Source organism: Streptomyces mirabilis (genome assembly GCF_018310535.1).
Taxonomy (GTDB): domain Bacteria; phylum Actinomycetota; class Actinomycetes; order Streptomycetales; family Streptomycetaceae; genus Streptomyces.
In genome coordinates this window covers 7,961,327-8,017,595 of sequence record NZ_CP074102.1, presented here as the reverse complement: position 1 = coordinate 8,017,595, position 56,269 = coordinate 7,961,327, and the positions used below count along the sequence as shown (strand labels likewise).

Genomic DNA, 56,269 nt, shown 5'->3' with positions numbered 1-56,269 from the left:
CCGCCGACACGTCCCGGCGGGCGGTGCGGACCGCCTCGTGGAGCAGGGCGAGGGTCGGCGCGGAGTGACCCTTGGCCGGTACGGCGGGCAGGGCGGTGGGGCGGACGACGCTGAACAGGGCGTCCACGTCGGCCTGGTCGGTCTCCGCCTCCGGGCCCAGGACGTCCACCCGGTGCTGGAGTGCGCGGTAGGCGGCGAGCCGCTCGGCCAGGGCGTCGGCACCGAAGGGCTTGACGAGGTATCCGACGGCTCCGAGCTTCATCGCGGTCCGTACGGAGGTGATGTCCCGGTCGGCCGTGATCACGATGGCGTCGGGGCGGGCGCCACCCGCGTCGCCGGTCAGCTGTCGCAGCACGTCGAGGCCGCTGCCGTCGGGCAGGAAGATGTCGAGGAGCAGCAGTTCCGGGTGGAGCGTACGGACGGCGTCCAGCGCCTCGGCCACGTTCGCCACCTGGCCGACGACCTCGAAGCCCTCGACGCGGGCCACGTATGTGCAGTGGAGTCCGTTCACCCGGAAGTCGTCGTCCACCACCAGGGTCCGTATCACCAGCGCTCCCCTCCATCGGCCGCGGCCAGGGCACCCGCCGGTACCAGCGGGGCCGTCGTGAACAGTGCGCCCTGCGGCGCGGGCGCGACGTCCGGCAGGGGCAGCGTCACGGTGAAGACCGCCCCGGGCCCCTCGCTGACCGTGATGGTGCCGCCGTGCCGCTGGACCAGCCGGTGGACCAGGGCCAGTCCGAGGCCGCGCCGGGCGGTGCCACGGTCCGGCCGGGTCGACCAGCCGTCCTCGAAGATGGACTCGGCCGCGCCCGGCGGGATGCCGGGTCCGGTGTCGGCCACCCGCACCAGTACCTCCGTGGTGGCCTCGACGACCGTGAGCCGTACCTCCCGGCCGCCCGCCGGGGCCGGTCCGCCGACCGCGGCGTCGAGGGCGTTCTCCAGCAGGTTGCCGACGATGGTCAGCAGCCGGTGCAGATGCGGCGGCTGCTCGCCGAGCGCGGAGTCCTCGCCCAGCACGATCCGTACGCCGCGCTCGGCGGCGACCGTCGTCTTGGCCACGATCAGACCCACCATCAGGGCGTTGCCGATGTGCTCGCGCACCGACTCGGTCAGCTCCTGGTCGGCTCCGGCCAGCTCGACGGCGTACTCGTACGCGGACTCGTACTCCCCCACGTCCAGCAGCCCGGCCAGGGTGTGCATCCGGTTGGTGAACTCGTGCTGCTGGGCCCGCAGCGCGTCCGTCAGCCCGCGTACCGAGTCCAGCTCCCTGAGCAGTCCGACCATTTCGGTGCGGTCGCGCACGGTGACCACCGCTCCCAGCGCGCGGCCGTGCAGCGTCACCGGCATCCGGTTGACGGCCAGGCAGTGGTCGTCGGTGAGGACCGTGATGTCGGTCCCGGTGAGGCTGCCGTCCAGTGCCCGATGCAGCCGCCCCTCGGGCAGGAGCTCGTCCAGCCGGCTGCCCAGTGCCGTGCCGAGACCGAGCAGATGGCGGGCCTCGTCGTTGATGACGGTGACCCGGCCCTCGGGGTCGAAGGCGATCACGCCCTCCCGGATGCCGTGCAGCATCGCCTCCCGGTCCTGCAGCAGCCCGGCGATCTCCTCCAGCTCCAGCCCGAACGTCGTCCGCTTCAGGCGTCTGGCCAGCAGGAACGCGGCCACCGAGCCGAGCGCGGTGGCGATCGTGGCATACAGACCGAAGGTGGGCAGCTCCCGCCACAGCTCGCCTAGTACGTCGCGTTCCGGAATGCCGGCCGACACCTCGCCGACCAGCGTGCCCGTGGGCCCCTTGAGCGGAGCCTTGCCGTTGGCGGACCGCCCGGTCGCGCCGTGATCGGAGCCGACGTGCGGGAGGCCGTCCAGCACCGCGATCGGCTCGCCCACCGGCTCGCCGATCAGTGCCGGGGTGGGATGCGAGTGGCGGATGCCGTGCAGGTCGATCACGACCACGTACGACGCCTTCGACGCCTTCCGGATCCGTTCGGCGACGGTCTGCACGATGTCGCCGCCTCCGCCGTACTCCATGGCCTGCTGGATCTGCGGCTCGGCGGCCGTGGTCTGTGCGATGGCCAGCGCCCGCTGCTCGTAGGAGCGGTCGATCTCGGCCCGCTGAGCGAACGCGAACAGTACGAAACCGATGGCTCCGGAGAGGGCCAGGATGGCCAGCTGGTTGGCCAGGATCCGCGCGGAGAGCCTCCCCTTCCCGGCGCGGCCGATCCGGATTCGGATGGGCATCACAGGTGCCTTCGCCCTTGTCTTGCTGCCGGGCCCGGCCCCTTCGCCGTAACCCGTGGTGGCGTGATTGTGCCCCACCAGAGACATCCTGCCCACCCCTGGCCCGCTGAGCAGAACGTGCAGAACCCCGGTTAACACAACTAACGCGAGATACGTCTGAAACAGCGACGTAATACGGGGCGGCCTCTAGCGTCTGCCTTCCTCGACCCCGAGGTTAGGAAGGAGACGGCCTCAGATGGCTTCGCGAAACGATGCCGCGTTGAGCACGGTCGCCGACAAAAGCGGCCAGGACAGCGCGCGAGTCGAGATTTCAGGGCTCACCAAACGATTTCTGACTCCCGCGGGTGAGGTGTTCACGGCGCTGCAGGACGTTTCGTTCACCGTGGAGCCTGGCCAGTTCTGCGCGGTGGTGGGCCCGACGGGCTGCGGCAAGTCGACGACCCTGAGCATGGTCTCCGGGCTCGACCGGCCCAGCGAGGGCTCGGTCAAGGTCGGCGGCCGTGAGGTGGACGGTGTCACCGACGGCGTCAGCTTCATGTTCCAGACCGACGCGCTGCTGCCCTGGAAGACCGTCCTCGGCAATGTGCTGATGGGCCCGGTCTTCCGCGGCGTCCCCAAGCAGAAGGCCCAGGTCTCGGCGCGCGACTGGCTGCGCCGGGTGGGCCTGTCCGGGTTCGAGGACCGCTACCCGCACCAGCTCTCCGGCGGTATGCGCAAGCGCGTGGCGATGGCCGCGGCCCTGATCAACGAACCGAAGATCCTGATCATGGACGAGCCGTTCGGCGCCCTGGACGTGCAGACCAAGGCGATCATGTCGACCGAGCTGCTGGGCCTGTGGGAGCAGATCCGTCCGTCGGTCATCTTCATCACCCACGACCTCGACGAGGCCGTGGCGCTCGCCGACCGGGTCGTCGTCATGACGTCCAGCCCCGGATCGGTCAAGGCGGTCTTCGACATCGACCTGCCCCGCCCGCGCGGCGCGGTCCAGGAGATCCGCTTCCAGCCCCGCTTCATCGAACTCCAGCACCAGATCTGGGAAACGCTGCGCGAGGAGGTGGAGCGCGCCTACGCACGCACCGCAGGAGGTACGGCATGAGCACGACGTCCGCAGTTTCCGCCCCGCTGGTAAAGGACGGCGCACCGTCCTCTGCCGCGGCCGCCGCCAAACGCGCCGCCCGACGGCGCATCGCGCTGGTGTGGGCGGGCCGTATCGGCCTCGCGGCCTTCGTCATCGGCGGCTGGCAGGCGTTCACCACCTGGGGGATCGTCGACCCGTTCTTCTTCGGGCAGCCGTCCGGCATCGCCAAGCGGCTGGTCGACCTCTTCCAGCACGGCACCGAGTTCGGGTCCTTCTACTCGAACATCTGGACAACGATCCAGGAGGCGCTCGTCGGCTTCGCCCTCGGGGCCGTCGCCGGCGTGATCTTCGGCGTCGCACTCGGCCAGAGCCGGTTCCTCGCCGATGTGCTCGGCCCTTACATCAAGATAGTCAACGCGATCCCGCGTATCGTCCTCGGCTCGATCTTCATCGTCGCGTTCGGCATCGGCGTGCTGCCGAAGATCCTGCTCGCCGCGGTGCTGGTGTTCTTCATCGTCTTCTTCAACGCTTTCCAGGGCGTCCGTGAGGTCGACCGCAACATCCTCGCCAACGCCAAGGTGCTCGGCGCCTCGCAGTTGCAGATCATCCGGCACGTCACCGTGCCCTCCGCGCTCACCTGGATCATCGCCAGCCTGCACAGCGCCTTCGGCTTCGCCATCGTCGGCGCGCTGGTCGGCGAGGTGCTCGGCGCGCAGAGCGGGCTCGGCCTGGTCATCAAGACCGCCCAGAACCAGTTCGACCCCAACGGCGTGTTCGCGACGATGCTCGTCATCTCGGTCATCGTGCTCGGCGCCGAGTGGCTGATCAGCAAGCTGGAGCACCGGCTGCTGTCGTGGCGCCCGCCGGCGCCGTCCGAGGCGAACTCCCTCTGACACCCCCATAGTTCCCCCCTTCATCTCAGAACCCTCAGCTTCATCTCAGAACCCTCAGCAAAGGAATGTGGTCAGCCATGTCCAGACGACCCGTCGCCGTCGCCGCGTCTCTGCTCACCGTTCTCGCCCTCGGCGCGGTCAGCGCCTGTTCCGGCAACTCATCCGCCGCGAGCGGCGGTTCGGGCTCCACGCCGACCGTCAGGCTCATGGCCGGCGGCCTCGACAAGCAGATCTACCTGCCGTACCAACTCGCCCAGCAGCTCGGCTTCTACAAGAAGTACGGCGTCAACGTCCAGCTGAGCACCGAGCAGGACGGCGGCGTCGGCGCCGAGGAAGCCATGGCCTCGGGGCAGGTGGACATGGCGGGTGCCTGGTACAACCACACGATCGAGTTCCAGGCGAAGGGGAAGGCCGTCGAGGACGTCGTCCAGCTCTCCGGCGCGCCGGGCGAGCGTGAGATGTGCTCCAAGAAGTCGGGCGTCACCTCGGGCGCCGACCTGAAGGGCAAGACCCTCGGTGTCACCGACCTGGGTTCGGGCACCGACACCCTCACCCAGTTCCTGGCCGCCAAAAAGGGCGTCAAGACCAGCCAGTACCACCGGATCGGGGTCGGCGCGGGATCCACGGCCATCGCCGCGCTGCAGAACGGCAAGGTCGACTGCGTCATGACGACGCAGCCGACGGTCGCCGCGATCCAGAAGAAGGGTGTCGGTGCCTCCGCGATCGACCTGGCCACCACGGCCGGCGCCACGCAGGCGATGGGCGGTGCCTATCCCGCGGCCAGTGTGATCGCCCGCACCGACTGGGTGAACTCGCACAAGGACGCGACGCAGAAGGTCGTCGACGCGCTCGTCGCCACCATGCACTGGATCAACACGCACAGCGCGGCCGACATCGCCAACAAGCTGCCGGCGTCGTTCGTGTCGAACCAGTTGGTGACCAAGGCCGACTACATCTCGGCCCTGACCCAGGACAAGGGTCAGTTCCTCCCGGACGGCCTCATGCCGGCCGGAGGTCCGAAGACCTCTCTGGCGACAGAGCAGTTGGTCGGCAACGTGAAGGGGTCGGTGGACCTCAGCAAGACGTTCACCAATGACTTCGCCATCCAGGCCAACAAGACCGAGGGCTTCAAGACCACCACGACCCCGGCAGGACCGAACGGCTGAGCCTCGCCGATCACGGGGCCGCCCAGGTACCTGCCACCTGGGCGGCCCCGGGCCGTGAGCACGAGCACTCGGGCGGGTACCTTCTGCGCCACGCCCACATCTGCCCGCCCACCCGCTCGCAAAGGAGACCAGTGATGAAGCCGGTCACCACGTCCTTGCTCGCCAGGGCCGTCTGCGCCGCCCTCGCGCTGGCCGTGCCCGCCTGCAGCGGAGGGGGCAGGTCCAGCGCCGCGGTCGCGTCCGGGAACGGCGACGGCACGCCCGCGGTGCGGATCATGGTCGGGGGCCTCGACAAGCAGATCTACCTGCCGGTGATGCTTGCCCGGGAGCTCGGCTACTACGAGGCGCAGGGCCTGGATGTGCGGTTCTACGACGAGCCGGACGGGGTCGAGGCCGAGACCGCCATGATCTCCGGCCAGGTGGACGCGGTGGTCGGGTTCTACGACCACACCGTCGACCTGCGGTCCAAGGGCAGGTCCACCGAGTCCGTCGTGCAACTGCTCCGCGCCCCCGGCGAGGTCGAGATGGTCCGCACCGACCAGGCGGGCAGCGTCAAGAGCCCGGCGGACTTCGGCGGCAAGCACCTGGGCGTGACCGGCCTCGGCTCCTCCACCAGCTTCCTCACCCAGTACCTGGAGGAGAAGAACGGCGTCGAGGCGGGCAGCGCCACGTCGGTCGCCGTCGGCGCGGGCTCCACCTTCGTGGCGGCGATGCAGAACAAGCAGATCGACGCCGGGATGACCACCGAGCCGACCGTCTCGCTGCTGGAGCGGAAGAAGCTGGCCAAGCCGCTGATCGACCTGCGCACGGCCGCGGGCGCGAAGGCCACGCTCGGCGGCACCTACCCGGCCTCGTGTCTCTACCTCACCACCGGGTACGTCCGGAAGAACCCGGAGGTGGTGCAGAAGCTGGTCGACGTCTACGTCGAGACGCTCAAGTGGATCCAGGCCCACTCCGCCGCCGAGATCGCCGACAGGATGCCGGCCGCCTACTACGCGGGCGTCGGCAAGGCCGTCTACACCAAGGCGCTCCAGAACGAGAAGGGCATGTACTCCCCCGACGGTCTGATGCCCGCCGACGGTCCCGAGACCGTCTACAAGGTCCTCTCCGCCTTCGACCCGACGGTCAAGGGTCACGCCGTCGACCTGTCGAAGACCTACACCGATGACTTCGTCAACAAGGCCGAGTAGCGGCCCGCGCCGCCCTCACGTCGCCGGTCGCGCCGAGATTGTCGAGGTGAACGGGGTGACGGGGCGCTCCAGGCGTTCCCCGTCCACGGTGATGTCGACCGCTTCGTTGTAGAAGGCGAGGAGGCCTTTGACGGCGCCCACCGCGGGCAGTGGCTGCGGGTAACTCCACACGAGGTTCTCGGGGGCGTCGCCGCGCCGCCACGACCAGTACTCGGCGGTGCCCTTGTAGGGGCACCCCGTGCTGAGGTCGCTGGGGACGAACAGGTCGAGGCGGACGTCCTCACGCGGTATGTAGTACCGCGTCGGCAGGCCGGTCTCGAAGAGGAGCACCGGACGGCGGGTGTCCGCGACGACCGTGCCGTCGATCTCGATGACGACGTGGCGGCTGCTGGAGAGGGCGTCCACCCGCTTGTGCGGATCACGGGGGTGGATGAAGATCTCTTCCTCCTCCTCGTACCAGTGGTCGAGTCCCCGGCCGCTGCGGCGGAACCACTCGAAGGCGATATGGCCGGCCAGGTCTTCGGCGGGGAACGTCCAGGCGGCGTTCTCCAGCAGTTCGCCGTCCACCTCGAGGTCGTAGAAGACCCGCGACCCGGTGTGCGTGCCGGTCCGCGGGTTCTTCGCCGGGCGGAGCAGATCCTCGCGGACCTCCTCACGCGGGAACGCGTACAGCGGAACGGGCACTTCGGGCTCCCATACGAGGACGGGGTTCCGGCTGTCGACGACCGTGACCTCGCCCTTGCGCCCGCGCACCCAGCGCTCACTGGGCTCCCACAGAAGGCCTTCCGGAGTGGTGAGGTTCATGGACCCTCACTACCCAAGGATCCTGCGCTTCTGCTCCTCGAATTCGGCCTCGGTCAGGACACCCTGGGCCTTGAGTTCCCCGAGTTGCTTCAGCTGATCGATCCTGCTGCTCATGTCGTCGGCCGACGGGGCGGGCGGCGGGGGCGGCGCGGCGGGCGCGGGCTGTGGCGGGGCCTCCTGGTACTCCTGCTGAGCCCATCGCCCCTGCTGACGGCGTGACACACGGTTCGACACGGCGGTCGCGGTACCGGCCACCACGGCTGTGCGGGCGACCCCGCGAAGGAGACCTGGCACGGCGGTTTCCTTTCTGGAAAAGCGGCCTGCGAATAAACACGCTCCCATGACCGACGGGCAATTCTCGGCGCGTCGGAACACCTCCATTGGAGCACCGCACGGATTCCCCCGCACATCGGCATCGGCGCCGCCTCCCGGGAATTCCGCCGTTCTGCCGGTCGGTGACTCTCATGGCAAGCTGAAATGTGGACCACCGACCGGTCACAGGTCAGTGGTGAGGTCTACGTGGGAGGAGCTCGATATGACCACGACTGGAATGCACCAGCGACACGAGACCGGGAGCGGCGGACCGTGGGCGTCCAGCTGGACCGCCTTCGCCGCAGTCATGATGATCTTCGGCGGAGTGATGGCGATATTCGAGGGAATCTCCGCCATCGCCGAGGACGATGTCTTCGTCCTCACCCGCAACTACGCCTACAACTTCAATCTGACGAGTTGGGGCTGGATCCACCTCTCCCTCGGCGTCCTGGTCGTCCTCGCCGGCGCCGCCCTGTTCACCGGAGCGATGTGGGCACGCGTGGTCGGAATCACCCTGGCAGGCCTGTCGATGATCGCCAACTTCATGTGGCTGCCGTACTACCCCGTCTGGGCCATCGTGCTGATCGCCGTGGACGCCTTCGTCATCTGGGCGCTGTGCGTCGGAATGAGCCGGCAGCCCCGCACCGAGTAGCCGAGCGCGCCGTCCCGGGCGACCCCGTCGGCGCATTGGGCCGTTCAGCCCGGGTCGGCCCCCCGACCGGCTGACAGCGGACGTGCCGACGAGCCGTCCCGACTCACCAGTGTTTTCGTTGTGGTGCGGATTCCTCCGAAAAGCGGATTCCTCCGGTGATCCGCGTCGGCACCCACAGGGAGACACGAGTGGAAACCAGCGGCAGTGACGGTCGCCAACCCCTTGCCTTCCCTCTCCTCAAGGGGCAGAAGGCGCTGGTGACGGGCGCGAATTCCGGGATCGGCAAGGCCACCGCCATCGGCCTCGGCCGGGTGGGCGCCGACGTGGTGGTGAACTACGTGTCCGGGCGGGACGCCGCGGAAGAGGTCGTGCGCGAGATCGAGGGCTTCGGGGTGCGCGCCTACGCGCACGAGGCGGACGTGTCGCAGGAGGACCAGGTCGTCGACATGGTGTCCCGCATGGTCGAGGAGTTCGGGACCATCGACGTCATGGTGGCGAACGCCGGGCTCCAGCGCGACGCTCCCGTCACCGAGATGACCATGGCCCAGTGGCAGAAGGTGCTGGACGTCAATCTGACCGGACAGTTCCTGTGCGCCCGCGAAGCGACCAAGGAGTTCCTGCGGCGGGGCGTCGTCCCCGAGGTCTCCCGTTCGGCCGGGAAGATCATCTGCATGAGTTCGGTCCACCAGATCATCCCGTGGGCGGGCCATGTGAACTACGCGTCGTCCAAGGGCGGGGTGCAGATGCTCATGGCGACCCTCGCGCAGGAGCTCGCGCCGCAGGGGATCCGGGTGAACGCCGTCGCTCCGGGCGCGATTCGCACGCCCATCAACCGCGACGCCTGGGACACCCCGGAGGCCGAGGCCGATCTCCTCCGGCTCATCCCCTACCGCCGTGTGGGCGACCCGGACGACATCGCGAACGCGGTGGCCGCGCTTGCGTCCGACCTCTTCGACTACGTCGTGGGCACCACGATCTACGTGGACGGCGGAATGACGCTGTTCCCCGGTTTCGCCACCGGCGGCTGAAGCGCAGGGCCCCTCAGCCATCCCGTACGAACCACCGAGGTCATGTGAACAGCGCAATCGGCCACCTTCTCGCGGACGGCCCGCCACAACTCCTCCCCGCCCGGGAGCTGATGGCCTTCACCCTGGCCTCCCACATCCTGCTCGTACCCTTCGGCGTGGCCCTGCCCGCCATCACACTCCTCATGCACTACCGCGGGCTGCGCAAGGGCGACGCCGTAGCCCTGCTGCTCGCACGGCGCTGGTCGGCGGTCATGGCCGTGCAGTTCGCGATCGGCATCGTGACGGGCACCGTGCTCTCCTTCGAGTTCGGTCTGCTGTGGCCGGGGATGATGGGCCGGTGGGGAGATGTCTTCGGCCTCGGCTTCGGGATCGAGGCCTGGGCGTTCTTCCTCGAGGCGATCCTCATCGCCATCTACCTGTACGGCTGGCGCCGGCTCAAGCCGTGGACGCACTTCTGGCTCGGCCTGCCCCTGCCGCTGGCCGCCCTGATGGGGGCGTTCGGCATCGTGGCCGCGAACGCCTGGATGAACACCCCGCGCGGCTTCACTCTCGACGCGTCCGGCAGGCCGGTGAACGTCAATGTGCGGCAGGCGGTCTTCACACCGATGTTCGGCCCCGAGTACTGGCACTTCGTGGTCGGCGTGGTCCTGACCGCCGGATACGTAGTCGCCGGGGTGTACGCGGTCGGTCTGCTGCGCGGCCGCCGGGACCGCTACCACCGGCTCGGCTTCACCGTGCCGTTCACCGTCGCCGCCATCCTCACCCCCGTCCAGTTCGTGCTCGGGGACTCCATCGCCCGCTCCGTCTTCCACAAGCAGCCCGTGAAGTTCGCGGCCACCGAGCTCGTGTGGAAGACCGACACCCACGTACCGGAGTACCTCTTCGGACGTCTGCATGCCGACGGATCGATCTCCGGCGGGATCAAGATCCCCCAACTGGACTCGATCCTTGCCGGATTCAGACCGGCCACCGAGGTGACCGGACTGACATCCGTCCCGGCGAGCGACCGCCCGACGGTGATTCAGGCCACGATCGCCCACTGGGCGTTCGACATCATGGTGACCGTCGGAAGCCTGCTCGTACTGCTCGCGCTCTGGTACGGCTGGTGCTGGCTGCGGCGTCGTGAACTGCCCCGGTCGCCCTGGTTCTTCCGGTGTGCCGCCCTCGCCGGCGCCGCGTGTCTGCTGACCGTGGAGTGCGGCTGGATCACGACCGAGGTGGGCCGACAGCCCTGGATCGTCTACCAGAACATGCGGGTCTCGGAGGCGGTCACGGGCACCCGCGCCGCGTCCCTGTGGACGATGTTCGGCATCGTCGTGGTGGTCTACGTCCTCGTCCTCGGTTCCTTCCTGACCCTCCTTGTGAAGATGAGCCACCGCTGGCGGCTGGCCGACGAGGGCGCGTCCGCGGATGCCGCCGCCGAGGACCTGGAGGGCGACACTCCTTACGGGCCCCGCCCGTTGTCGACCACCGGCAGCGGAGACAGGGGAGACCAATGATCGCGGACGTCGTCGCCTGGGTGCTGCTGGCCGCGGTGGCCGCCTACGCGTGTGCCGGTGGCACGGACTACGGCGCCGGATTCTGGGACCTCGTCGCGGGCGGCGCCGAACGCGGCAAGCGCCCCAGATGGCTCATCGACCACGCCATGGAACCCGTGTGGGAGACCAACAACGTCTGGCTGATCTTCGTCCTGGTCATCATGTGGACCGGGTTCCCGGTCCTGTTCCAGACGGTCTTCTCCGCCATGTGGCTCCCGCTGGCACTCGCGGCTGTGGGACTCGTCCTGCGCGGTGCCGGTTTCGCCCTGCGCAAGCCCACGCGGCGCCTCGCCCGGCGCAGGGTCTACGGCGCCGCCTTCGCCGTCTCCTCGCTGCTGACCCCCTTCTTCCTCGGCGCGGCGGTCGGGGGGATCGCCACGGGCCGGGTGGCTCCCGGCACGCAGGCGTCCGCCGACGCCTGGTCCAACGGGACCTCCGTGATCGCCGGGCTGCTCACCGTCGCCGCGACCGCCTTCCTCGGGGCGGTGTTCCTGACCGCCGACGCCCGCCGCTTCGACGCCCCCGACCTCGTCGGCTACTTCCGGCTGCGGGCCTGGTGCAGTCTCGTCGTCCTCGCCGTGCTGGGGATCGTCGGCCTCGCCGTGACCCACGACGACGCGCCGTACGTCCACGACGGGCTGACCGGCGGAACCGCTCTCGTCCTCGTGCTCATCGCCGTCGTCTGCGCGTTGACCACCGCCTGGCTGCTGTACCACGTCGCGACGGGATGGGCGAGGGTCACCGCGATCGGCAGCGTGGCCCTCGTCGTCGTGGCCTGGGGACTGGCCCAGCGTCCCTATCTCATCCCCACCTCACTGACCGTGTCCCAGGCGGCCGGCGCGTCGACGACGCTGCGCTGGCTGATGCTGGTCACGGTCATCGCTGTGGTGCTCGTCGGGCCGCCGCTCGTCCTGCTCTACCGGCTGGACACCCGCGGGGCCCTCCAACCCCTCACCGAGGGGGATCTGCGGCAGACGGCACCGGGCCGGGAACCCGAGAACCCGTGACCGGGGGCGGCGCCGGACGCGGTGAAGGGGACGGGAAAAGGCCGCCGATCATAGTGGTCCTGGGCGTGTCCGGATCCGGGAAGACCACCTTCGGCCAAGCGATCGCCGTAGGACTCGGCCTGACGTTCGTCGAGGGCGACGACTTCCACCCCGCGGCGAACATCGCGAAGATGACCTCCGGCCACGCCCTGGACGACGCCGACCGCGCGCCCTGGCTGCGTGCCCTCTCCGACCGCATCCGTCGCTCCGCCGAGGCCCGCGAGGGACTGGTCGTCGCCTGTTCGGCCCTCAAGCGCGCCTATCGTGACGAGTTCCGGGAGGCCGGGGGGCCGCCGTTGCGGTACCTGTACCTCGCCCTGGACCGGGCGACGGCCCGGGACCGGGTGTCCCGGCGCACCGGCCACTTCATGCCCGCCCGGCTGGTCGACTCGCAGTTCGAGACGCTGGAGCCGCTGGAGCCGGACGAGCCGGGCCTGACCCTGGATGCCACGGCCGCCCTTCCGGCGAACCTCGCCCGGGTGCGGGCCGCCGTCGAGCACTGCGCCGAGCGCCCTGGCCACTGACGGATCAGGCGCTCACAGGTGCGGGGGCGATGCCTCCCGAACGCGCGGGCGGCGGCCGTGTGCTACTCCGTCGCGTCCAGCGCCGCCAGAACGGCCGGTACCGGGATGCGCCCGGAGGCCACCATCTGCGCACCACCGCGGCGCAGGGCGGTGGCGAAGGGGGCGGCCCACAGGTTCTCGTAGACCAGGATTCCGGCGGAGTTGCCGGGCTCCAAGGCACTGGCCGCCTCCTCGATGTCGTCCTCGCCCAGCAGGCCGGAGGAGGCGCCCTCGAAGACGGCGAGGTCGAGGGCTCCGTCGCCGGTGAGGTCGGCGATTTCCAGGCCGACCACGGATCCGTCCTCCTCCTTTCTGACAAACATCAGATCGAGGATGCGGATGAGGCCGCGGTCCACCAGGTCGACCAGCAGGGGAAGGCCTTCGCCGGTCATGCGGTTGCCGGGAAACTCGACGACTATGTAATCGATAGGGCCCATTTCAGCGAATTCATCACTCACGGCAGAATCGCTCACGGCTTCACCCCTGGGTGGTCTTGGAATTCCCCCTGTCCCCGAATGCCTGCGCATCCACGGGCCCCGGATTCCATTGCAGCATCGGACGGAAGGCGCCGCACCTCGGTGCGGCGTTCACCCGCCGGGCCGGTCCGGGTCGCGGGATCGGTTCCGTACCCCTCTGCTGTAATCATGACGAGCAGCCCGCCTCCACCGGACCCGGACGAGAAGCCCCCAGAACCGTCCGGCGAACAGCGGCTCTCGGCGCGGGAGCGCAACGAGCTGGACGAGCTGCGGCACCGGGTGAGCGCTCTGGAGAGCAATGGGCCGGCGGGGGCCGCGCGGCACCACTGGCTCCGCTCGACGGGTTCGGTCCTGCTGATTCTCCTCGCCTCGCTGTTGTCGCTGCTGGCCGTCGTCGCGGTCTGGGCGAACAGCATCGTCCGGGACACGGACCGCTATGTCGCCACCGTGGGACCGCTGGCGAGCGATCCGGATGTGCAGAAGGCGGTCACCAACCGGGTCACCACCGCGGTCCTGGCGCAGATCGACGTGGACGCGCTGGTCAAGGATCTGGAGCAGGCGGCGGCGGAGAAGGGTGCCCCGCCTAGGGTCGCCACGCTCCTCGGCGACCTGGGCGGCCCGATCACCAGCGGTCTGAAGAGTCTGGTCGGCGACACCGTGCAGCGGGTGGTCTCCAGCAAGGCCTTCGACACCGTTTGGGTGGACGCGAACCGCCGGGCCCACAGCGCGCTGGACAAAGCCCTCACGGGCAACGCCACCGGCGCGGTGTCCGCCAAGAACGGTCAGGTCACCATCGACGTGGCGCCGATCGTGGCCCAGGTCAAGGACCGACTGGTCAGCGCCGGCTTCAAGCCGGCCGCTCGGATTCCGGCCATCCACACGGACTTCGTGGTGTTCGCGTCGAAGGACGTCGGCAAGATCAAGACGTATCTGAGGGTGCTGGACATCATCGGCGGCTGGCTCCCCGTCATCGCCGTGCTGATCGCCGCCGTGGGCGTGTATCTGGCCGGCAACCGTCGCCGGGCCCTGATCGGGGCCGCGCTCGGGGTGTTCGCCGCCATGGTCGTGCTCGGCATCGTCCTCGCCCTCGCGCGGGCGATCTATCTCGACCATCTGCCCGTCGGGGCGTCCGAGGACGCCGCCGCCACAGTGTTCGACTCGCTGGTCAGGTTCCTGCGCGCCGGTGTACGCGCGGTCGGCGCGCTCGCGCTCGTGACGGCCGCCGGCGCCTTCCTCGTCGGGCCGTCCCGGATCGCCGTCCTCATCCGTACGGGCTGTCGCAGAGGCATCGGCGCCCTGCGTGACGTCGCCGTGTCGGCTGGGCTCCCGCTGAGTCCGGTCGGCCGGTTCGTGCACCGCTTCAAGCGGTGGATCGGCGTCGCGATCCTGGCGGTCGCCGCGATCGTGCTGTTCACCTGGAGCTACCCGACCACGTGGGTCGTGGTGTGGACCGTGGTGATCGTGCTGGTCGCCTTCGCGATCCGCGAGTTCCTGGACACCGGGGCTCCCTCGACCACGGCCGCTTCGACGCCGTCCCCTCCGGCGCCGTCCGCTCCTACGCCGTCCGCCTGACCTCGCGCAGGTGCCGGCGTTCGCCCACCCGCCGCCAGATCGCCCGCTGGCACTTGAGCGTGCCGGTCCCGACCAGGATCAGTACGACGATGTTGAGCAGGAGTTGGAGCAGCGACCCCCAGGCCTCGTCCCAGCTGCCGAACGCGCACGAGACCCCGATGTCGGCCCCGGCCGGAATGGTGGTCACCGAGATGAAGACGCCGAGCAGTGCGCTGGTCCGGGCCTCGGCCAGTGAGACGATGCCGACGACGCCGGCCAGCACCGCCACCACGGCCGAGAAGAAGTTGGGGGTGTTGATCAGATTCGAGACGGGCCTGACACCCAGTTCGAAGGCCCTCGGCTGGAGCCCGAAGCCCCGGACGAGCAGCGAGAAGAGGAAGGTCGCGGCAACGGCCAGCACGAAGCCCACCAGCAGGGCCGACAGGCCCAGCTGGATTCTCGGCCGGGAGCCGCGGTCGATCGCGAGGGCGACGCTGGTGATCGCCCCGTACTCGGGTCCGACCACCATGGCCGCGACGATGAGGATCTGGGAGTTGGTGATGATGCCCACCGCGCCGATGAGCCCGGCGATGACCAGGAAGAGGTAGAAGCTCGGGGGGTATCTGCCCTCGGCCCGGATCCGCGCCTCCACCTGCGCCCACACGGGTGCGCTCGGCAGGGCCCCGAGCTGCTCGGCCCCGGTCCTCGCGGCGTGTTCCGAGAACACCGTGTCCACCGGATCGAGGACGATGGAGCCGTGGCGCTCCAGGCCCAGGTCCCGCAGGCCGCGCAACACCTCGTTCGCGGCCCCGGTCAGGACGTCGCACTCGATGGCGTCACCGTCGGGGTTGCGTACGCTGCCCGTCTGGAGGACCAGGTTCAAGGCGCACGGCTCGTCGCCCAGCAGGGACATGGTGCGTTGCGTGAGATCCGGCGGGCACACCGCGCGGACATGAATCATGTCCATCCGGACCTCCGCGTTCCGGTGCGGTGCGCCGGCTTGTGACGTGGACAGGTCGCTCCTTCATTAACGCGGCGGTGTCTGCCCCCGGCAACTCGGCGTGCCGGAATCCGGCTTCTGTCGGAGGCTGGGGACATGCCGATGCCCGACGAGCTGAGCGAGGCCGAGTTCCGGTCGCTCTACCGCCAACTGCGCGGCATGGCCTCCGGCGGCGGCACGCGCCGGGGCGCCCTGGACACGATCACCGCGGAACAGGTGCTGGCGGCCGTCCGCGAGGTGCGCTCGGGACGCACGGTGTCGCTCGCCGCCCCCGTGGAGACCCGTGTCGAACCCGACGACGCCGATCCGGCCGAGCACCGGCTCACCGCTCCGGCCGGCGGCGAACCGGTCCCGGAGGGCCTGGACTTCGCGCGGGACCGCTTCGCCATGAACGTGCACGGCGATGTGGACAGTCACCTCGACGCGCTGTGCCATGTCATCTACGACGGCACGCTGCACGGCGGAATACCGGCTGCGGACGCGCTGTCGCCGGAGGGTGCGAGGGTCCTGTCCGTCGAGCTGGCCCGTGACGGCATCGTCGGACGCGGGGTCCTCCTCGACATACCCCGGGTGCACGGCGTCTCCTGGCTCGAACCCGGATCGAATGTGACCGCCGAGGACCTGACCGCCGCCGAGACCCGGCAGGGGCTGCGGGTCGGCCGCGGCGACATCCTGCTCGTACGGGTCGGACACCGCCGGCGCCGCGAGGAGCTGGGCCCCTGGGACGTGGCCGTCGCCCGTGCCGGACTCCATCCGACGGCGATGGAGTTCGTGGCCGACCGGGAGGTGGCGGTGCTCGGCAGTGACGGCAACAACGACACGGCCCCGAGCGCGGTGCGAGGGGTCGCGTTCCCGGTGCATGTGCTCGCCGTCCACGCCTTGGGGCTGCATCTGCTCGACTATCTGCGCTTCGAGGACCTCGCGCCGATCTGCGCGCGGGAAGGCCGCTGGTCGTTCCTGTGCGTGATCGCCCCGCTCCGGCTGCCCGCGGCCACCGGCTCGCCCGTCAATCCCCTGGCGATCCTGTGACGGCGGTCGTCCCCCCGGCGATCCTGTGACGGCGGTCGTCCCCCCGGCGGTCCCGTGATGGCCGGTCAGGCTGAGGTGGTCAGCTGGTAGATGCTCTTGCCCACCAGCCACAGCCCCAGCAGCAGGCACACCGTCACGATCGCCTGGTCCTGATGGCCCTCCAGCCACGTCCGCAGCCGCCCGAGCCGTACGCGGGACGAGTCGGGGGCGAAAGTCGCGTAGATCTCCATGGCCAGCAGGCTGGAGCTGGCCAGCAGGCAGTAGCCCATCAGCGCCGCGTACGAGGCGGCGTGGGAGAGGTCCGCCTCCACCACGGTGGCGGCACCGGCGGCCACCAGCCCCCAGGGCTGGAGGAACAGCGCCAGCCCGGCCGCCGTCCACGGGGACATCTGGTCGAGCCGGGACATCATCCCGGGGGACTTGTGCCGCCTGCCCCTCCTGCGGCGGGTGCGCTCCCCGTACCAGACGAGACCGACGCCGATGGCCAGTTTGGCGGCCAGGGCGGCCGTGGAGGGCGCCGACTTGGGCGGCGGCGGTTTCCCGCCGGTCATGAGCAGCACCACGGCGATGATCGCGACGAAACTGGCCAGCCAGGTGAGGACGAAGGCCAGCCCGTTCCAGATCCCGCCCCGCGCGGACAGCACCAGCACGAACGCGGTGACCGAGAACGGGTTCACGGCGATCGCCAGACCGATGAGGACCAGGTCAAGGACCATCGCTGCCCCCGCACGGCCGCGTGAGGCTCGGGGCGGCGCCGGATGCGCGCATGGCCCCATCGTCACCGCTGCCGCCCGCACCCACAATTCAGCGCCGCCGTACGGAACTCCTCGGGCGGCCTCTCCCCTGTACGGCGCAACGGCGCTCGCGCCGCAGGCGGGCTGCTGCCCGGGACGGCACCCTGGTGGCGTGGTCACGCCTCGGGGCGTGGAGCCCAGTCCCGACCCGGGGAGCGGAATGCGCGCAGGCAGAGGATCCGGCTCGCCCACCGACGGCAGGACGAGCCGCCTGCGCGGGCGGGCGGCGGAGCTGGGGGCGCGGCTACGGCGGCTGCGCGGCACCACCGAGGAGCGCTTCCCGGCGGTCACCCGCCTCACCTCGCACCTGATCGCGGTGAACCTGCTCGACTCCGCGACCCGGCTGGCGGCCCAGGTCTTCCTGACCGCCGTTCCGCTGCTCTTCGTGGTCGCCTCCTTCGCCCCGCAGGCAGTGCGCAGCGAGTTCGTCTCCTCCCTGCACGACGTCTTCGGTATCAACGGCTCCTCCGAACAGGAGCTGAAGAAGATCTTCCAGGCCAATCCCGCGGACCTTCAGCAGAGCGTCGGGGTGGTCGGCTCACTGATGGTGCTGCTCTCCGCCACGGCGTGCAGCCGGGCGATGCAACGCCTGTGTCAACGCGCCTGGCGGCTGCCGAGCGCGAGCCCACGGATCGCCGCCTGGAGATGGCTCGTGTGGATCGCGGTCTGGCTGTTCATCCTCGCCCTGCAGGGACCGCTGCGCACCGGATTCGGCGCGGGAGCGTGGCTGGGCCTGCCGCTCGTGCTGGTCGCCCAGGTGGGCGTCTGGTGGTGGACCCAGCACTTGCTCCTCGCCGCGCGCGTCCCCTGGCTGCCCCTGCTGCCCGGTTCGCTCCTGACCGGGGTGGCCCTGACCGCGCTGACGGTGGTCGCCAAGCTGTACGTGCCCAGCGCGCTCAACCGCAGCCTGGACCGCTACGGGTCGCTGGGTGCGGTCTTCACGGTGTTGTCATGGCTGATCGGGCTCTGTGTCGTCATCGCCGCCGGGATCACCGCCGGCGCGGTCATCGCCCGGGAACCCGCGGTGTCCCGACGCCTCGGCTCACCCGAATAGTCCAACTCGCCGGAAATATAACCCAGGGATACCTTGGGACTTGGGGCAGATGCCCACGGCGGGCAGTGGGGACGGTGGCCTGCATGACCGACGCACAGCACTACGACGTCATCGTTGTCGGCACCGGTGCGGGCGGTGGCACGATAGCCCACCGCCTGGCGGCCACGGGGAAACGGATCCTCCTTCTCGAACGCGGGGACTATCTTCCTCGTGAACGCGACAACTGGGATTCCACCGCCGTCTTCGTCAAAGGGAAATACCGCGCGCCGGAATTCTGGTTCGACAAACACGGAAACCAGTTCCCGCCCGAGGTCAATTACTACGTGGGCGGCAACACCAAGTTCTACGGCGCCGCGCTCTTCCGTCTGCGCCCCGAGGACTTCGGCGAGCTACGCCACCACGACGGCATCTCCCCCGCCTGGCCACTGAGCTACGAGGAACTCGAGCCGTACTACACCCAGGCCGAGCATCTCTACCTCGTGCACGGCCGGCACGGCGAGGATCCGACCGAGGGTCCCACCAGCGCCCAGTACGCGTATCCGCCGGTCCAGCACGAGCCGCGCATCCAACAGCTCAGCCACGACCTGGAGAAGCAGGGGCTGCACCCCTTCCACCTCCCGATCGGGGTGAACCTCACCCAGGACGACCGGGGTCGGGCCACGCACACCAGCGCCTGCATCCGCTGCGACCGTGTCGACGGCTTCCCCTGCCTGGTCGGCGCGAAGTCCGACGCACAGGTCATCTGTGTCGACCCCGCCCTGGAATATGACAACGTCGAGATGCTCACCCATGCGGATGTACGGCGCCTGGAGACGGACGCGACCGGCCGCAGCGTCACCTCGGTCGTCGCGACGGTCGGGGACGGGGGCGGGGGCGGGGGCGGGGGCGGCTCGACCGTGGAGTTCAGCGCGGACATCGTGGTCGTCGCCTGCGGCGCCGTCAACTCCGCCGTCCTGCTGCTGCGTTCGGCGAACGACCGGCATCCGCAGGGGCTGGCCAACAGCTCGGATGTCGTGGGCCGGCACTACATGCGGCACAACAACCTCGCCCTGATGGCCGTGTCCAGGGAACCGAACGACACCAGGTTCCAGAAGACCCTGGCCCTGCACGACTGGTACCTGGGATCCGACGACTGGGAGTATCCCCTCGGCGGCATCCAGATGCTCGGCAAGTCCGACTCCGAACAGATCCACGGCGAGGCGCCCCGCTGGGCCGGGGCCGTCTCTCCCGACATGCCCTTCGAGGTACTGGCCCACCACGCGGTCGACTTCTGGCTGTGCGGAGAGGACCTGCCCACCCCCGACAACCGCGTCACGCTGGACCGGGACGGCGGCATCCACCTGGCCCTGGACGAGAAGAACAACATCGGCGGACTGAACCACCTGCGGCACAAACTGCAGGGCATGCTCGGCCACTTGGGCATGCACGAACACCATCTCCTGTCGCGGAGCATCTACCTGCACAAGGGCATGCCCATCGGCGCCACGGCGCATCAGGCGGGCACCGTCCGCTTCGGCCGCGACCCCGCCGACTCCGCCCTCGACGTCGACTGCAAGGCCCACGACCTCGACAACCTGTACGTCGTCGACACGAGCTTCTTCCCGAGCATCGGAGCGGTCAATCCGTCGCTGACGGCCATCGCCAACGCCCTGCGTGTCGGTGATCGCATCGCGGACCGACTGCGATGACCTCGCACCACCCGGCCGACGGCGTCGTCCCGCACCGCACGCCCCGCGAGCGGGCCGAGTCCGGCAAGGCCGCCCGGGCCGCCATACCCCGCTCCAGCCACGCCGAGTTCGCTCCCGCTCAGAAGCGACCCGACCCCGTGGACGTCATCGAGGCGCAGTCCGCGACCCGGTTGCCCGAGCTCGTACCGATCCGCTACGGGAGGATGACCGAGTCACCGTTCCGCTTCTATCGGGGGGCCGCCGCCATCATGGCCGGGGACCTCGCCGACACTCCCCGCAGCGGGATCACGGCGCAGGTGTGCGGCGACGCGCACCTGCTGAACTTCCGGCTGCTGGCCTCGCCCGAGCGGCGCATGATGTTCGACATCAACGACTTCGACGAGACACTGCCCGGCCCGTGGGAGTGGGACGTCAAGCGGCTGTGCACGAGTTTCGTCATCGTCGGCCGGGCGAACGGCTTCAGCGCCAAGGAGCGGGCCGGCGTCGTGCGGTCGACGGTGCGGTCGTACCGCGAATGGCAGCGGCGCTTCGCCGAGCTGGGCAATCTCCCCGTGTGGTACGCCCGGTTCGACGAGGACTGGGTGCGGACCCACGTCTTCCATGAGGTGCGCGCGCGGGCCCGTGAGCGCTGGTCGCGGTCGGTGTCGAAGGCACGCACCCGCGACAGCCTCCAGGCCTTCGACAAGCTCACCCACGTCGTCGCCGGGAGGGTCCGCATCGCTGCGGATCCCCCGCTGGTCACGCCGCTCCAGGACCTGCTTCCGGACGTCGAACGCGACGCGTTGGAGGAGCGGATCCGCCGGATGATCGAACGGTACGGTCAGAGCCTCCAGTCGGACCGGCGGTTGCTGCTGGAGCAGTACCGGCTGGTCGACATGGCCCGCAAGGTGGTCGGGGTCGGCAGCGTGGGCACCCGCTGCTGGATCGTTCTGCTGCTCGGCCGCGACGACCAGGATCCGCTGCTCCTGCAGGCCAAGGAGGCAGACGAGTCGGTTCTCGCGCCGTTCGCCGGGACGAGCGGCTGCCCGACGCAGGGCGAGCGCGTGGTCCACGGTCAGCGGCTCATGCAGGCCACCAGCGACATCTTCCTCGGCTGGGCTCGGGCTGACGGCATCGACGGCGGCCGACGGGACTTCTATGTACGGCAGTTGCGTGACTGGAAGGGCATCGCCGAGCCCGAGTCGATGGTGCCGGACGGGATGCGGGCCTTCGGTGAGCTGTGCGGTGCCACGCTGGCCCGCGCGCACGCGAGATCGGGGGACCGGATCGCCATCGCCGCCTACCTGGGCGGGGGTGAGGTCTTCGACCGGGCGCTGGTGACGTTCGCCGAGCGCTATGCCGACCAGAACGAGCAGGACCACCGGGCACTCGTCGACGCCGTCCGTTCCGGGCGGGTCAAGGCTGAAACCGCCTGACACGCCTGACAAGGAGAGCAGCATGGATCGTTATCCGCCCATCGCCGACCACGGGCTCGTCGGGGACCTTCAGACCGCGGCTCTGGTCTCGTCCCAGGGAGTGATCGACTGGTTCGCGGCACCGCGCTTCGACTCACCGAGCATCTTCGCCGCGCTGCTCGACCACGACGGCGGCGGCTACTTCCTCCTCGCGCCCGACCACCCCGAAGGCACCTGGAGGCAGCTCTACTACCCGGACACCGCGGTCGTGGTGACCCGTTTCATGTCACCCGACGGAGTCGGCGAGATCGTCGACCACATGCCGGTCCAGCCGGGCCCGACGGCGACCGACCGGCACAGCCTGGTGCGGGTCGTCCGCTCGGTGCGCGGCACCGTACGCTTCACCCTCGAATGCCGGCCGCGGTTCGACTACGCGCGGGCCGCCCACGAACTCGACCTGACGCACGACAAGCCGATGCAGGAGACGGCGACGTTCCGGGCCCCCGGGACGACCGCCTACCTCCAGGCCACCATCCCGCTCGAACGGGACGGTCAGGACGTCCGGGGCGCCATCACCCTCAACGCCGGGGAGACGGCGGCCGTGGTGTTCACCGTCTGCGCGCCGGACGGGGAGGCACCACCGCCCCCCACCACCGAGGGGATCACCGAAGAGCTCTGGGAGAACATCGACTTCTGGCAGAAGTGGGTGCGCACCTCGCGCTACCACGGCCGCTGGACGGACATGGTGCACCGCTCCGCGATCACCCTCAAGCTCCTCACGTACGCCCCCACGGGCGCCCCGGTCGCCGCCGCCACCATGGGACTGCCCGAGCAGGTCGGCGGCGAGCGCAACTGGGACTACCGGTACACCTGGGTGCGGGACGGCTCCCTCTCGGTGCGGGCCCTGCTCGACCTCGGCTTCGTGGAGGAGGCGACCCGCTTCACCCGCTGGCTCGGCGACCGACTGCAGGCCCGCGAAGGACCGGACGACGAACCCCTCCAGATCATGTACCGGGTCGACGGCGACCCCCATCTGACGGAGGAGATCCTGGAGCACTTCGAGGGCTACCGCGGCTCCTACCCGGTCCGGGCCGGCAACGCCGCCTCCGACCAACTGCAGCTCGACATCTACGGCGAGGCCCTCTACGCCCTGGCCGAGGGCCGCGAGGTCGGCGCGCAGACGGGCTACCACGGCTGGAAGGGGCTCGCCGCCACCCTCGACTGGCTCGCCGACTCCTGGGACCGGCCCGACGAGGGCATCTGGGAGACCCGGGGCGGACGCAAGGACTTCACCTACAGCCGAGTGATGTGCTGGGCCGCGTTCGACCGCGGGCTGAAACTGGCACGCGAGTTCAGCAGGCCGGCCGACACCGTGCGCTGGACCCGGGCCCGGGACGCGATCCTCGAACAGGTCATGGATCGCGGCTGGAACGAGAAGGAACAGGCCCTCGTCCAGTACTACGGCGGCGACGTCCTGGACGCCTCCCTGCTGCTCGTCCCCCGGGTCGGATTCCTGGCCCCCCGGAGCCCCGGCTGGCTCAACACCCTCGACGCCATGGACCGCGTCCTCGTCTCCGACAGCCTGGTCTACCGCTACGACCCGGGGGCCTCGCCCGACGGACTGCGCGGCTCCGAGGGGACGTTCAGTCTGTGCACCTTCCTGTACGTCGACGCCCTCGCCCGCGCGGGGCGCCTCTCCCAGGCCCGCTATGCCTTCGAGAAGATGCAGACGTACGCGAACCACGTCGGGCTGTTCGCCGAGGAGATCGGCCCCAGTGGAGAGCAACTCGGCAACTTCCCGCAGGCCTTCACCCATCTCTCGCTGATCATGGCCGCGACGACGCTGGACGAGGCGCTCGACGCGCTCCATCGCTGAACGCCGGGACTCCCGGCCCCTGCGGCAGCAGTTCGGTGGTCACGAAGGACACCACGGCGGCGAGCACGATCACCGGCACCGTTCCCGAGTTGCCCACCATCAGCACGACGAGCACCACACAGCTGACCGGCAGCCGGAGCGCGGCGGCGGACGAGGCCGCCATGCCCGCCGCCACGCCCGGCACGACGCCGAGCCCCGGCAGCGGCGCGAGCAGGGCGCCCATCGCGCCGCCCAGGAACAGCGCGGGAAAGACCGGACCGCCGCGCAGGCTTCCCAGGCAGAGCGCGTACGCGACGCCCTTGAACACCAGGACCGCCACCAGGCTGCCGACCGACCAGGCGTGCGGGTCGGTGGCGAGCTGCCCCAGGATGGACTGGCCCGACAGGGCGACGTCGGACGGCGAACGGCCGGTGAGGACCGCGTAGAGCGCCGCGCAGACGGCCGCGCCGAGTGCGCAGAGCACCGTGTTGCGCAACGGACGCGCGACCACGAGGCGCGCCGCGATCCGTCCGCCCGCGATGATCCAGTGGATGGCCGCCCCGATGACGACCGCCATGAGCACCGACCACACCACGTCCCCGGCGTCGAGGACGGAGGGCGCGGGCAGTCCGATCTCCAGGCTCCCCGTCTTCAGTCCGGTCCAGTCGCCGAAGCCGGTGAACACGATGGCGCCGATTCCGCCGGCCAGCAGGACGGGGAGCATCACCGCGAACAGCTGCGGCCCGCCCACTCCGGACACCTCCATCAGGAGCACGGCCGCCACCAGCGGACTTCCGAAGATCACGGAGATGGCCGACGCGGCGCCCGCGGCACCGAGCAACGCCGTGTTCGCCTCGGTCGCGGGAACGCGTACGAGATCCCGGAACATCAGCGCCAGACCGCCGCCCAGGGCGATCAGGGGCGCCTCGGGCCCGAGCACGGCTCCCAGCGGCAGGCCGGCCAGCGCGGCGAGGACCACGCCGGGAACGGCTGCCTTCGACGCACCTCCGGCCTGCAGGCCCCCCGCCGGGATGTGCCCGCCCCCGCCGGGAAACCGCAGGACGACCAGAGCAACGACCGCACCCGACACCAGAGCCAGGGGCAACGGCCACCACCACGACGGATTCGACCACCCGAGATGGTGCGGCCAGTCCACCCAGATCAGGTGTTCCAGCTCGTGCAGCAGGACGAGGAACCAGAACGCGACCAGCGACACCGGGATCCCGATCAGGCCGCAGAACAGCAACGTCCGCCGGTACGCGGGCTGCCGCAGCATGTCCCTGAGCTGGTCGGCCTCCCGGGGCCGGTCTCCCGGGGCAGGCTCCGCCTGTGCGGGCTTCGGCTCGGTGATGGGTCTTCTCCTGGGTCCGCTCGGAGCGGTGGCGCCGGTCGGAGCGCGAGACTACCCACCACGCCGTCCATGCCACTCCGTGCCACGCGACACCACCCGGAAACCCTCCGGGTGGACGCGCCCACCGATGCCACCGATGCCGCACGGCCACCCGGACCGTCGGTGGAGAAGGCGGCTCAGCGGGCGCGGGGACCCGCCGCACCGGAGTCCGGCCGGCCCGAGGTGCGCAGCGTGCCGACCGTCTTCAGCAGCCGGTCGGCCGGATCGCGCAACCTGGGATGGGCCAGGACCGTGTTGCGCAGGCCCCGCACCGGCCTGCGCCAGAGCCGGTGCGCCGTCGCCATCGGATGGGGGCGGGTGGCGAACCCTTCGCCCACGCGCAGCTCCCGGGTCTTGAGCCAGTCCTTCCACTCCTTGTCGCCACGGCCCAGGTCCATGAGCCGCACGCCCTCCCGCCCGGCGGCCTCGGCCATCCGGAGGTGCATGATCAACCCGGGCGAGTAGTAGCGGAGTTCGGGGTCGTACGCGGTGAACCAGGCCGCGAACAGCGTGCGTGAGGTCGGTCCGAAGTGTGCGGCCACCGGCCGGTCGCCGGCGTACACCACGGACAGCACGCCGTTGAAGTGCTCCTCGCGGACCCGGAAGAGATGGTCCACCAGGTCCACGATCCAGGGCCGCGCGAACCGGTCCATCCGTCCCGTCCTGCGGTACTGGGCGGACTTCCAGCGCATGAGGGTGCGCAGCACCCGCGGGTCGCGCTCGTCGTAGACGAACCGCATCTCGCCCAGGTCGCGTCCCAGGCGGCGTTCCTTCTTCAGCGTCGTCTTGGCCAGTCCCGGGTAGGCGCCGCGCAGCCACTCGGCGTAGGTGCCCTCGCCGACCTTCAGATCTATCGCCGGTGAGGCGAACGTCCCGGTGACATGTCTGCCGAAGGGTTTCTGCTCCTCGACGAGGTGGTCGAACTCGAAGACGGACAGCCCGCAGGCCCGCAGCAGTTCCTGCGTGTCCCAGGTGACCCCGGGGCGGTGCACCAGGGCCTGGCAGTCGGAGAGACCGAGACCGATGGCCCGGCCGACGCCCAGGGAGTTCCGCTCGTACGGGAAGAAGCCGACGGGCTCCCCTCTCTCGTGGAGGACGGCCACGTGCGCCCCGCCTCGGAACCTGTCGATCCCCGTCGCGAACTCCGGGGCCAGGAACGGGTTGGCGTAGTCGGGCGACTCGTCCATCACCCGGTGCCAGGCCAGGAGGAGCGAACTGCTCAGCTCCTCCGGTCTGTGGATCGTGATCTCCACCTCAGATCAACCGCCCTTCCGCGGGCTCCGCGAGGGACGTACCGTTCGCAGCGCGGACCCCTAAGGCGTGAGGATCGTTGTTCATCGATCGCACGGCCGACCGCCCCCCATTCCCCCATGACGCGTCTCGAACTGTTCCGCGAGGCTCAAACGTCGCGAATCAGTACGCAAGCTGTCAAGGGTGTCTGTCGTAACGGAAGAGTGGGAATTGGCTTGCCCGGTCCCCACCAGGCCGTCCGGTGCCCGGGTCCCCACCGCGGATCGGAGGCCGATCCACTCGTCGTTCACCCGGCGCATGAGGCGCCGCAGGGGGTGGCAGCCGTCGTGGGAGAGGCCCGGTGGCATCCCGTCCGCCCGGCCGAGCGACGCCGCGCGCCGCACCCCGGCGCAGACCTCGTCGCCTCAGTGGAACACCGTGATCCCGCCGCGATCACCGGCTCGGCGCGACAGGCACCTTGCCCCGCCCCCGCCCGCCACCTACGCTGACTTTGTGCCGCTAATAAACAAAACCCGGTCGCACAGTGCCGTGCGGGGCCCCGACGACCTCACCCGCCTGCGTATCGCCATCACCGCCTTCTTCGCCCTCGACGGCTTCGTCTTCGCGGGCTGGGTCGTCCGCATCCCGGCCATCAAGGAGCAGACCGGCGCCTCGGCGAGCACCCTGGGACTCGCGCTGCTCGGCGTCTCCGCCGGAGCGGTGATCACGATGACGCTCACCGGCCGGCTGTGCCGCCGCTTCGGCAGCCATCCGGTGACCGTTGTCTGCGGCATCCTGCTGGCGCTGAGCGTGGCCCTGCCCCCGCTGACGCACTCGGTGGTCGCGCTGGGGCTGGTACTGCTGGTGTTCGGAGCCGCGTACGGCGGTATCAACGTCGCCATGAACAGTGCCGCCGTCGACCTGGTGGCCGCGCTGCGGCGGCCGGTCATGCCGAGTTTCCACGCGGCGTTCAGCCTGGGCGGCATGATCGGCGCGGGGCTCGGCGCACTGGTGGCGGGTTCCCTGTCCCCCACCCGGCACCTGCTCGCGCTCACCGTGATCGGCCTGCTGGTGACCGCCCTCGCCGGACGCACCCTGCTGAGCCACGAGCCTCCGGCGCCCCCGGAGCGCGGACAGTCGCACCAGGAGCGCGCCCCGCGTCGCCTCGACGCGCGCACCCGCGGGCTGGTGTTCGTCTTCGGCCTGATCGCCCTGTGCACCGCGTACGGCGAGGGCGCCCTGGCCGACTGGGGAGCCCTCCACCTGGAACAGGACCTGCGGGCCCACCCGGGCGTCGCGGCCGCCGGCTACTCCTGCTTCGCCCTCGCCATGACCATCGGCCGGGCCGGCGGTACGACGCTGCTGGAACGGCTGGGCCGCACACGGACGCTGGTGGGCGGCGGCGCCACCGCCGCCACCGGCATGCTGCTCGGCGCGCTCGCCCCCTCCGTGTGGGCGGCCCTGCTCGGCTTCGCGATCACAGGGCTCGGACTCGCCAACATCTTCCCCGTCGCCGTCGAACGCGCGGGCTCCCTCGCCGGCCCCGGCGGTGTCGCCATCGCCTCGACGCTCGGCTACGGCGGCATGCTCCTGGGACCGCCCGCGATCGGGTTCATGGCCGACTGGTTCTCGCTGCCCATCGCCCTCACCAGCGTGACGGTACTGGCGGCGCTGGCCGCGCTCATCGGGTTCGGGACGCGCCGGGCGGCCGTGAGCTGACGACTCGTCGCCCCCGGGCCCTGACGGATGCCCCCGCGGACCAGGCGGGCGTGCCCCACCTCACAGCGGGCGACGGGATCGGGCGGGAACAACCCAGGGGGATCGGCCGTTGATCAGTACGTGGCTGCGGAGGGGACAGTGTCCCCGGGTCTCACCTACAGCCCATGGGGACGATCGTCCGGCTGAAGCCCCATGGAGCGTTCCGCCGCGAGGCGACCGCCCTCCGTCGGCCACCACATGCCGCCCCGGCTGGTCTCCCCCGTCCAGCCGGGGCTTCTCATTTCCCGCCGCCGGCGGGATGACGGGCCACGGTGTGACGCGATACGCGTCCGCGGCCCCCGGAGCCCACTCCGTCCGGCACACTCGCCGCATGGAGATTCCGGAGTTCGTGGAGACCCTGGACCAGGAGGGCCGGTCGCTCGCCGCGGCGGCCGAGCAGGCGGGGCCCGACGCCAAGGTGGCGACCTGCCCGGGGTGGCAGGTGCGGGACCTGGTGCGGCACACGGGCATGGTGCACCGGTGGGCGACGGCGTTCGTCGCCGAGGGGTACGCCGCGTATCACCCGGACGGCGGCCTGCCGGAGCTGGACGCCGCCGAACTGCTGGCCTGGTTCAGGGACGGCCACCGCCGCCTGGTCGACACGCTCGCGGCCGCTCCGCCCGACCTGGCCTGCTGGAGCTTTCTGCCCGCGCCCTCGCCGCTCGCCTTCTGGGCGCGACGGCAGGCGCACGAGACGACCGTGCACCGGGTCGACGCGCAGTCGGCGCTCGGCGAGACGCCGGGCACGGTGACGCGGGCCTTCGCGGTGGACGGGATCGACGAGTTGCTGCGCGGCTTCCACGGACGCCCTAGAAGCGAGGTGCGCACCCCGACACCCCGCGTGCTGCGGGTGCGCGCAACCGACGTGGACGCGGTGTGGACCGTACGGCTGTCGCCCGAGCCGCCGGTCAGCGAGTGGGGCGCGGGGGCCGGCGGGGACGTCGACTGCGAGATGGCGGGGCCCGCGGCAGGGCTCTATCTGGCGCTGTGGAACCGGCTGCCGTTCCCGGACATGACCGGTGACGCCTCGCTCGCCGCGCTGTGGCGGGAGAAGTCCGGCATCACCTGGGGCTGAGGCGTCCGGGCCCGACCGGGTCGGGCCGCGTTCGGTGGCATTCTGCGTTCGGGGGCTGCGCGGTCTGCGGTCTGCGATGTCAGTCGCCGGTGGCCGTCCCGCCCGCCAGCATCCGCGTCAGCACCGCCCGCTGCACCGGCAGCACCTCGGCATGGAGCGTTCGCCCCTTCGGAGTGAGGCACACACGCACCCCCCGCCGGTCCTCCGGGCACATGCCGCGCGTCACGAGACCGTCCTTCTCCAGGCGGGCGATCAGCCGGGACAGGGCGCTCTGGCTCAGATGGACGCGGTCGGAGATCTCCTGGACGCGGTAGGAGCAGTCACCGTCGGACGCGGTGCCCCCGGCCAGCACGTCCAGCACCTCGAAGTCGCTTGCGCCCAGGCCGTGTCGGTGCAGCTCGCGGTCGAGCTCGCACAGGGTGCGCGCATGCACCGCGAGGATGTCACGCCACTGGTCCACGAGCACCTGCTCGGCCTTCTTCGCCGCCATGGTCGCACCGTAGCAAAGAATCGAGTTTGTTGCATCGGAATTAAATGCATTTGCATTCGATGCATGTGCATGTACTGTCTCCCGCATGACCTCTCCGCTCACCACCCCCACCACCGAGGGACGCTGGACCCCGCGGCTGTGGGGCACCCTGCTGGTGCTCTGCGCCGCGATGTTCCTGGACGCGCTCGACGTGTCGATGGTCGGCGTCGCCCTGCCGTCCATCGGCTCCGAACTGGACCTCTCCACCTCGACGCTGCAATGGATCGTCAGCGGCTACATCCTGGGCTACGGCGGACTGCTCCTCCTCGGCGGCCGCACCGCCGACCTGCTGGGCCGCCGCCAGGTCTTCCTGGTGGCCCTGGGCATCTTCGCGCTCGCCTCGCTGCTCGGCGGGCTCGTCGACTCGGGCCCGCTGCTGATCGCCAGCCGCTTCATCAAGGGCCTGAGCGCGGCGTTCACCGCCCCGGCGGGCCTGTCGATCATCACCACGACCTTCGCCGAGGGTCCCCTGCGCAACCGCGCCCTGTCGATCTACACCACCTGCGCGGCCACCGGCTTCTCGATGGGCCTCGTGCTGTCCGGCCTGCTCACCGAGGCCAGTTGGCGCCTGACCATGCTGCTGCCCGCGCCCATCGCGCTGCTCGCCCTGCTCGTCGGCCTGAAGCTCCTGCCGCGCAGCGAACGCGAGAAGGACCACAACGGCTACGACATCCCCGGCGCCGTCCTCGGCACGGCGTCGATGCTGCTGCTGGTGTTCACCGTCGTCCAGGCCCCAGAGGTCGGCTGGGCCTCGACCCGTACCCTCCTGTCCTTCCTCGCCGTGGCCGTCCTGCTCACCGCCTTCGTCCGTGTCGAGCGGCGCTCGGCGGGGCCGCTGATCCGGCTCGGCGTGCTCCGCTCCGGCAGTCAGATCCGCGCCCAGCTCGGCGCGATGGCATTCTTCGGCTCGTACGTCGGATTCCAGTTCCTGGTGACGCTGTACATGCAGTCGCTGCTCGGCTGGTCGGCCCTCCACACCGCGCTCGCCTTCCTGCCCGCCGGGGCGCTGGTCGCGCTCTCCTCCACGAAGGTCGGCGCCGTCGTCGACCGCTTCGGAACCCCGCGGCTCATCGCGGTCGGCTTCGTGCTGATGGTCGTCGGCTACGCGTTGTTCCTACGCATCAGCCTCGACCCGGTGTACGCGGCCGTGATCCTGCCGACCATGCTGCTGATCGGCGCGGCCTGCGCGCTGATCTTCCCCTCGCTCAACATCCAGGCCACCAACGGTGTCGACGACCACGAGCAGGGCATGGTCTCGGGTCTGCTCAACACCTCCGTCCAGGTGGGCGGCGCCCTCTTCCTGGCCGTGGTGACAGCCGTCGTGACCGCGAACTCCTCGGCGGGTTCCTCGCCGCAGGCCGTCCTCGACAGCTACCGGCCCGGTCTGATCGTGGTGACGGGGATCGCCGTGGCGGGGCTGCTGATCACGCTGTCGGGGCTGCGGACCCGGCGCCCGCGGCAGACCGTCGTGGTCGCACGGTCCGCGGGGACGGACTCCGTACGGGAGGACTCCGTACGGGACGACGTCGATGAGCGGGTGGCGATCGGCGACTGATCCGGTTCGCCGGTGACCTCAACTCACCGCGTCGACCCGCTACTTCGACCCGACGCGCCCGGCAGGCAGCCCCTTGCCCGCCGGGCACGCCGTCGTGACAGACTCGCACCATGGGGAGACGCACGCAGGAGCAGCGGGACGCGATGACGGTCGAGATCGGGTACGCGCTCCTCAGCGCGACCTTCGCGGCGGGCCTGGCGCTCGGCGCCGTATCCGGCCCCGCGCTGCTCTTCCATCTCCCGCTCCCCGTCGAGAAGGTCCTGATCACCGCGGGGGTACTGCTGGCCACCGCGCTCTTCGCGGTACGCGTGGTCACGGTGCTCGTCCGCTTCGGCCGCGCGGCCGGCACTCACCCGAGCCACCCCGGCCGTACCAACCCCGACTCATAGGCCAGCACCACCAGTTGAGCCCGGTCACGGGCGCCGAGCTTCACCATGGTCCGGCTGACATGGGTCTTGGCCGTGAGCGGGCTGACGACCAGACGCCGTGCGATCTCGTCGTTGGACAGTCCGATACCGACCAGGGCCATCACCTCCCGCTCCCGTTCCGTGAGCCGGACGAGCGACTCCGCGGCCGCGGGCTCCTTGGAGCGGGCCGCGAACTCCGCGATCAGACGGCGCGTCACGCCCGGTGACAGCAGCGCGTCGCCGCCGACCACCGCCCGTACCGCGCGCAGGAGTTCGTCCGGCTCGGTGTCCTTGACGAGGAAGCCGGAGGCACCGGAGCGGATCGCCTCGAAGACGTACTCGTCGAGCTCGAAGGTGGTGAGCATGACCACCTTCACGTCCTTCAGATCCGGGTCGTCGGTGAGACGGCGGGTCGCGGCGAGGCCGTCGAGCAGCGGCATGCGGATGTCCATCAGGACGACGTCGGGGCGCAGTTCGCGCACCTTGCGCACCGCGTCCTCGCCGTCGGCCGCCTCACCGGCCACCTCCAGGTCCGGCTGTGCGTCGAGCAGTGCCTTGAAGCCCGCCCTGACCAGTGACTGGTCGTCGGCGAGCAGGACGCGGATCACCGGTCCGACTTCGCCGAACCCCGGTCCCCCTTCGCCGTCCACCGGTCCCCCTTCGCCGTCCACCAGCTCGCCTTCACCGTTCACCGGTCCTCCTTGACCCTCAGCGGGAGCACGGCCAACACCCGGAAGCCTCCGTCGTCGCGCGGGCCCGCCTCGATCGTGCCACCGAGGGCGACGGCCCGCTCCCGCATACCGGCCAGCCCGTTGCCGCTGCCGCCCGCGTCGGTGCCGGTCGCGGGCCCGTCGTCGTCGATCCGCAGCCGCAGCGTGCCCTGCGCGGATTCGAGCCGTACGCGCGCGTGCCGCGACCCCGAGTGCCGTACGACATTGGTGAGCGCCTCCTGGACGATACGGAACGCGGCGAGGTCGGTACCCGGCGGAAGCTTCGGAACACCGCCGGGCTTCTCGATCTCGACCGTCAGACCCGCGCTCGCCGCCTGTTCGACGAGCTCGGGGAGCCGGTCGAGCCCCGGCGCCGGCGCGCGCGGCGCCTCCCCCGGCGTACGGAGCGTGTCGAGCACCTGGCGGACCTCGCCGAGCGCCTCCTTGCTGGCCTCCTTGATGGTGGTGAGCGCCGTACGCGCCTGTTCCGGGTCGGAGTCGAGAAGCGCGAGGCCGACGCCCGCCTGGACGTTGATCACGGAGATGCTGTGGGCGAGGACGTCGTGCAGTTCACGGGCGATCCGCAACCGCTCCTCGTCGGCGCGCCGAGCGGCGGCCCGCGCGCGTTCGGCGCGGTCGCGGGCCCACTGCTCACGGCGTATCCGGACCAGCTCCGACGCCACCAGGATCACCACGCCCCAGGTGATGAAGCCGAGTTCCTGGTTCCAGGAGCCGGCCCGGTCCCCCGCGGGCGGCAGCCGGCGGTAGAGCCAGTGCCCCACCAGCAGATGGCCGATCCACAGCATGCCGACGGCCGTCCAGGCGGCCCAGCGGTGCCCCGCGACGACCGCGCCGAAGCAGCCGACGGCCACCGTGACGAAGACGGGCCCGTACGGATATCCGGCGCCCAGATAGACCAGCGCCGCCGCGGCCGTGCCGAAGGCGACGAACACCGGGTACCGCTGCCGCCACAGCAGCAGGCCCGTGCCGAGGATCAGCAGCGCCCTCGCGAAGAGGTCCAGGGGGGTGCGTTCGCCGTCCTGAACGTGCGCCGCGAACTGGGAGCCGCCCAGCACGAAGACGGTCAGCAGCAGAGTGGAACGCCACGGCCACCGATCACCGTGCCCGCCGTGCCCGCCGTGCCCGCCGTGCCCGCCATGGGTCTCGCCGCTCCATCGGTGCCACCCCGGCGGCCCGTGCCGCCACCATGGCGGTACCCCGCCCCACACCGGGGACCTGGGGATTCGCTGCTCTTCCATGACGGTCACGCTAGACGGCACGGACCGCCGGGGGCGTCAGCCGGACGAGGTGATCACGGGTACTCCCCACGGAGTACCCCCCGGTCTCTCCACGGAGTACCACCCGGTCGCCGTCAGGGACCGCCGGCGCCGTTTCTCTTGCCCGGAGTCCCGGTCGGCTCGGGGTACACCAGGCCCACGCCATGGGCGAGTTGGTCCACCGCGTGCCGGAAGAACGGCTCACGGTCCTCCACGAGCCGGTTGAACTGCCCGAAGAGCTCGAACCCGATCAGCCCGAAGAGCTGGGCCCAGGCGGCGACGAGCCCCGCCACCGCCTCGGGCGGCAGGTCGGGGGCGAGGTCGGCGGCCATCCGCTGCGCCTCGGCCTTCAGCTCGGGCGACAGCGGGGTGCGGGCCACCCCCTTGCCCCGATACGCGTCACGCACGATGCCGACCAGCAGCAGCCCCACGCGGGAGGCCGCCGGGATGGTCGTGTCCGGCGCGGCGTAACCGGGCACGGGCGAACCGTAGATGAGCGCGTACTCGTGCGGCTGCGCCAGGGCCCAGCGGCGCGCCGCCACGCACACCGCGATCCAGCGCTCGCGCGGCCCGGCGCCCGAAACCTGCGCGTGCGCCGCCTCCGCGCTCTCGCCGAGGGAGTCGTAGGCGTCGATGATGAGCGCGGTCAGCAGGTCGTCACGGCTGGGGAAGTAGCGGTAGAGCGCGGAGGAGACCATGCCGAGCTCGCGGGCGACGGCTCTGAGCGAGAGCTTGGCCGCGCCCTCCGCGGCAAGCTGTCTGCGCGCCTCGTCCTTGATGGCCGCGGTGACCTCGATCCTGGCTCGGGCGCGTGCTCCGCGTGCGGTACTCATGCGGAAAAGTGTGCCACGTTTTCAGAGCAGTGCACACAAACGAGAGCGATGCACACGAACAAGAGCACCGCTCTTGCTTTGGATCACCGATCTCATGCAGACTGCTCTCAAGCGAGAGCAGTGCTCACAAAAGAGAGCGGCGCTCCCAACCAGAGAGCGGCGCTCTCGCAACCGATGGGGGTCATCATGTCCACGCACGTCCAGAAGCCCGGCTGGTTCACCGTCAACGTCTTCAACCGCTGTGTGGCGTTCATCACCCGCCGCGGTCTCAGTATCTGGGGCTCCCGGGTCCTGGCCGTCCGCGGCCGCAAGAGCGGCGAGTGGCGCACCACCCCGGTCAATCTGCTCACCGTGGACGGGCAGCAGTACTTGGTCGCCCCGCGTGGCCACGTCCAGTGGACGCACAACATGCGGGCCGCGGGCGGCGGCGAGCTGCGCCTCGGCAAGAAGGTGGACACGTTCACCGCGACCGAGGTCGGCGACGACGACAAGGTTCCGCTGCTGCGTGCCTACCTCAAGCGCTGGAAGGCGGAGGTCGGTGTCTTCTTCGGTGGCGTCGGCCCCGACTCGTCCCCCGAGGAGCTGCGGCGCATCGCCCCCGACCACCCGGTCTTCCGGATCACGGTCACGAGCTGACCGGCCAGGAGCCGACAGGCACCCCCGTCAGCCGCCGGCCACTCCACGGTCACGGACACGGCCCCGCGACCACCGACCACTCCACGGACTCCTACACCGGCACCGGCACCGGCACCGGCACGGCCACGGCTCCGCGGGCGACGGTCACTCCGTGGTCGGAGTGCTCTCGGCGGCCGTCGGTGCGGCGGCGGCCGACCGCCGGTCGAGCGCGGACAGGGCACGCCCGGCCATCGGGTGGGAGCGCACCATCTCGCCCAGCGTGGTCGAACCGCGGGTGATCCCGGCGAACGCCTTCCAGGCGGGCCGGAAGCTGGTGATCGCCGCGTGGAGCATGCCCGGCCGGCGCTCGAAGGCCGCGAGCATGCTCTTGCCGACGGCCATCTCCACGCCGAGCCCCGCCTTGATGGCGAAGGCGTAGTTGAGCGCTTGGCGCCGCGTGTCCACCGCGTCGTGTGCCTCGGCGACCCGTACCGCCCACTCCCCCGCGAGCCGCCCGGAGCGCAGCGCGAAGGAGATGCCCTCGCGGGTCCAGGGTTCGAGCAGCCCCGCCGCGTCGCCGCAGACCAGCACGCGCCCGCGCGACAGCGGGGAGTCGTCGGCGCGGCAGCGCGTCAGGTGCCCGGAGGAAATGCTCGGCTCGAAGCCGGCGAGCCCGAGCCGGGCGATGAAGTCCTCCAAGTACCGCTTGGTGGCGGCGCCTTCGCCGCGCGCGGAGATCACGCCGACGGTGAGCGTGTCCCCCTTGGGGAACACCCAGCCGTAACTGCCCGGCATGGGACCCCAGTCGATCAGGACCCGTCCCTGCCAGTCCTCGGCGACGGTCTCCGGCACCGGGATCTCCGCCTCCAGGCCGAGGTCGACCTGGTCGAGCTTGACCCCGACGTGCGCCCCTATCCGGCTGGCGCTGCCGTCCGCGCCGACCACCGCCCGCGCCAGCACGGTCTCGCCGCCCTGGAGGACGACGGCTACGGTGCGCCGGTCGGGCACGGCGGACCCGTGCTGTTCGACCCGCGAGACCGTGACGTCCGTACGCAGCTCGGCGCCCGCCTTCTGGGCGTGCTCGACGAGCTGCTGGTCGAACTCGGGCCGGTTGATGAGCCCGAACAGCATCTGCTTGGAGCGCCGGGTGCGGGTGAACTTGCCGTCGAGCGAGAACGTGACCGCGTGCACCCGGTCCTGGAACGGTAGCTCGAAGCCGGGTGGCAGGGCGTCGCGCGAGGGGCCGATGATGCCGCCGCCACACGTCTTGTAGCGGGGCAGCTCCGCCTTCTCCAGCAGCAGGACGCTGCGTCCCGCGACCGCTGCCGCATAGGCGGCCGAGGCGCCCGCCGGCCCCGCGCCGACCACGACGACGTCCCACACCCGCTGTTCGTCGTCCGCCGAAGAGTTCTCGCTGCTCACGATGGTCTACTGCTCCCAGTCCAGCCGTCTGCCGCACCTGTCCCGAGCATCCTACGGCGGGCATCGCCGCAGGCCGCTGTGGGAGGATCGGGGGCGTATGCGCCCTGCACACCAGGACGCGCGTACGCACCACCCGATCACTTGTACACAGAAGTACAACGTCGCACCTACAAGGAGCGTGCCCATGTCGTCGAATCCGGTCGCCGAGACCGTCGCCTCGCTCATGCCCAGGGCGCAGGCGGAGCTCACCGAGCTGGTGGCCTTCAAGTCGGTGGCGGACTTCGACCAGTTCCCCAGGAGTGAGAGCGAGGGCGCCGCGAACTGGGTCGCCGACGCGCTGCGCGCCGAGGGCTTCCAGGACGTGGCGCTGCTGGACACCCCGGACGGCACGCAGTCGGTCTACGGCTTCCTGCCCGGGCCCGAGGGCGCCAAGACCGTGCTGCTGTACGCGCACTACGACGTGCAGCCGCCGCTGGACGAGGCGGCCTGGACGACCCCGCCGTTCGAGCTGACGGAGCGCGACGGCCGCTGGTACGGGCGCGGCGCCGCCGACTGCAAGGGCGGGTTCATCATGCACCTGCTCGCGCTGCGCGCGCTGAAGGCGAACGGTGGCGTTCCGGTGGGCGTCAAGGTGATCGTCGAGGGTTCGGAGGAGCAGGGTACGGGCGGTCTGGAGCGGTACGCCGAACAGCACCCGGAGTTGCTGACCGCCGACACCATCGTCATCGGCGACGTCGGCAACTTCCGGCTGGGTCTGCCGACGGTCACCTCGACTCTGCGCGGGATGACGCTCGTACGCGTGCAGATCGACACGCTGGAAGGCAATCTGCACTCGGGCCAGTTCGGCGGGGCGGCGCCCGACGCGCTGGGCGCGCTGATCCGCGTACTGGACTCGCTGCGCGCCGAGGACGGTTCGACGACGATCGACGGGCTGACCGGGGACGCGCGCTGGGAGGGGCTGCAGTACGAGGAGGAGGCGTTCCGCAAGGACGCCAAGGTGCTGGACGGGGTCGAGTTGATCGGCTCGGGCACGGTCGCCGACCGCATCTGGGCGCGTCCGGCCGTCACCGTGCTCGGCATCGACTGCCCGCCGGTCGTCGGCGCCACGCCGTCCGTGCAGGCGGGCGCGCGTGCGCTGGTGAGCCTGCGGGTGCCGCCGGGCGTGGACGCGGTCGAGGCGACCAAGCTCCTGCAGGCCCATCTGGAGGCGCACACGCCGTGGGGCGCGCGGGTGAGCACCGAGCAGATCGGCCAGGGCCAGCCGTTCCGTGCCGACACCTCCAGCCCGGCGTACACGGCGATGGCCGAGGCGATGGCGGTCGCCTACCCGGGCGAGGAGATGCAGTCCGCGGGCCAGGGCGGTTCCATCCCGCTGTGCAACACCCTCGCCTCGCTCTACCCGCACGCGGAGATCCTCCTCATCGGCCTGAGCGAGCCGCAGGCGCAGATCCACGCCGTGAACGAGAGCGTCTCCCCGGACGAGCTGGAGCGTCTCTCGATCACGGAGGCCCTGTTCCTCCAGAAGTACGCGGCGAGCTGACCATCCGGCCGGGAGCACGAGCGCAAGAGCGGAGAGGGTCCTCGCCACACGGCATGGGCCCTCTCCGCGCGCCGGGTCGGTAGCTCGGCCCGGTGAACGGCCCTGAAGCGACCGCGCGTTACGCGCCGATGCGTACGCGTTCACGTTCGCGCACGGCCAGTCATACCGGATCCTCGGGTCGGAATCGGCGTACCGCGGGTCGGAGATCAGGTGGAACGCGATGACGACGTCCGCCGACAGCAGCGGCCACGCCATGGTGTGGTGGACGTCGACACGCAGGGCAAAGTCGCCAGGCCCACGGTGGCCGAGCGGTCGGCATTTCCGCCGGGTACGCTCAACGGCCGCCGCTCCGGGCGCCGTTGACCGTCGGCGCCGGATCACCCCCTGGCTGTACACCATCGACGTCGGCCAAGGGGTGGCCCGGTATCGACGTCAGCCGAGTGGTATACCGGCCTCCAGATAGAGTGCGGCGCCGCGCTCCCGCGCCCGCAGGGCCCAGCGCAGCCGCTCGTAGCGCACCGGTGGCAGCAGGTCCGCCGCCTCCCGCTCGGTGACGAAGCGCCAGGCGCGCAGTTCGGGGCCGGGGAGCAGCAGCCGGTGCGCCTCGTCGGAGTCGAGGCGGCCGCCGTCGAAGAGGAGGCGCAGACCGCCGTAGCCGGGGGGTGCGGGCGGCTCCCAGTCCACCACCAGCAGACCGGGTACGTCCTCGAGCCGTATGCCGGTCTCCTCGGCGACCTCGCGCATGCCCGCGCGCGCGGGAGCCTCCCCCGGTTCGACGACACCGCCGGGAAACTCCCAGCCCGCCTTGTAGGTGGGGTCGACGAGCAGCACCCGGTCCTCCTCGTCGAAGAGGAGGACTCCGGCGGCGAGGGTCTCGGAGGTGGGTTCGGGGGTCTGCACGATGTCGCACGCGGACGCGTCACCGGTGCGTACGGCTTCGGCGACGCGCAGTGCGGTGTCGTGCGGGGTGAGGGCGCTGGTGTCGACGGGGTGGGCGTCGGCGGTGAGCCAGGAAGCGAGCGCCGCGCGATAGGGCTCGATGTGGTCGTAGGACCACTGGCGCACCCGTATCTCGCCGTCGGGGAGGTCCTCGGGTATCTCCCGGCCGGCTATGCGCGCCCGCAGGATCGTTTCCGCCGGGGCGAGAAGCACGTGGCGTACTTCGATCCGGCGCGAGGCGAGGCCGCCGAAGATCTCGTCACGGTACTCCTGGCGCAGCAGGGTCATGGGAACCACGAGAACGCCGCCGAGCTCCGCGAGCAGGGCGGCCGCGGTGTCGACCACCAGGCGCCGCCAGATCGGCAGGTCCTGGAAGTCGCCGACCTCGGCGAGGCGTTTGGCGGGCAGCAGGTGCGCGAGCTCGCCGCCGATCACCTCGGGGTCGAAGAGCGTGCTGTTCGGGATCAGGTCGATCAGTTCCCGTGCGGTGGTGGTCTTCCCCGCACCGAACGCACCGTTGATCCAGACGATCACGGTTCCCCCTCTTCTGTTGGCCCCCTGAGGCTTGCCCGCTTCACCCTGCCACGGAAACCAGCCGCAGATGAGGGAGCCGACGGCGCGGCGCCGGTGCCCCGTCCCGGGGAGCACCGGCGCCGCGTCCGGGTCCCCGCGCCTCAGCCGTTCTGGCCGAGCGCGGTGTCGTCCACGGCCAGGCTCTCGCTGCTGAGCGTGTGGTCGAGGCTGCTGAGCGTGTCCTTGACGGGCAGGTCACCCAGGGACTCGCCGTCGACGGCGTGGGACGGGGTGATCGCCGCGACGACGAACCCGGTGGCGAGGGAGGCGATGGCCAGCATGCTGCGCTTCTTCATGCCCGGTTCAACTCCGAACGCGACGAGGAGTCACGGGTGGGTCACACAACTCCCACTCCTCCCCTTCGGGCACATCAGCGGCACTACCGTCATCCCACTCGAAACACCTCAGGGGGGACGACATGACCAACCCGTACGCGGCACCGCCCACCGGATCGGCCCGCACCGCCCCGGGCTGGGCCCGCAAGCGCTACGTACTGCCCGCGCTGGCCGTGGCCCTCTTCATCGGCGTCGGCATCGGCAACAGCGGCGGGGACACCACCGAGTCCGCCGCGGCGAAACCCGGTCCGACCACCACCGTCACTGCCACGGCGACCGCGATGCGGACTGCCACGGAAACGGTCACGGCGACGCCCGCCGCCACCGTGACCGTGCGGAGCACGAAGACCGTGCGCGCGACGGTCACCGCGCAGCCCGCCGTCGCGGGCGGTGGCGGCAGCGACGACAACGGCGGGGGGTCCGTGTACTACGAGAACTGCGCCGCGGCCCGAGCGGCGGGCGCCGCGCCCGTCCACGTCGGAGACCCCGGCTACGGCCGCCACCTCGACCGCGACGGGGACGGCGTCGGCTGCGAGTGACGCGCAGTTCAGCCCTTGGCGGACGCGCGTGTCATCGATCGGGCCGCTTCCTCGCGTCTCATGTCCTCTATGGCGATGACGCAGTCGCCGCAGCGCTGCCTGCGGCAGACCTGCCTGACCGGCCGGGAAGGCTTCTGACAGCAGCGAGCCCCGCACCGGGCGCTGTTCCGGGCGGGGCATCAGCAACAACCCGACTGGATCGTTGGGATGTTGACGACAATGCTAGGGGCGGCCACTGACAACGCGGGCTAGGGCCTGTCCGGCGGATCAGGTCGCAGGAAACGGGCGGCGCCTCATCGACGCTGGTGAGCGGGGCTTGGTGCGTGCAGCTGCAAGGCGGAGGAGGGCGTCGACGCGGAGCGTCGACAACCGACGACAACGCCGCTGGCGGGCATCCCCTGCTCGAAGAGCTTGGGGGAGGGCGTGCCGAACCCCGCGTCTGCGGCATGATCCGCCGGACAGGCCCTAGCTACGCCGCCGAGCCACCAGCACACAGATGATCCGCTCGGCCCGGCTACCACGTTGCTCGTCCCGCGATGCCACGGCAACGATGCAGAGGAAAGCGGTCAGGACGGGCCTGACAGACACCACAGCCACAGGGATGTACGGAAGCCACATAGGCACGGACAACTCCTCATGGAGAAGATGTCCCGCTACCTACGGCTCGCCCGTCCGAATCCGGCTTCGTAGCGCTTCGGGATGATCTATACCGGCACCTGTGGCTGTGCTGCACGGCTGGACTCGGACCCGACCCAGTGACCCGCTTTGACGGGGATACCCACACCCGCGACTTCCTAAGCGATCATGGTGTGCGGGTCCGGGTGGTGGGCCATGGTCCGCCCTTGGCCACTCATAGCCCTTCCCGATCTCTCCCCGGGTGACTTCGCGCTCCTCGAGCTCGCGGTCCTTCCGGACGCGGACGCGGGCCATGTCGTCGAGGTGGACTTGGTGGAAGTGGACCGAGTGATCCGCGGTGGCGCCCACAACGTGAATCGGCACCGCGACCAGGCCAAAGACACGGCGCCTGACCAGACGGTTCGGGGCATGACGACCTCCGCGACATGCCCCGAGAAGGTCAGCCTACGAGCGCCCACGCCGTCCGGCACGCGTCGCGCGAGGCGCTCTGAGCCCGCGGTCCGGATGCGCATCCGGGCCGGCCGGGTGAGCCTGAAACCATGTCCGGAGAGCTGCACGTGATTGTGTACCCACCATCCCCGACCGACGGCAGCCGACAGGTGCGCGTCAACGGAGAACTGCTCACCGCACACTCACTGCGCGACCTGGCCGCCTTCCTCCGCTACGCCGGGCTGGAAGGGATCGACGAGGTTGATGTAGCCAACTCAAGGGTGATCGAGTGGCACGGCGGCGGGCCTGAAGCATGGTCGCCACCGACGTGACGAGCGTGACGCGGCGAACACCGTCGACCCTCACCCGGCTGCTCGGAGGAGCCGAACCGGTGACCGCGGGCCGTGGAAGAGTCTGCCGTCACGACCGCAGTCCAGTTCTCCTTCGCCGCGGCCCCGGACGGATGGCGGGTGGCGATCAAGTGCCCCGACGATAAGACGATCATGGTCATGCCGATTGTGGGCTGGGCGACCCCAACCGACGGCATGCGGCGGACTGAGCACAACGGGGCCGCCGGCAGAGGGATATGCCGGCTCCACCTGACGCCCCGTAAATCTGCAGGCCAGAACCTAGCCCTTGGTCGACCCCAGTGTCAGGCCCGCGACGAAGTGCCGTTGCAGGAGCAGGAAGACCAGGATCGTGGGGAGGGCGACGAGGACCGAGCCCGCGGCCAGCAGGTTGTAGTCCGTGAAGAACTGGCCGCGGAGGTTGTTGAGGGATGACGTGATCGGGAGCTTGTCGGGGTTGGAGATGAAGATCAGGGCCCAGAGGAAGTCGTTGTAGACCCAGGTGAACTCAAGGGTACCGAGGGCCGCGAGGGCGGGGCGGCAGAGCGGGAGGGTGATGCGCCAGAACTGGGTCCACACACCCGCGCCGTCGACGATGGCGGCCTCGAGGATCTCCTGCGGCAGCGTCCGCATGAAATTGGCCAGCACGAACACGCAGAAGCCCATCTGGAAGCCGATGTTGACGATGATGACGGCCCAGTAGGAGTCGTACATCGTCAGCGAGTCGGACATCCACCACGGCAGCGGGATCTTGTTGAACAGGACGTACAGCGGGGTGACGATGACCTGCTGGGGCAGCAGGTTGCCCGCGGTGAAGAACATCAGCAGGACGAGGCCCCCGCGCAGCTTCAGCCGGGACACGGCGAAGGCGACGAACGAGGCGAGGAAGAGGGTCACCAGGACGGCGGGCACGGCGATGAGCAGGGTGTTGGTGAAGTACTTGCCCATGCCGGATTCGCTGTAGGCGCGACGGTAGTACTCGAAGGACAGGTGCCTCGGGAAGGAGAAGTAGCCGTTCTGCGCCGTCTCCTCGTACGGGCGCAGCGAGGCGTAGACGGCGAGCAGGAGCGGCGCGAGGAAGGCGAGCGAGACGCCCATCAGGAAGATGTGGACGCCGAAGCGGCCGGGGCGCGGCCTCCGGCGGGGAGCGGGCGTCGGCTCCGGCGCGGGTGCCGGGCGCACGGGGGCGCCGGTGCGGATGTCGGCGGTCATCGCTCGCGCGCACCTCGCAGCTCTTGGACCAGGAACGTCACGATGAACCCCAGGGAGACGGTGAGCAGGACGACCGCGATGGCGGAGCCGAATCCGATGCGGCTGGCTTCCCCGATGATGTTGTCGGTGATCAGGACGGAGAGCAGTTCCAGGCCGTTGCGGCCCTTGTTGACCGCGTAGACGATGTCGAACGCGCGCAGCGCCTCGATGACGGTGATGACACCGACGATCACGTTGACCGGGCGCAGGGTCGGAAAGACGACGCGGAAGAAGGTCTGGCGGGCGTTCGCGCCGTCGATCGCGGCGGCTTCCTTCAGCTGCGGGTCGACGGATTTGAGTCCGGCGAGGTAGAGGATCATGACGTAACCCGTGTGCCGCCAGCTCGCCGCGATCATCATCATCCAGATGTTGAGGTGCGCGTCGCCGAGCCAGTCGATCGGGTTCTCGTGGTTGTTGAGGATGGTGTTGACCACGCCTTGGTCGGTGCCGAGGATCAGCTGGGCGATGAAGCCGACGATGGCGAGCGAGAGCACGACCGGCAGGTAGATGACGGACTGGTAGAAGCGGCTGAAGCGCACTCCGCGGTCGATGAGCACCGCGAGGAACAGTCCGAACGGGGTGGCGATCAGGCCGAGGAAGAGCAGCCACAGGACGTTGTGCCGGACGGCGGGCCAGAACGCCGGGTAGTTCTCGAACACGTTCTTGTAGTTGTCGCCGCCCACCCAGTGGATGTCGCCGACGCCGTCCCAGGAGGTGAAGGAGAGCCCGATGGACGCGAGGGTCGGGCCCCAGACGATGACGATGTCGAGCAGGACGGGTATGCCGAGGAGCACGCCGAGGACGACGGTGTCGCGGCGGGAGAACCGCCGCAGCCTCCGTCGTCCGGCGCGCCGTGGGATGTTGAGCGCCACGGAACGTCTTCCCCCAGTGATCAGCCGACGGGCGACGAGAAGATGGTCTTCTTCTGTCGTTCGATGCTGTTGCAGAGACCGTCGACGTCCTTCGGGTTGCCGATGAAGTCCTGGATCGCCTTGATCATCACGGTCGAGGCGAAGTCCGGACGGGTGTCGCGGTCCATGAACTGCGAGATCTGCTTGGCGCCCGAGACGAGCTGGGCCGACTTCTTCTGCAGGGCGCTGTACTTGGTGGTGTCGGCGCCGTCGTTGACGGCCACGTTGTTGGGGTCGAGAGCGAGGTAGGTGTTCTCGGCGGTGGGGGTGCCCAGCCATTTCAGAAGGGCCTTGGCGCCGTCGAGGTTCTTCGACTTCTTGGCGACCAGGAAGCCGTCGATGGGTGCTTCCACGGCGTCCTGCGCGTACTGCGGGTCGATCTCGGGGAAGGCGAAGAAGTCGATGTCGTCGCGTTCGTTCTCGGGGAACTGGGTGCCCGGGTGCGGCATTCCGAAGACCGCCATCCCCGTCTTGCGCTGCTGCAGGCTCTGCCCGGCCTCCTCCCAGGTCCGGCCGAGGGCGCCCTTCTGGTAGTAGGGCATGACCTCGCGCCAGGTGTCGAAGACGTTCTTCACCTTGGCGTCGGTCCATGCCTCCGCGCCGGCCATCAGGGACTTGTGGAAGTCGTATCCGTTCAGGCGCATGTTGATGTAGTCGAAAGTGCCCATCGCGGGCCAGCCGTCCTTGTCGCAGAAGGCGACGGGCGTCCCGTCCTTCGACATCTGCTTGGCCAGGGCGATGAAGTCGTCCCAGGTCTTGGGCTGTTGGTAGCCCTTGGACTGGAAGAGGCTCTTGCGGTGGAAAACGGCCCACGGATAGTAGTAGTACGGCACGAAGTACTGCTTGCCGGAGTGGGTGGACTGCTCCTTCAGGGCGTCGGAGAAGCCGGTGAAACCGCTCCAGACGTCGCTGATCTCGTGCAGGAGCCCCTTCTCCGCGAAGTACTGCATGCGATACCCCGCGAACCACATGAAGACGTCGTCGGGCGTGCCCTGGAGATAGCGGTTGATGTTCTCCTGGAAGTCGTTGTGGTCCTTGGTGTTGACCTTGACCTTCTTGCCGGACTTCTTCTCGTACGCCGAGAAGGCCGCCGCGTACGCCTTCTTGGGGACCGGGTCCGAGGCGTTGGACCCCACGGTGACTTCGTTCTTGTTTCCGCCGGGTCCGTTGCCGCAGGCGGACAGCAGCACGGGGAGCGTGAGCGCGCCGGCCCCGACGGCCGCACCACGCAAGAGATTACGCCGGGACATCCGATGACCCGACGTGCCTTCGGGCACGACGATCCCCTTCAACGATGACTGTGCCATGTCCCCCTCCTCGGGGTGCCACCCAACACAACCGAACGCGAGGCTTGGATCTCACTCCCATGTCGGAGACTCGTCAAGGGTTCCGACGAGATATCGAACAACCGTTACCACTTCTCTTCCAACAGAGTTGGACAGGTCCTACCGTAAGCGCGCACCCTTGTCGCGGACATGCAGTCATCCTATCTTTCGCGAGTTCGGAGGAACGTAACGATGCGTCACCTTCCCACCCGCACAACCCGCCGAAGAGTGGTCGGAGCACTCGCGACGGCCCTGTTGTGTACGACCGGTCTGACCGCCCCGGAGGCCCTGGCCGCCCCCGCCCCCACCGAAGCCCCCGCGTCCCCCGCCCTGGCGGACGGCCTCGCGCTCACCCCTCCGATGGGTTTCAACAACTGGAACTCCACGCACTGCCGGGCCGAGTTCAACGAGAGCATGGTCAAGGGGATCGCGGACCTCTTCGTGGAGAAGGGGCTCAAAGACGCCGGGTACCAGTACGTCAATCTGGACGACTGCTGGGCCCTGCCGTCCCGGGACGCCGACGGCAAGCTGGTGCCCGACCCCGTGCGCTTCCCGAACGGGATCAAGGCGGTCGCCGACTATGTGCACGCCAAGGGGCTCAAGCTCGGCATCTACACCAGCGCGGGCACGAAGACGTGCGACAGCGTCGGGTTCCCGGGCGCCCTCGGCCACGAGTACAGCGACGCCCAGCAGTTCGCGGACTGGGGCGTCGACTACCTCAAGTACGACAACTGCAACAACCAGGGCGTGGACGCCAAGCTGCGCTACACGACCATGCGGGACGCGCTGAAGGCGACGGGGCGGCCCATCGTCTACAGCCTCTGCGAATGGGGCCAGAACAAGCCCTGGGAGTGGGCCTCGGACGTCGGACATCTGTGGCGAACGACCGGTGACATCAACGACAGCTGGGGCTCGATGCTGTCGATCCTCAAGCAGAACCTGCCCCTGGCCCCGCACGCGGGTCCCGGTCACTGGAACGACCCGGACATGCTGGAGGTCGGCAACGGCGGCATGACCGACACCGAGTACCGCTCGCACTTCTCGATGTGGTCGGTCATGGCGGCTCCGCTGCTCATCGGCTCGGATCTGCGCAAGGCGTCGCCCGCCACCTTCGACATCCTCGACAACAAGGAAGTCATCGCGGTCGACCAGGACCCACTGGGCAAGCAGGGCACCGTGCTCTCCTCCGAGGGCGGACGCTGGGTCGTCGCCAAGGAGATGAAGGACGGCAGCCGGACGGTGGCACTGTTCAACGAGACCGGCAGCGCCCAGCACATCGCCACGACCGCGGCCGCCGTGGGGCTGCCGGCCGCCCACGGCTACACCCTGCGCGACCTGTGGCAGCACCGGAGCTACAACACCGCCGGCGCCATCTCCGCGACCGTCCCCGCGCACGGCACGGTCCTCGTCCGCGTCTCGGCCGACGGCCACTGGGCCAAGAACCCGCCCGCTGTCGAACTCGGCCTGGACGGCAGCCCGTTGGTGGAGGCGGGCAAGCCGGTCTCCCTGACGTCGGCGGTGACCGACCTCGGCCGTACGCCCGCGCGGCGCGTCTCGGTGGCGCTGAGCGGCCCGACGGGCTGGACGGTCGCGACTACCTCACCGACCACGGCGGGCACGGTAAGCACGGGACACTCCCTGCGTACGAAGTGGCGGGTCACCGCGCCCGAGGGCACGGCCACGGGATCGTACGACCTGGCGCTCAAGGCCACGTACCGCTCACCGACCGGCATACGCGCCGAGAGCGCGCTCCCGCTGACGGTGTCGATCGTCGTGGCTCCCCCTTCGGGCGTCTCCTACCTCGGAGACCTGCCGTGGTTGTCGACGGCCAATGGATTCGGCCCTGTTGAGCGCAACACCAGCAACGGGGAGAGCGCCGCGGGCGACGGTCATCCGATCACTCTCGGCGGAGTCGTATACGCCAAGGGACTCGGTGCGCACGCTCCGAGCGCCGTCGAGTACTACACCGGCAAGCGGTGCCGGACCGTCACCGCGGACGTCGGCGTCGACGACGAGAAGGGCGCCAAGGGCACCGTCGCGTTCGAGATCTGGGCGGATGGCACGAAGGTCGCCTCGACCGGGGTCCTCACCAACGCCATGCCGGCCCAGCCGGTCTCGGCCGACGTGACCGGCGCCCAGGTGGTTCGCCTCGTCGTCACCGACGGCGGCGACGGCGTCGACTCGGACCACGCGGACTGGGCGGACGCCCGACTGACCTGCTGATCCGTGCGCCGGGCCGGGGGGCCTCCTCCGGCTCGGCAGCGGGCGGCGACCCGGTCGAACCGACCTGGCCGGGGGGCTGCCCCAGGAGGCCCTCACAGGGGGCGTCGGTCCCGGACCGCGAGCCCGGTCACCGGCTCGAGCCGCGACCGCGCTCCACTCACCCCCGGCGGATCACCCGCACCACCGGTCGGCACACCCGGCCCGGAGACGCGAACCGCGGCTCAAGGCGGCGCTCAGCCCGCGACCCGCTCCGCGGTCGTGCTCGGCTGCCTGCTGAGCGCGGCCGCCGCCGCGCCGACGAGACCGGCGTCCGTGCCCATCAGTGCGGGCGCCACGGTCAGCCGCTGCACGAAGGACAGGGTGGCGTAGTCGGCCAGCGCCTTGCGGAGCGGCTCGAAGAGCACGTCCCCGGCCTTGCCCACTCCCCCGCCGATGACGGCGATGTCGATCTCGACGAGGGTCGCGGTCGCCGCGATGCCCGCCGCCAGTGCCTTCGCCGCGCGTTCGAACGAGGCCACCGCCACCGGGTCGCCCTCGCGCGCGGCGGCGGCCACCGCGGCGGCCGAGGTGTCACCGTCGGGCCCCGGTCGCCAGCCGCCCTCCAACGCCCGCCGCGCGATGTTCGGACCGCTCGCGATGCGCTCCACGCAGCCGCGCGAACCGCACGGGCAGGGGTCACCGTCGAGGTCCACGCTGATGTGCCCGATGTGGCCCGCGTTGCCCGTGGGACCGGGGTGGAGCTGACCGTTCAGGACCAGCCCACCCCCGACACCCGTCGAGACCACCATGCACAGGGCGTTGTCATGGCCGCGCGCCGCACCCTGCCAGTGCTCGGCGGCCGTGATGGCCACCCCGTCGCCGATCAGCTCGACCGGCAGGCCCCCGGTCGCCGCACGGACCCGCTCGACGAGCGGGTAGTCGCGCCAGCCCGCCACGTTCACCGGACTCACCGTGCCCGCGGAGGCGTCCACCGGCCCCGCGCTGCCGATGCCAACGGTCCCCGCCCGGCTCCACAGCGGTGACCCGGTCAGCTCGCCGAGCACCTCCTCGACGGCCCCCATCACGGTGTCGCCGTCCTCCTGCGCGGGCGTCGCGCGCTGCGCGCGCAGAAGAATGCGGCCGCGGCCGTCCACCAGCGCTCCGGCGATCTTGGTGCCGCCGATGTCGAGCGCGGCCACGAGGTCGGTGTGCATCAGTGTCAGTTCTCCCGGTGAACCTGGTGAAAGGGGCAGACCGGTCTCGCGACGGGGGGCGCAGGCCGGAGAATGCGGTGGACAGTGTCTCCCGCATCTGACAACGTTGTCCAGGCTCTATGCTCGACGCCACATCCTCATACAACCCCATGGACCGACGCACCCCCGTGGACAACAGGACCCGTGGCCGACCGGGACCGCCGCGTGGACGACGGGAACCATGGACGACAGGACAGGACAGCGCATCGTGGCAGAGACCGCCCGCCGATCCGAGAACCGCTACGGCAACCGTCCGACCATGAAGGACGTGGCGGCACGAGCCGGGGTGGGCCTCAAGACGGTCTCGCGGGTCGTCAACGGTGAGCCCGGAGTCACTCCGGACACCGAGCGCCGCGTCCAGGAGGCCATCGACGCGCTCGGCTTCCGCCGCAACGACAGCGCCCGGGTGCTGCGCAAGGGCCGCACCGCGAGCATCGGCCTCGTCCTGGAGGACCTCGCCGACCCGTTCTACGGCCCCCTCAGCCGCGCGGTCGAGGAGGTGGCCCGCGCCCACGGCGCGCTGCTCATCAACGGCTCCAGCGCCGAGGACCCGGACCGCGAACAGGAGCTGGTTCTCGCCCTGTGCGCGCGCCGGGTGGACGGGCTGGTGATCATCCCGGCCGGTGACGACCACCGCTATCTGGAGCCCGAGATCAAGGCGGGCGTCGCCACGGTGTTCGTGGACCGCCCGGCGGGACAGATCGACGCCGACGTGGTGCTGTCCGACAGCTTCGGCGGGGCCCGTGACGGCGTCGCCCACCTCATCGCCCACGGCCACCGCCGGATCGGCTTCATCGGCGACATGCCGCGTATCCACACCGCCGCCGAACGGCTGCGCGGCTACCGGGCGGCCATGGAGGATGCGGGCATACCCGTCGAGGACGACTGGATGTCCCTGGGCGTCACCGACCCACAGCGGGTGCGGAAGGCGGCCGAGGACATGCTGTCCGGCCCCTCCCCCGTCACCGCGGTCTTCGCCGGCAACAACCGCGTCACCGTCACGGTCGTCCGTGTCATCGCCGAGCGCGGCCGGCCGGTCGCCCTCGTCGGCTTCGACGACATCGAGCTCGCCGACCTCCTCGAGCCCGGCGTCACCGTCGTCGCCCAGGACGCCGCCGCCCTCGGCCGCACCGCCGCCGAGCGCCTCTTCCGCCAGCTGGACGGCACCCTCATCACCCCGGAACGCATCGAACTCCCGACCCGTCTGATCACCCGCGGCTCGGGCGAACTGCCGCCCGTGGACTGAGCCGTGGCCGAGCCGGACCCGCGCACCCTCGAAGCGCTCGGCCTCGCCGAGGCGCCCCACGAGCACCCGCTGAGCTACCCGGGCGCCCGGCCCGACGAGTCCGTACTCCTCGACGGGGACCGGCTGTTGCCGCTCACGCGCAGGGTGTACGAGGACCGCGTCCCGGTCCTCGCGGTCGGCTCCAACGCCTGCCCGGCCCAACTCCGGCACAAGATGGCGCAGTCCGGGGTGTCGGGCACGATCCCGATAGTGAAGACGCGGGTCTGCGGCCTCGGGGTCGGCGTCTCGGCCCATGTGAGTCTGACGGGGTACGTGTCCGCGTCACCGTTCCACGCGCCGGGCGCCGTCGGCGAGTTGTTCCTCACGTGGCTGGACGTCCCGCAACTCGCTGTGGTGGACGCAAGTGAGGGCGTTCCGGTGGCCGAGGGGGCGTACGACCGGGCGTGGCTGTCCGCCTCCGACGTGCGGATCGAACTGGACTCCGGTGAACTCCTGCCGGGTGCCTACGTGTACGTCAACCGCCGCGGAGTGCTCCACAACGGCTCCGGAGCACCTCGCCCGCACCCCGGCGAGCGCCCGCTGCTCGCCTCGCTGCTCGCCGGGTCGGAGCGGCTGCGGGAGCTGTTCGGGGAAACGCCGGAGGAGTTCTGCGCCCGGGCGCGTGGCGACGGCGCGCTCTGTGCGCGGGGCACCCAGTTGTTCGCCGCGGAGGGGCTCACCATGGCTTCGGGGCTCGAGAGATACGCGTAGACGGTCCGTCGTCACAGTGCGGGCCCTGTGTGGCTGGTCGCGCCCACGCGGCGGAGCCGCACAGTGTCACAGCCCCGCGCCCCTGAAGGCAGGGAGCTTCACTTCCCCGAGATGGTCAGATCGCCCCGCCTCGGCACGGCGAAGCCCTCCAGGTCGGCCCTCGTCAAGCCCGTCACCCTCGCCACCTCCGCGATGTCCAGGGCACCGCAGTCCAGGCCGCGCAGGAGGTAGCCGCTGAGAGCCTTGGCGGTGGCGGGCTCGTCCATGACGTCGCCGTCGGTGTGGCTGGCGTAGCGGGCGAGGCGGGCGGCGGCCTGTTCGAAGCCCTCGCGGTAGAAGGCGAAGACGGCGGCATAGCGGGTCGGGATGTGGCCGGGGTGCATGTCCCAGCCCTGGTAGTAGGCGCGGGCCAGGGCACGGCGGGTGAGGCCGTAGTGGAGGCGCCAGGCGTCGTGGACCTTCTCGGTGGGGCCGATCGGCAGGACGTTGGTGGAGCCGTCCGACACGCGTACGCCGGTGCCCGCGGCCGCGACCTGCATGATCGCCTTGGCATGGTCGGCGGCCGGGTGGTCGCTGGCCTGGTAGGCGGCACTGACGCCGAGGCAGGCGCTGTAGTCGAAGGTGCCGTAGTGCAGTCCGGTGGCGCGGCCCTCGGCGGCCTGGATCATCCGGGCGACGGTCGCGGTGCCGTCGGTCGCGAGGATGGACTGGCTGGTCTCGATCTGGATCTCGAAGCCGATGCGGCCGGGCTCCAGACCGCGCGCCTTCTCGAACTCCTCCAGGAGCCGGACCATCGCGGTGACCTGCTCGGCGTACGTCACCTTGGGCAGCGTCAGCACGAGCCCCGCGGGCAGGCCTCCCGACTCCATCAGGCCTGTCAGGAAGATGTCGAGCGTGCGGATGCCCCGGTCGCGTACCGGCGCCTCCATGCACTTCATGCGGATGCCCATGTACGGGGCGGCCGTGCCGTTCTCGTACGCCTCGGCGATCAGGCGGGCCGCGCGGGCCGCCGCCTCGTCCTCCTCGGCGTCCGGGCGCGGGCCGTAGCCGTCCTCGAAGTCGACCCGCAGGTCCTCGACGGGCTCGCGCTCCAGCTTGGCGCGTACGCGGTCGTACACGGGTTGGGCGAGGTCGCCGCTGAGACCGAGGACGGCGGCGAAGGAGCCGGCGTCGGGGGCGTGCTCGTCGAGGGCGGCGAGGGCCCGGTCGCCCCAGGAGCGGATGGTGTCGGCGGCGAACACGTCGCCGGGGACGTACACGGTGTGGACGGGCTGCCGGGTGCCGGGGTCTCCGGGGTAACGCCGCGCCAGTTCGGCGTCGACCGGGGCGAGGGAGGCGCTGATCTCCTCGCTGACGGCGCCCGCGAGGCTCGTCGCCACGTTCTCCTGCTGGCCCTGACCCATCCCACATCCTCCAGTTTTCCGCTCCACGGAATCAATAATCCGTAGAGCGAAGTTATCCATGGTGCTTACCGATGGTCAACACCTGTCCACGGCATGGTCCGTCATGTGCACTCCTGTCCCACGCCTTCTTTCGCGTCGCGGGACACACCCCTCATGCTGGCCCCGAGGGGAGGGGATCACACATGTCGAACACCCGCAGAGTGACGCGACGCATGGGTCTGCGGACGGTGGTGGCCGCCGCGGTCGCCGTACCCCTGCTCACCACGGCGTCCGCCTCCGCCAGCCGGCGCGGCGGCCACCGTCTGGAGATCATGACGTTCAACCTGCGCTTCGCGAGCACCGCCGAGCCCGACAGCTGGGCCGCGCGCCGCCCGGTGATGCGCGCGCTGTTACGCCGGGAGTCGCCCCACGTCATCGGCACCCAGGAGGGCATCTACCAACAACTGCGTGACATCGATTCCGACCTCGGACCGCACTACGACTGGATCGGCACGGGCCGCAAGGGCGGCAGCCATGACGAGGCGGTGGCGATCTTCTTCGACACCCGCCGACTGGCCCCGGTCGAACACGACAGCTTCTGGCTCTCCGACACCCCCGAGCTGATCGGCTCGAACACCTGGGGCGCCGCCTTCCCGCGCATCGTCACCTGGGTCCGCTTCCGCGACCTGCGGGACGCACGGGAGTTCTATGTGCTCAACACCCATCTGGACCACGCGAGTCAGTACGCACGCATGCGTGCCGCGAGCCTGATTTCCGAACGCATCGCGTGCTTCGACCGCGCTCTGCCGCTCGTCGTGACCGGCGACTTCAATGCCGTCGCCCATCAGAACCCGGTGTACGAAGCGATGCTGGGCGCCGGGCTCGTCGACACCTGGGAGGCGGCGGCCGAGCGCGGCACTCTCTACGGGACCTTCCACGGCTACCAGCCGTTGACGCCGGACGGCGACCGTATCGACTGGATCCTCGTCGGCCCCGGGGTGACCGTGCACCGGGCGGCCGTCAACACCTTCGCGGTGGACGGTCAGTTCCCCAGTGACCATCTGCCCGTGCAGACCTGGCTGAGCCTGGCATGAGCGAGGCCCCCGTGACCGCGCGGGCGGTCACGGGGGCCTCGTACAGCCGGAGCCGGACTCGATCAGCCCTTGCGGGTCTTGATCTCCTCGGTGAGCTGCGGGACGACCTCGAAGAGGTCGCCGACCACGCCGTAGTCGACCAGGTCGAAGATCGGGGCCTCGGCGTCCTTGTTGATCGCCACGATCGTCTTCGACGTCTGCATACCGGCGCGGTGCTGGATCGCGCCGGAGATGCCGGAGGCGATGTACAGCTGCGGCGAGACGGACTTGCCGGTCTGGCCGACCTGGTTGGTGTGCGGGTACCAGCCGGCGTCCACCGCGGCACGCGAGGCACCCACGGCCGCGCCGAGGGAGTCGGCGAGCGCCTCGATGATCGAGAAGTTCTCGGCGCCGTTGACACCACGGCCGCCGGAGACCACGATCGCGGCCTCGGTCAGCTCGGGGCGGCCGGTCGACTCGCGCGGGGTACGCGCGGTGACCTTGGTGCCGGTGGCCTTCTCGGAGAAGGAGACCGCGAGGGCCTCTACGGCGCCCGCGGCCGGTGCGGCCTCCACGGCGGCCGAGTTCGGCTTGACCGTGATGACCGGGGTGCCCTTGGCGACACGGGACTTGGTGGTGAAGGAGGCGGCGAACGCGGACTGCGTGGCCACCGGGCCCTCGTCACCGGCCTCCAGGTCGGTCGCGTCGGTGATGATGCCGGAGCCGATGCGGACCGCGAGGCGGGCCGCGATCTCCTTGCCCTCGGCGGAGGACGGCACGAGCACGGCGGCCAGGGAGCCCCCGGCGGACACCACCTCGTACGCGGCCTGGAGCGCGTCCACCTTCGGGACGACCAGGTAGTCGGCGTACTCGGCGGCGTCGTGCGTGAGGACCTTGACCGCGCCGTGCTCGGCGAGCGCGGGGGCGGTGGCCTCGGCGCCGGAGCCGAGGGCGACGGCGACGGGCTCGCCGATGCGGCGGGCCAGCGTCAGCAGCTCCAGGGTGGGCTTGCGGACGGCGCCGTCCACGTGGTCGACGTAGACGAGAACTTCAGCCATGGGACTTCTTCTCTCCTGCTTACGAAAGATGAGGGGCGGTCAGCGAGTGGAGGTTCAGCGAGCCTCGAACGGGCCTTTAGATGAACTTCTGGCCCGCGAGGAACTCGGCGAGCTGCTTGCCGCCCTCGCCCTCGTCCTTGACGATCGTGCCGGCCGTGCGCGCCGGGCGCTCGGTCGCGGAGTCGACCTTGGTCCAGGCACCCTCGAGACCGACCTCGTCCGCCTCGATCTCCAGGTCCTCCAGGTCCCAGGACTCCACCGGCTTCTTCTTGGCGGCCATGATGCCCTTGAAGGAGGGGTAGCGCGCCTCGCCCGACTGGTCGGTCACCGACACGACCGCCGGGAGGGAAGCCTCCAGCTGCTCGGAGGCGCTGTCGCCGTCACGGCGGCCCTTGACGACACCGTCCTCGACGGAGACCTCGGAGAGCAGCGTGACCTGCGGTACGCCCAGGCGCTCGGCCAGCAGGGCGGGGACGATACCGGCGGTGCCGTCCGTCGAGGCCATGCCGGAGATGACCAGGTCGTAGCCGGCCTTCTCGATCGCCTTGGCGAGCACCAGCGAGGTACCGATCGCGTCGGTGCCGTGCAGGTCGTCGTCCTCGACGTGGATGGCCTTGTCCGCGCCCATGGAAAGCGCCTTGCGCAGCGCGTCCTTGGCGTCCTCGGGGCCGACGGTCAGCACGGTGATCTCGGCGTCGTCCGCGTCGTCGGCGATCTGCAGCGCCTGCTCCACCGCGTATTCGTCGAGCTCCGAGAGCAGACCGTCCACGTCGTCACGGTCCACGGTCAGGTCATCGGCGAAGTGCCGGTCGCCAGTGGCGTCGGGCACGTACTTCACAGTGACAACGATCCTCAAGCTCACGCCGGCTCTCCTACTGCATCGTCATTTCTGGGCTGCCTTCTTTCAGGCAGCATAGGCGCCTGAAGCGGCCGATCCCGGTCGGGGCGGCCCGCGCTCCGAACGAAATATTACTCGTCAGTACACCCAGTTCCTGCCCACTAAGCAAGCGCTTTGAACTGTGACCTTGGCAACGCTGCGTAACCGGCGAGTAGGACTCGCCGGTAGGACCGGCGGGTAGCTTCAGTCGCGCAGGCCGTTGAAGCGTCCCTGGTGGTACAGCAGCGGGCGGCCCGCGCCCGACGGATCACCGAGGACGACCTCGGCCAGCACGATGCGATGGTCCCCGGCCGGCACCCGCGTCACGACCCGGCAGACGAGCCAGGCCAGTACGTCGTCGAGGACGGGAACATCTTCCGGGCCCTTACGCCAACGGGTGGGCGCGCCGAAGCGGTCGGCGCCGCTGCGGGCGAAGGTGGCGGCGAGGTCCTGCTGATGCTCGCCGAGTATGTGGATGCCGACGTGGTCGGACTCGGAGATCGCGGGCCAGCTGGAGGCGCCGACACCGATGCCGAAGGAGACGATCGGGGGCTCGGCGGAGACCGAGCTGAGCGAGGTGGCGGTGAAGCCCACGGGACCCGAGCCGCCCTGCGCCGTGATCACGGCGACACCGGCCGCGTGCTGCCGGAAGACGGCGCGAAGGAGGTCGGGTGAGGCGGGTTGCGCATCGGGAGAGGCGTGCCGAAAAGTGTCCAGGTCGGGCGTGGCCGTCATGGAGTCGTCCTTCTGCGAGTGGGGACGTGGGGGTCCCCCCGCTCGAGCGAAGCCGAGAGTGGGGGAAGGTCCGTAGTGCTCAACAGACCGGACAGCGCGCACTCGCGGTGCGGGCCAGGTCCACGTGGACACGCTCGAAGAGAAGGAGTTCCGGGGGCATACGGTCAGGTTGACGATAGGTGGTGCGTGCAGTCAAGTACGTCCGGTCATCTGCGAGATGCCTCACCATGATCGCCACGGGTCAGACGGCCTCTCCCAGCGCCGCGATCACATCCGCCTTGCGCGGCTGCCCGGTCGCGCGCCGCACGATCCGTCCGTCGGCGTCGAGGACGAGCACGGTCGGGGTCTTGAGGATCTCGAGTTCGCGGACGAGTTCGAGGCGGTCCTCGGCGTCGATCTCCACGTGGTGCACACCCGGGACCATTCCGGCCACCTCGGTGAGCACCCGCCGGGTGGCCCGGCAGGGGGCGCAGAAAGCGCTGGAGAACTGGACGAGCGTGGCCCGTTCACCGAGCCCCTCCCCCAACTCCGCCGCGCCGAGCCGCTTTCCACCGTCACGCCCGCGCACTCTCACCCTCCCGTTCCGCCGCCGCTGCAGCACTCCGAACGCGCTCGCCGCCGCGAGCACCACCACGCACACCACAAGTCCGGTCATCTCCAGCACAAGCATTCACGAGACCGCAAAGATTCCCGGGTCCATGAACCGCCCTTCATACGGAAT

53 protein-coding genes (1 of these 53 only partly in view) are annotated in these 56,269 nt (G+C 70.3%); 27 read left to right on the top strand and 26 right to left on the bottom strand.

The annotated features are described in order from the left end of the window. Both SMIR_RS35535 and SMIR_RS35530 read right to left on the bottom strand, forming a co-directional pair. Positions 1–547, bottom strand: the 5' portion of a protein-coding gene (locus tag SMIR_RS35535; protein ID WP_168489601.1) for a response regulator transcription factor. The gene continues 143 nt to the left of window position 1, outside the view; the window shows 547 of its 690 coding nt (coding positions 1–547); its start codon is at positions 545–547; the stop codon falls past the left edge of the window. Further along, positions 544–2,235 carry an ATP-binding protein gene (locus SMIR_RS35530; RefSeq protein ID WP_168489602.1) on the bottom strand — a complete coding sequence of 564 codons (1,692 nt, stop codon included), beginning with the start codon at positions 2,233–2,235 and terminating at the stop codon, positions 544–546. Before SMIR_RS35530 ends, SMIR_RS35535 begins: the two co-directional genes overlap by 4 nt. A 235-nt stretch (positions 2,236–2,470) precedes the next feature. Here SMIR_RS35530 and SMIR_RS35525 point away from each other — a divergent pair, with 235 nt between their 5' ends. From SMIR_RS35525 to SMIR_RS35510, 4 genes are all read left to right on the top strand, one after another. Further along, positions 2,471–3,331, top strand: coding sequence for an ABC transporter ATP-binding protein (locus SMIR_RS35525; RefSeq protein ID WP_075025582.1), 861 nt, complete (start codon positions 2,471–2,473; stop codon positions 3,329–3,331). Beyond that, a complete protein-coding gene (locus tag SMIR_RS35520; RefSeq protein ID WP_101407518.1) occupies positions 3,328–4,206 on the top strand; it encodes an ABC transporter permease in 879 nt (292 codons plus the stop codon). Before SMIR_RS35525 ends, SMIR_RS35520 begins: the two co-directional genes overlap by 4 nt. Before the next feature lie 77 nt (positions 4,207–4,283). Next, positions 4,284–5,372, top strand: coding sequence for an ABC transporter substrate-binding protein (locus SMIR_RS35515; protein WP_211118635.1), 1,089 nt, complete (start codon positions 4,284–4,286; stop codon positions 5,370–5,372). Between the two features lie 134 nt (positions 5,373–5,506). Further along, positions 5,507–6,562 carry an ABC transporter substrate-binding protein gene (locus tag SMIR_RS35510; protein WP_212727856.1) on the top strand — a complete coding sequence of 352 codons (1,056 nt, stop codon included), beginning with the start codon at positions 5,507–5,509 and terminating at the stop codon, positions 6,560–6,562. Between the two features lie 15 nt (positions 6,563–6,577). Here the strand turns inward: SMIR_RS35510 and SMIR_RS35505 are convergent, their stop codons facing one another. Continuing rightward, positions 6,578–7,366, bottom strand: coding sequence for a DUF427 domain-containing protein (locus SMIR_RS35505; RefSeq protein ID WP_212727855.1), 789 nt, complete (start codon positions 7,364–7,366; stop codon positions 6,578–6,580). A gap of 9 nt (positions 7,367–7,375) precedes the next feature. Then, positions 7,376–7,660, bottom strand: a complete 285-nt coding sequence (locus SMIR_RS35500) for an SHOCT domain-containing protein (protein ID WP_168489606.1) — start codon at positions 7,658–7,660, stop codon at positions 7,376–7,378. Positions 7,661–7,901: 241 nt separating this feature from the next. Between SMIR_RS35500 and SMIR_RS35495 the strand changes: the two genes are divergently transcribed. The 5 genes from SMIR_RS35495 (at position 7,902) to SMIR_RS35475 (ending at position 12,466) form a co-directional block, all read left to right on the top strand. After that, positions 7,902–8,330: a DUF7144 family membrane protein gene (locus tag SMIR_RS35495; protein WP_168489607.1), complete on the top strand. Its 429-nt coding sequence runs from the start codon at positions 7,902–7,904 to the stop codon at positions 8,328–8,330. A 188-nt stretch (positions 8,331–8,518) separates the two neighbouring features. Beyond that, complete coding sequence (locus tag SMIR_RS35490; RefSeq protein WP_075025575.1) at positions 8,519–9,358, top strand: SDR family oxidoreductase; 840 nt, start codon at positions 8,519–8,521, stop codon at positions 9,356–9,358. A 110-nt stretch (positions 9,359–9,468) separates the two neighbouring features. Beyond that, the gene (locus SMIR_RS35485; RefSeq protein ID WP_168500860.1) at positions 9,469–10,857 is read left to right on the top strand and encodes a cytochrome ubiquinol oxidase subunit I; all 1,389 of its coding nucleotides are present in this window, start codon (positions 9,469–9,471) and stop codon (positions 10,855–10,857) included. Continuing rightward, on the top strand, positions 10,854–11,903 hold the full coding sequence (locus tag SMIR_RS35480) for a cytochrome d ubiquinol oxidase subunit II (protein WP_212727854.1): 1,050 nt from the start codon (positions 10,854–10,856) through the stop codon (positions 11,901–11,903). The genes SMIR_RS35485 and SMIR_RS35480 overlap by 4 nt, the downstream gene beginning before the upstream one ends. Beyond that, the gene (locus tag SMIR_RS35475; RefSeq protein ID WP_168489610.1) at positions 11,900–12,466 is read left to right on the top strand and encodes a gluconokinase; all 567 of its coding nucleotides are present in this window, start codon (positions 11,900–11,902) and stop codon (positions 12,464–12,466) included. Before SMIR_RS35480 ends, SMIR_RS35475 begins: the two co-directional genes overlap by 4 nt. Before the next feature lie 62 nt (positions 12,467–12,528). Here SMIR_RS35475 and SMIR_RS35470 read toward each other — a convergent pair whose 3' ends face one another. After that, on the bottom strand, positions 12,529–12,942 hold the full coding sequence (locus tag SMIR_RS35470; RefSeq protein WP_168489611.1) for a DUF6325 family protein: 414 nt from the start codon (positions 12,940–12,942) through the stop codon (positions 12,529–12,531). A 207-nt stretch (positions 12,943–13,149) separates the two neighbouring features. Between SMIR_RS35470 and SMIR_RS35465 the strand changes: the two genes are divergently transcribed. Continuing rightward, on the top strand, positions 13,150–14,553 hold the full coding sequence (locus SMIR_RS35465) for a hypothetical protein (protein WP_212727853.1): 1,404 nt from the start codon (positions 13,150–13,152) through the stop codon (positions 14,551–14,553). On the opposite strand, the gene SMIR_RS35460 is transcribed toward SMIR_RS35465, so the two are convergent. Continuing rightward, positions 14,537–15,499, bottom strand: a complete 963-nt coding sequence (locus tag SMIR_RS35460) for a DUF389 domain-containing protein (protein WP_212727852.1) — start codon at positions 15,497–15,499, stop codon at positions 14,537–14,539. The genes SMIR_RS35465 and SMIR_RS35460 overlap by 17 nt on opposite strands. Before the next feature lie 129 nt (positions 15,500–15,628). Here SMIR_RS35460 and SMIR_RS35455 point away from each other — a divergent pair, with 129 nt between their 5' ends. After that, positions 15,629–16,561: a cyclase family protein gene (locus tag SMIR_RS35455; RefSeq protein ID WP_212727851.1), complete on the top strand. Its 933-nt coding sequence runs from the start codon at positions 15,629–15,631 to the stop codon at positions 16,559–16,561. A gap of 65 nt (positions 16,562–16,626) precedes the next feature. Here the strand turns inward: SMIR_RS35455 and SMIR_RS35450 are convergent, their stop codons facing one another. Further along, positions 16,627–17,277 (bottom strand): GAP family protein, encoded by a 651-nt coding sequence (locus SMIR_RS35450; RefSeq protein ID WP_168489614.1) that lies wholly within the window; start codon positions 17,275–17,277, stop codon positions 16,627–16,629. A gap of 238 nt (positions 17,278–17,515) precedes the next feature. Between SMIR_RS35450 and SMIR_RS35445 the strand changes: the two genes are divergently transcribed. The 4 genes from SMIR_RS35445 (at position 17,516) to SMIR_RS35430 (ending at position 23,367) form a co-directional block, all read left to right on the top strand. Then, complete coding sequence (locus SMIR_RS35445; protein ID WP_212727850.1) at positions 17,516–18,409, top strand: YhjD/YihY/BrkB family envelope integrity protein; 894 nt, start codon at positions 17,516–17,518, stop codon at positions 18,407–18,409. Between the two features lie 83 nt (positions 18,410–18,492). Continuing rightward, a complete protein-coding gene (locus tag SMIR_RS35440; RefSeq protein ID WP_212727849.1) occupies positions 18,493–20,097 on the top strand; it encodes a GMC oxidoreductase in 1,605 nt (534 codons plus the stop codon). Continuing rightward, complete coding sequence (locus SMIR_RS35435) at positions 20,094–21,512, top strand: DUF2252 domain-containing protein (protein WP_212727848.1); 1,419 nt, start codon at positions 20,094–20,096, stop codon at positions 21,510–21,512. Before SMIR_RS35440 ends, SMIR_RS35435 begins: the two co-directional genes overlap by 4 nt. A 22-nt stretch (positions 21,513–21,534) precedes the next feature. Then, positions 21,535–23,367 (top strand): glycoside hydrolase family 15 protein, encoded by a 1,833-nt coding sequence (locus SMIR_RS35430; RefSeq protein WP_168489618.1) that lies wholly within the window; start codon positions 21,535–21,537, stop codon positions 23,365–23,367. Here SMIR_RS35430 and SMIR_RS35425 read toward each other — a convergent pair. Together SMIR_RS35425 and SMIR_RS35420 are read right to left on the bottom strand one after the other, a co-directional pair. Continuing rightward, a complete protein-coding gene (locus tag SMIR_RS35425) occupies positions 23,318–24,622 on the bottom strand; it encodes a chloride channel protein (RefSeq protein ID WP_212727847.1) in 1,305 nt (434 codons plus the stop codon). The two genes, SMIR_RS35430 and SMIR_RS35425, sit on opposite strands and share 50 nt — an antisense overlap. A 251-nt stretch (positions 24,623–24,873) precedes the next feature. Continuing rightward, the gene (locus SMIR_RS35420; RefSeq protein WP_168489619.1) at positions 24,874–25,989 is read right to left on the bottom strand and encodes a GNAT family N-acetyltransferase; all 1,116 of its coding nucleotides are present in this window, start codon (positions 25,987–25,989) and stop codon (positions 24,874–24,876) included. A 526-nt stretch (positions 25,990–26,515) separates the two neighbouring features. Here SMIR_RS35420 and SMIR_RS35415 point away from each other — a divergent pair. Together SMIR_RS35415 and SMIR_RS35410 are read left to right on the top strand one after the other, a co-directional pair. After that, complete coding sequence (locus tag SMIR_RS35415) at positions 26,516–27,685, top strand: MFS transporter (protein ID WP_212727846.1); 1,170 nt, start codon at positions 26,516–26,518, stop codon at positions 27,683–27,685. Between the two features lie 370 nt (positions 27,686–28,055). After that, complete coding sequence (locus SMIR_RS35410) at positions 28,056–28,799, top strand: maleylpyruvate isomerase family mycothiol-dependent enzyme (protein ID WP_212727845.1); 744 nt, start codon at positions 28,056–28,058, stop codon at positions 28,797–28,799. A 79-nt stretch (positions 28,800–28,878) separates the two neighbouring features. On the opposite strand, the gene SMIR_RS35405 is transcribed toward SMIR_RS35410, so the two are convergent. Then, positions 28,879–29,289 (bottom strand): MarR family winged helix-turn-helix transcriptional regulator, encoded by a 411-nt coding sequence (locus SMIR_RS35405; protein ID WP_095856198.1) that lies wholly within the window; start codon positions 29,287–29,289, stop codon positions 28,879–28,881. Positions 29,290–29,374: 85 nt separating this feature from the next. Between SMIR_RS35405 and SMIR_RS35400 the strand changes: the two genes are divergently transcribed. Next, entirely contained in the window at positions 29,375–30,883 is a 1,509-nt protein-coding gene (locus SMIR_RS35400; RefSeq protein ID WP_212727844.1) for an MFS transporter, read from the top strand. A 110-nt stretch (positions 30,884–30,993) separates the two neighbouring features. After that, positions 30,994–31,272 (top strand): DUF6332 family protein, encoded by a 279-nt coding sequence (locus tag SMIR_RS35395; protein WP_101407540.1) that lies wholly within the window; start codon positions 30,994–30,996, stop codon positions 31,270–31,272. Here SMIR_RS35395 and SMIR_RS35390 read toward each other — a convergent pair. The 3 genes from SMIR_RS35390 to SMIR_RS35380 all read right to left on the bottom strand — a co-directional run bounded on the left by SMIR_RS35390 (position 31,233) and on the right by SMIR_RS35380 (position 34,110). Next, positions 31,233–31,898, bottom strand: a complete 666-nt coding sequence (locus SMIR_RS35390; RefSeq protein WP_168500863.1) for a response regulator — start codon at positions 31,896–31,898, stop codon at positions 31,233–31,235. The genes SMIR_RS35395 and SMIR_RS35390 overlap by 40 nt on opposite strands. A gap of 80 nt (positions 31,899–31,978) precedes the next feature. After that, positions 31,979–33,259 carry a sensor histidine kinase gene (locus tag SMIR_RS35385; RefSeq protein WP_212727843.1) on the bottom strand — a complete coding sequence of 427 codons (1,281 nt, stop codon included), beginning with the start codon at positions 33,257–33,259 and terminating at the stop codon, positions 31,979–31,981. A 113-nt stretch (positions 33,260–33,372) separates the two neighbouring features. After that, entirely contained in the window at positions 33,373–34,110 is a 738-nt protein-coding gene (locus SMIR_RS35380) for a TetR/AcrR family transcriptional regulator (protein WP_168489623.1), read from the bottom strand. A 186-nt stretch (positions 34,111–34,296) separates the two neighbouring features. Here SMIR_RS35380 and SMIR_RS35375 point away from each other — a divergent pair, with 186 nt between their 5' ends. Further along, entirely contained in the window at positions 34,297–34,746 is a 450-nt protein-coding gene (locus tag SMIR_RS35375; RefSeq protein ID WP_101408441.1) for a nitroreductase family deazaflavin-dependent oxidoreductase, read from the top strand. Between the two features lie 144 nt (positions 34,747–34,890). Here SMIR_RS35375 and SMIR_RS35370 read toward each other — a convergent pair whose 3' ends face one another. Beyond that, the gene (locus SMIR_RS35370; RefSeq protein WP_168489624.1) at positions 34,891–36,147 is read right to left on the bottom strand and encodes a geranylgeranyl reductase family protein; all 1,257 of its coding nucleotides are present in this window, start codon (positions 36,145–36,147) and stop codon (positions 34,891–34,893) included. 184 nt (positions 36,148–36,331) lie between these two features. On the opposite strand from SMIR_RS35370, the gene SMIR_RS35365 reads away from it, so the two are divergent. Continuing rightward, positions 36,332–37,687 (top strand): dipeptidase, encoded by a 1,356-nt coding sequence (locus SMIR_RS35365; protein WP_168489625.1) that lies wholly within the window; start codon positions 36,332–36,334, stop codon positions 37,685–37,687. A gap of 432 nt (positions 37,688–38,119) precedes the next feature. On the opposite strand, the gene SMIR_RS35360 is transcribed toward SMIR_RS35365, so the two are convergent. Both SMIR_RS35360 and SMIR_RS35355 read right to left on the bottom strand, forming a co-directional pair. Next, complete coding sequence (locus SMIR_RS35360) at positions 38,120–39,160, bottom strand: NUDIX hydrolase (protein WP_168489626.1); 1,041 nt, start codon at positions 39,158–39,160, stop codon at positions 38,120–38,122. Positions 39,161–39,300: 140 nt separating this feature from the next. Further along, positions 39,301–39,495 (bottom strand): hypothetical protein, encoded by a 195-nt coding sequence (locus tag SMIR_RS35355; RefSeq protein ID WP_168489627.1) that lies wholly within the window; start codon positions 39,493–39,495, stop codon positions 39,301–39,303. Positions 39,496–39,617: 122 nt separating this feature from the next. Between SMIR_RS35355 and SMIR_RS35350 the strand changes: the two genes are divergently transcribed. Further along, on the top strand, positions 39,618–40,073 hold the full coding sequence (locus tag SMIR_RS35350) for an excalibur calcium-binding domain-containing protein (RefSeq protein ID WP_212727842.1): 456 nt from the start codon (positions 39,618–39,620) through the stop codon (positions 40,071–40,073). Between the two features lie 657 nt (positions 40,074–40,730). Here SMIR_RS35350 and SMIR_RS45005 read toward each other — a convergent pair. Continuing rightward, complete coding sequence (locus tag SMIR_RS45005; RefSeq protein ID WP_422664534.1) at positions 40,731–41,057, bottom strand: hypothetical protein; 327 nt, start codon at positions 41,055–41,057, stop codon at positions 40,731–40,733. Between the two features lie 191 nt (positions 41,058–41,248). Here SMIR_RS45005 and SMIR_RS35345 point away from each other — a divergent pair, with 191 nt between their 5' ends. Then, on the top strand, positions 41,249–41,470 hold the full coding sequence (locus SMIR_RS35345; RefSeq protein ID WP_095856185.1) for a hypothetical protein: 222 nt from the start codon (positions 41,249–41,251) through the stop codon (positions 41,468–41,470). Between the two features lie 297 nt (positions 41,471–41,767). Here the strand turns inward: SMIR_RS35345 and SMIR_RS35340 are convergent, their stop codons facing one another. From SMIR_RS35340 to SMIR_RS35330, 3 genes are read right to left on the bottom strand one after another with little or no spacing between them, the layout of a single operon-like run. Beyond that, complete coding sequence (locus tag SMIR_RS35340) at positions 41,768–42,697, bottom strand: carbohydrate ABC transporter permease (RefSeq protein WP_168489629.1); 930 nt, start codon at positions 42,695–42,697, stop codon at positions 41,768–41,770. Further along, the gene (locus SMIR_RS35335) at positions 42,694–43,608 is read right to left on the bottom strand and encodes a carbohydrate ABC transporter permease (RefSeq protein ID WP_168489630.1); all 915 of its coding nucleotides are present in this window, start codon (positions 43,606–43,608) and stop codon (positions 42,694–42,696) included. Before SMIR_RS35335 ends, SMIR_RS35340 begins: the two co-directional genes overlap by 4 nt. Positions 43,609–43,628: 20 nt before the next feature. Beyond that, on the bottom strand, positions 43,629–44,897 hold the full coding sequence (locus tag SMIR_RS35330; protein ID WP_212728453.1) for an ABC transporter substrate-binding protein: 1,269 nt from the start codon (positions 44,895–44,897) through the stop codon (positions 43,629–43,631). A gap of 267 nt (positions 44,898–45,164) precedes the next feature. Here SMIR_RS35330 and SMIR_RS35325 point away from each other — a divergent pair, with 267 nt between their 5' ends. Continuing rightward, complete coding sequence (locus SMIR_RS35325; protein WP_212727841.1) at positions 45,165–47,195, top strand: NPCBM/NEW2 domain-containing protein; 2,031 nt, start codon at positions 45,165–45,167, stop codon at positions 47,193–47,195. A 233-nt stretch (positions 47,196–47,428) separates the two neighbouring features. On the opposite strand, the gene SMIR_RS35320 is transcribed toward SMIR_RS35325, so the two are convergent. Continuing rightward, positions 47,429–48,388 (bottom strand): ROK family protein, encoded by a 960-nt coding sequence (locus SMIR_RS35320; RefSeq protein WP_099924220.1) that lies wholly within the window; start codon positions 48,386–48,388, stop codon positions 47,429–47,431. A 220-nt stretch (positions 48,389–48,608) separates the two neighbouring features. Here SMIR_RS35320 and SMIR_RS35315 point away from each other — a divergent pair, with 220 nt between their 5' ends. Both SMIR_RS35315 and SMIR_RS35310 read left to right on the top strand, forming a co-directional pair. Further along, the gene (locus SMIR_RS35315) at positions 48,609–49,673 is read left to right on the top strand and encodes a LacI family DNA-binding transcriptional regulator (RefSeq protein ID WP_168489631.1); all 1,065 of its coding nucleotides are present in this window, start codon (positions 48,609–48,611) and stop codon (positions 49,671–49,673) included. A gap of 3 nt (positions 49,674–49,676) precedes the next feature. Next, the gene (locus SMIR_RS35310; protein ID WP_212727840.1) at positions 49,677–50,423 is read left to right on the top strand and encodes a hypothetical protein; all 747 of its coding nucleotides are present in this window, start codon (positions 49,677–49,679) and stop codon (positions 50,421–50,423) included. A 98-nt stretch (positions 50,424–50,521) separates the two neighbouring features. On the opposite strand, the gene SMIR_RS35305 is transcribed toward SMIR_RS35310, so the two are convergent. Beyond that, positions 50,522–51,826, bottom strand: coding sequence for a DUF6986 family protein (locus tag SMIR_RS35305; RefSeq protein WP_212727839.1), 1,305 nt, complete (start codon positions 51,824–51,826; stop codon positions 50,522–50,524). 182 nt (positions 51,827–52,008) lie between these two features. On the opposite strand from SMIR_RS35305, the gene SMIR_RS35300 reads away from it, so the two are divergent. Next, positions 52,009–52,899 carry an endonuclease/exonuclease/phosphatase family protein gene (locus tag SMIR_RS35300; RefSeq protein ID WP_168489634.1) on the top strand — a complete coding sequence of 297 codons (891 nt, stop codon included), beginning with the start codon at positions 52,009–52,011 and terminating at the stop codon, positions 52,897–52,899. Positions 52,900–52,961: 62 nt separating this feature from the next. Here the strand turns inward: SMIR_RS35300 and SMIR_RS35295 are convergent, their stop codons facing one another. From SMIR_RS35295 to SMIR_RS35280, 4 genes are all read right to left on the bottom strand, one after another. After that, positions 52,962–53,936, bottom strand: a complete 975-nt coding sequence (locus SMIR_RS35295) for an electron transfer flavoprotein subunit alpha/FixB family protein (RefSeq protein ID WP_168506416.1) — start codon at positions 53,934–53,936, stop codon at positions 52,962–52,964. Positions 53,937–54,012: 76 nt separating this feature from the next. Further along, the gene (locus SMIR_RS35290; protein WP_168489636.1) at positions 54,013–54,798 is read right to left on the bottom strand and encodes an electron transfer flavoprotein subunit beta/FixA family protein; all 786 of its coding nucleotides are present in this window, start codon (positions 54,796–54,798) and stop codon (positions 54,013–54,015) included. A gap of 219 nt (positions 54,799–55,017) precedes the next feature. Next, positions 55,018–55,548, bottom strand: a complete 531-nt coding sequence (locus SMIR_RS35285) for a flavin reductase family protein (protein WP_168489637.1) — start codon at positions 55,546–55,548, stop codon at positions 55,018–55,020. Positions 55,549–55,789: 241 nt separating this feature from the next. Beyond that, on the bottom strand, positions 55,790–56,203 hold the full coding sequence (locus SMIR_RS35280; protein ID WP_075026039.1) for a TlpA family protein disulfide reductase: 414 nt from the start codon (positions 56,201–56,203) through the stop codon (positions 55,790–55,792). Between the last annotated feature and the right edge of the window lie 66 nt (positions 56,204–56,269).

Coding starts and splice junctions, on each gene's coding strand:
- SMIR_RS35400 (WP_212727844.1), top strand. CDS start 29,375: ATGACCTCTCCGCTCACCACCCCCACCACCGAGGGACGCTGGACCCCG.
- SMIR_RS35385 (WP_212727843.1), bottom strand. CDS start 33,259: ATGGAAGAGCAGCGAATCCCCAGGTCCCCGGTGTGGGGCGGGGTACCG.
- SMIR_RS35430 (WP_168489618.1), top strand. CDS start 21,535: ATGGATCGTTATCCGCCCATCGCCGACCACGGGCTCGTCGGGGACCTT.
- SMIR_RS35410 (WP_212727845.1), top strand. CDS start 28,056: ATGGAGATTCCGGAGTTCGTGGAGACCCTGGACCAGGAGGGCCGGTCG.
- SMIR_RS35460 (WP_212727852.1), bottom strand. CDS start 15,499: ATGGACATGATTCATGTCCGCGCGGTGTGCCCGCCGGATCTCACGCAA.
- SMIR_RS35345 (WP_095856185.1), top strand. CDS start 41,249: ATGTCCGGAGAGCTGCACGTGATTGTGTACCCACCATCCCCGACCGAC.
- SMIR_RS35525 (WP_075025582.1), top strand. CDS start 2,471: ATGGCTTCGCGAAACGATGCCGCGTTGAGCACGGTCGCCGACAAAAGC.
- SMIR_RS35350 (WP_212727842.1), top strand. CDS start 39,618: ATGACCAACCCGTACGCGGCACCGCCCACCGGATCGGCCCGCACCGCC.
- SMIR_RS35425 (WP_212727847.1), bottom strand. CDS start 24,622: ATGCTGCGGCAGCCCGCGTACCGGCGGACGTTGCTGTTCTGCGGCCTG.
- SMIR_RS35510 (WP_212727856.1), top strand. CDS start 5,507: ATGAAGCCGGTCACCACGTCCTTGCTCGCCAGGGCCGTCTGCGCCGCC.
- SMIR_RS35465 (WP_212727853.1), top strand. CDS start 13,150: ATGACGAGCAGCCCGCCTCCACCGGACCCGGACGAGAAGCCCCCAGAA.
- SMIR_RS35440 (WP_212727849.1), top strand. CDS start 18,493: ATGACCGACGCACAGCACTACGACGTCATCGTTGTCGGCACCGGTGCG.
- SMIR_RS35505 (WP_212727855.1), bottom strand. CDS start 7,366: ATGAACCTCACCACTCCGGAAGGCCTTCTGTGGGAGCCCAGTGAGCGC.
- SMIR_RS35375 (WP_101408441.1), top strand. CDS start 34,297: ATGTCCACGCACGTCCAGAAGCCCGGCTGGTTCACCGTCAACGTCTTC.
- SMIR_RS35455 (WP_212727851.1), top strand. CDS start 15,629: ATGCCGATGCCCGACGAGCTGAGCGAGGCCGAGTTCCGGTCGCTCTAC.
- SMIR_RS35520 (WP_101407518.1), top strand. CDS start 3,328: ATGAGCACGACGTCCGCAGTTTCCGCCCCGCTGGTAAAGGACGGCGCA.
- SMIR_RS35395 (WP_101407540.1), top strand. CDS start 30,994: ATGGGGAGACGCACGCAGGAGCAGCGGGACGCGATGACGGTCGAGATC.
- SMIR_RS35315 (WP_168489631.1), top strand. CDS start 48,609: ATGGACGACAGGACAGGACAGCGCATCGTGGCAGAGACCGCCCGCCGA.
- SMIR_RS35285 (WP_168489637.1), bottom strand. CDS start 55,548: ATGACGGCCACGCCCGACCTGGACACTTTTCGGCACGCCTCTCCCGAT.
- SMIR_RS35305 (WP_212727839.1), bottom strand. CDS start 51,826: ATGGGTCAGGGCCAGCAGGAGAACGTGGCGACGAGCCTCGCGGGCGCC.
- SMIR_RS35450 (WP_168489614.1), bottom strand. CDS start 17,277: ATGGTCCTTGACCTGGTCCTCATCGGTCTGGCGATCGCCGTGAACCCG.
- SMIR_RS35380 (WP_168489623.1), bottom strand. CDS start 34,110: ATGAGTACCGCACGCGGAGCACGCGCCCGAGCCAGGATCGAGGTCACC.
- SMIR_RS35405 (WP_095856198.1), bottom strand. CDS start 29,289: ATGGCGGCGAAGAAGGCCGAGCAGGTGCTCGTGGACCAGTGGCGTGAC.
- SMIR_RS35295 (WP_168506416.1), bottom strand. CDS start 53,936: ATGGCTGAAGTTCTCGTCTACGTCGACCACGTGGACGGCGCCGTCCGC.
- SMIR_RS35435 (WP_212727848.1), top strand. CDS start 20,094: ATGACCTCGCACCACCCGGCCGACGGCGTCGTCCCGCACCGCACGCCC.
- SMIR_RS35355 (WP_168489627.1), bottom strand. CDS start 39,495: ATGAAGAAGCGCAGCATGCTGGCCATCGCCTCCCTCGCCACCGGGTTC.
- SMIR_RS35485 (WP_168500860.1), top strand. CDS start 9,469: ATGGCCTTCACCCTGGCCTCCCACATCCTGCTCGTACCCTTCGGCGTG.
- SMIR_RS35445 (WP_212727850.1), top strand. CDS start 17,516: ATGCGCGCAGGCAGAGGATCCGGCTCGCCCACCGACGGCAGGACGAGC.
- SMIR_RS35330 (WP_212728453.1), bottom strand. CDS start 44,897: ATGTCCCGGCGTAATCTCTTGCGTGGTGCGGCCGTCGGGGCCGGCGCG.
- SMIR_RS35320 (WP_099924220.1), bottom strand. CDS start 48,388: ATGCACACCGACCTCGTGGCCGCGCTCGACATCGGCGGCACCAAGATC.
- SMIR_RS35515 (WP_211118635.1), top strand. CDS start 4,284: ATGTCCAGACGACCCGTCGCCGTCGCCGCGTCTCTGCTCACCGTTCTC.
- SMIR_RS35470 (WP_168489611.1), bottom strand. CDS start 12,942: ATGGGCCCTATCGATTACATAGTCGTCGAGTTTCCCGGCAACCGCATG.
- SMIR_RS35495 (WP_168489607.1), top strand. CDS start 7,902: ATGACCACGACTGGAATGCACCAGCGACACGAGACCGGGAGCGGCGGA.
- SMIR_RS35300 (WP_168489634.1), top strand. CDS start 52,009: ATGTCGAACACCCGCAGAGTGACGCGACGCATGGGTCTGCGGACGGTG.
- SMIR_RS35530 (WP_168489602.1), bottom strand. CDS start 2,235: ATGCCCATCCGAATCCGGATCGGCCGCGCCGGGAAGGGGAGGCTCTCC.
- SMIR_RS35325 (WP_212727841.1), top strand. CDS start 45,165: ATGCGTCACCTTCCCACCCGCACAACCCGCCGAAGAGTGGTCGGAGCA.
- SMIR_RS35365 (WP_168489625.1), top strand. CDS start 36,332: ATGTCGTCGAATCCGGTCGCCGAGACCGTCGCCTCGCTCATGCCCAGG.
- SMIR_RS35480 (WP_212727854.1), top strand. CDS start 10,854: ATGATCGCGGACGTCGTCGCCTGGGTGCTGCTGGCCGCGGTGGCCGCC.
- SMIR_RS35340 (WP_168489629.1), bottom strand. CDS start 42,697: ATGACCGCCGACATCCGCACCGGCGCCCCCGTGCGCCCGGCACCCGCG.
- SMIR_RS35280 (WP_075026039.1), bottom strand. CDS start 56,203: ATGACCGGACTTGTGGTGTGCGTGGTGGTGCTCGCGGCGGCGAGCGCG.